Consider the following 57,671-nt stretch of genomic DNA (forward strand, 5'->3'; position numbering starts at 1 on the left):
TAAACGACTCTGTTGCCAGCTTCGCTCCAAGACTCGCTATTGGTGGCGTGGCTTCGCCTTTTCCAAGCAGGGTTTCCACCTGCTAAGTTACTCAACCTATGCTCGGTCGCTCTGATTTTTCACATTCATTCGCCGTCTCGCCCCCCTCCCAGGCGCTTTTTATGTGGTTTTTCGCATTCATTCGCCCATTCCACCCTCACACCGGCGCTTTTTATGCGGTTTTTCACATTCATTCGGCAACTTCGCCGCATTTCGGAATTTTTTATGTGGTTTTTCGCATTCATTCGGCGCCCCCGTCGAATTCGGCGAATCCGGGCTGGCAGCGAATAAACGCCCCCTGTCGGTCCCTATGCCGGTTCTATGGGCGGCGGAATAACGAGACAACGAGAGGCCGAGCGGACTTGCGTCCGTCGGCCTCTCGCGTGTTCCCGTATTCACCTTGGCAGCCGGCCGCTTGCGAAGAACCGTTACGCCGGCTGCCCGCAGCTTGGGCAGAACTTCGTGCCCGGGGCCAGCTCCTCGCCGCAGCCCGCGCAGAATACCGTTGCCGCCTCGACCGCCGGCTGCTCCTCTTCCTCCGCCGGCTCGGCGGCGTCCACGATCTCGGACTCGTCCGGGATCGAATCGACCGGCACCGCGACGGCCGCCGCGGGAGCCGGGATGTCGAACTTGTGCCCGCACTTCGGACAGAACTTCGTCTCATAGTCCACCGTGTTGCCGCACACGCATTCCTTCTCGTTGCGCAGCGCGCGGATGCGATCCTCCAGCGCTTCGATGTCCTTGCGGATGCCGCCGATCGCCTCGCATTCCGGGATGATCTGGCTCTCCGCCTGGGACAGGTCCTTGGCCAGATACGCCTGATAGACCGCCTCGCCGATGACTGCGAAGCGCTTGTCGATCTCCTTGCGCTTGCCGGAGATCTGCGTGTGCAGCTTCGTGATCTCCACGGTCTGCTGCGCCTTCTCGGTTGCCGTCGATACTCCCTTGCTGACCGTCTCGGTAAACTTTTTCAGAAAACTCATCTTATCCGCCTCCCATTCGATCCAATCCTATTATCCCATACGCAACCGGCTTCGTCACGGTTTCGCACTCCGCCTGACCGGCTCTCTCATCCCGCCGAACGAACCATATCTCAAGCTTATGATCGACAGGTATACGATAAGAATAAGCAGAGCGAACAAGATTGTAAAGACAAGACCGTGCCGATCGAGCCCCGACAGCACCCCGTCGATCAACCGGAACGGGCTGAACAGCACGTCCCAGCTATTGAGCCGGATCACCCGCCCAAGATAAACGCCGAACCCGCCGAGGAATGACACGACCAGCACGAAGAGCCATCCCGCAGCACGGCCGAGAAACCCTTCGACCAGCTTGTGGAACTGGAACATCGACAGGTAGCCGAGCATGAGGCCGCACCAGGAGAACAGGAAGTACATAATCAGATCGAACCACAGAATAAGCGAGCTGGAGTCCCAGGTCCAATAATGCTCTTGCATGACGTGGATCAGGTCGGTCACCAGATAAGGAGCATTCGGATAGAACAGCAGCCAAGCGACTCCCAGAACAATGACGGACACCTTCCTGACGCCGTCGCCGATCACCCGATTCGAGGCGATCATCGCGGCGGTCATGGAAGCGATAAGCGGTAGCCAGGCAAGGAACAGATTCCACAGGAGGAACCCGTGCCGGAACAGCTCCGTCTGATAAGCCCGGACGATGAGGAACAGAACGCACAGCGCGGACGTCCCGCATAGAACGAAGAACGCTGGCGAGAAGAGGGACGGCGCGGAATCGTCGCCGGGTCTCGGCAAGCTCATGAGCGAACCTCCTGTTGGATTTGATTTTTGTCGGGGGTTGATGCCCGATGGGTGTTTGATTTCCGTTGCGAAATGATACGATTCTCTTGTCTCTTATTAATTTCTTCGCGCGAAGGCTCTCCCCCTCCCCGCTCCGGCTGATAGAATGGAAAAATACCGCAACAACTCCCAAGGAGGTTTCCCTTCCATGTCCAGATTCAAACTATCCGTCTTCACGGTGTCTACACCCGACTTAACCCCGAGCGAGACTTGCGAAGCAGCCAAAGCCGCCGGCATCGAAGGCATCGAATGGCGCTGCAAGGACACTCCGGCAGAGGTTCTGAACGAAGCGCCGTCCTATTGGGGCCACAACCGCTCCACCTTGGCAACGGCTCCTTCGCCCGCCGAGATCGCTTCCCTGAACGACGCCGTCGCCGCCAGCGGGCGGAGCTCGATCGCCCTCGTTCCCTATCTGACCTGCGGCGATCTTGAGGGCACGGAGGCGCTGTTCCGTCTCGCGAAGACGATCGGAGCGTCCATGATCCGCGTCGGGGTGCCGGGGTATCAAGCCGAGATCGGGTACCATCCCCTGTTCGAAAAGGCAACCGCTTACTTAAACGAAGTGGAGGCGATGGCGCGAGACTACGGGGTTCAAGCCCTGATCGAGATCCACCACGGCACGATCATTCCAAGCGCGTCCGCCGCCTTCCGTCTCGCCTCCCGTTACGATCCCGAGCGCATCGGCGTGCTGCTCGATCCGGGCAACATGATCTACGAGGGCATGGAGAACTTCCGCATGGGCATGGAGATTCTCGGCCCCTACCTCGCCCACGTTCACGTGAAGAACGCGGGCTGGCAGCCGCAGCGGCTGGCGGACGGCAGCGAGCACCCCAACGCCGCCAAGGCGGCGGGCGCTCCCGGAGCGGACGCCTCCCCGCTCGACCCGATCGACTGGGCGTGCGGCTGGCGGTCGATCGCAAGCGGAGCCGTTCCGTGGAGAACCATTCTGCGCGAGCTCGACGCGGTGGGCTACCGGGGCTGGCTCGGTGTAGAGGACTTCAGCGGCTCGTACGGCACCGCCGAGATGCTCCGCACGTTCGCCACCCAGATTCGGACCTGGGAAGCCGAGCTCGGCCTCTGAGCCGCCCCAGGAGCGCACGAGCGCATCCGTTCCAACGCGACAAGAAGACCCGGCACCGCGCTCGCAGCGCGGACCGGGTCTTCTGTTGTCTCGCAACTAGTCTCGCAACTATCCGGCAACGGGTGTTACGCGAGGGCGTCGCCGAACTCCCAATCCAAGGATGTGGCGAGGGCGGCAAGCTGCTCCCGCTTGCGCGCATACTTGCACACCGTGCTGACGTACGTCGCGTGGGACCACGTGAGCGGCGCCACGGACAGCGGCGTTCCGTCGAGCGGATGCAACTGCTCCGGCAAGTTCCCGCCCTCGATCGTGCCGCGGGACACCTTCTCGAGCGTGATCCGCGGCGCCTCCAGATCCTCCAGCCGCTTCGCCGTCTCGATCTGGAAGTTCGCCACCCAGAGCGTACAGATGATCCACGGATTGCCGGGAACCCGGTCCACGTCGTCGCTCTGCTGGAAGTAGTAGTCGTCCGTGTACCGCGCGATGCCGCCGACGTCCGTCTGAATCGCGAGCCCGGTCGCGATCGCGTTCATCGTCTTCGCGACCCGTTCGTCATCGGCCGGCAGCACGCCGAACTCGAACAGGCCGAACAGGCTGCTCTCGAGCGTCATGTCCTTCACCCAGACGCCGTCGCGCTGGACGAGTCCGCGCGCGAAGCGCCCCTGCTCCTCGTCCCACAGATGGCTCAGCATCCCCATCTTCATCCGCTCCGCCACATTGCGGTAGCGGTCGCTGCGCTCGTAGTCGCCGAACAGATCCGCGAAGTAGGCGGCCGCCATCAGCCCGCCGTATACCGAAGCGGTCGTGTACGTCCAGATGCCATAGCGTTCCTCCCACAGATCGTAGCTCGGCAGCGGAAGTCCGAGCGACGGCTCGACGAAGTCGCACAGGAACGAAGCCGCCTTGCGGACAAGTGTCGGATACAGCGCCTGCGACAGCTCGATCTCGCCTTGGCGCTCGTAGTCCTTCCACAGCGCGAACAGCACAAGCGCCGTCTCGTCCTCCTGGATCGGCAGGCGCGGGCTCCCTTGAACGACATACGGATGCCAGCTCGAGCCGACCGTGCCGTCCGGGTTGTACTTGTGGTACAGATAGCCTTCCGGCGAGAGCGCGCGGTTGCAGAAGTCGAAGAACGGCGCGATCGTGCCGTGATAGCCCGCGAGGCTCATCGCGTCGGCGACGAGCGCTCCGTCGCGGGGCCACATATAGCTGTAGTGGTCGCGATTGTACTGCAGGATGTCGGTGTCGTTCGCCGCCAGAATGGCCCCTCGCTCGTCGATCTGCGTTCGCACGATCAGCAGGCTGTGCTTGAACAGGCGAACGACTGCGGGCGGCAGATCGCCGAAGTCGCTCCCGGCCTTCGCCAGCCAATTGTTCCAGTAGATGACGATGCGGCTCAGCAGCTTCTCCGGATGGCTCTCGTGCACGTATTGGTCGAGCCGCTTCACTTCCTCGAGATCGGTGCCGACGGCCATCCAGTAATAGAACGTGCTCTCGCTGCCTCCCGGCACGTCCGCGCGGAAGCTGATCGTGCTGTCGACCGAGCCCTGCGCGATCGCATTGCCCATGAGCTCGCCGTCCTCGGCGTCCCGCCACGTTCCTTCCGCCGAATGGAACCGTTTGATGCCCGTGGAGAACTGATAGATGCCGCCGCCCTGGGAGCGGCCGTTAAACATGAAGTAGGAAGAACGCTTATAGTGGAAGACGGTCCGATTGCCCGGATAATAGGCGGCCGTATCGCCCACCTCGTTGCCGTCGATCATCAGGTCATGATGGAAGAACACTCGAACTTCCTTCGCTTCCCCCGACAGGTTGCGGACGACCACCCGCTTGATGTAGATGCTGTCCCGTTGATGGATGCCGTCGTTGATGTGCAGCTCCAGGCCGAGCCCTTCGTGCCGGGCGATGACGTTGGTTACAAGCGAGTTGTCGATGTAGCCCAGCTCGATCTTCCAGCTCGGATCGTCCAGCCAGACGAACTTCCCGTTGCACCATACCCCGAACCGGCACATCTGGCCTCCGATATGATTGAGCTGCCCGACATAGGGGAAGTACAGATCCCGCATGTAACAGTTGCGGTCCAGATTGATGAGCATTTTCCCATTCCCGATAACCAGATGGCGAGCCATAGCGTAATACCCCTTCCTTAGTTGACAAGTTCGCGATAGAGCTGCATGTATTCCCGAGCGGAGGATTCCCAGCCGTAATCCTGCTTCGCCCCGTTCGCAACGATCCTCTCCCACTCCTCGGGCCGGCGGTAGAACGAGAGCGCCCGCTTCACCGTGTAGATCAAGTCATGCGCCGAAGCCGGGCCGAAGCTGAAGCCGTTGCCCGTGCCGGCGAATTCATTATATGCCTCGATCGTATCCCGAAGCCCTCCGGTCTCCCGGACAATCGGGACGGTGCGGTAACGCAGGGAGATTAATTGGCTGAGGCCGCAAGGCTCGAACCGCGAAGGCATCAGGAACATGTCCGAGCCCGCGTAGATGCGCCTTGCGAAGCCTTCGTTAAAGCCGAACCAGACGAACAGGCGGCCGGGATACCAGTCGATCGCGCGGCGGAACAGCTGCTCGAACTTCGGCTCCCCCGACCCGAGGATGACGAGCTGCAGCTCCTCCTCCATGAGGGCGGGCAGCGCCTCCGCGATCAGGTCGAAGCCCTTCTGGTCGACCATGCGGGAGACGACGCCGACGACCGGAATGCGGGCATCCTCCTTGAAGCCGATCTCCCGCTGCAGAGCCAGCTTGTTCTGCCGCTTCTTCGCGAGCGAGCTGCGGTAATGGACCTTCACGTTCGGATCGGTCATCGGGTCGTAGCTCTGCGTGTCGATGCCGTTCACGATGCCGCGCAGATCCCACGCCCGCATCCGGAGGACGCCGTCCAGCTTCTCTCCGTACTCCCACGTCTGAATCTCGCCCGCGTACGTCGGGCTGACCGTCGTCAGCTTGTCCGCGTAGCGGAGGCCCGCCTTCATGCAGTTGCCGCCGCCGTAGAACTCGATGCCGTCCTCGGTGAACAAGTCGTCCCCCGCCGACAGCACGTCCTTCAGCTTCTCGCGGGAGAAGACGCCTTGATACTGAAGATTATGGATCGTGAACACCGTGCGGATATGGCGAAGCGCCGGATAGTGGGAATAGCGGGTTCGCAGCAGCATCGGAATGAGCCCGGTCTGCCAATCGTGGCAGTGTACGATATCCGGAAGCTTGTCCCGCTCCGAGCGCGCCAGCAGCTCCAGAACGGCGAAGTTGAAGAAGGCGTAACGCTCGATCTCTTCTTCGCCGTATCCGTACAGATACCCCCGGTGATAGAAATACTCGTTGTCGATCAGAAGGAACCTCACGCCGTCCACAACAAGCTCGAACAGGCCGCAATATTGAAGCCTCCAGCCGAGCGAGACATTGAAGTGCTCCAGGAACGTCGCCTTCTCCGCAAGCTCTGCCGGAATGGCCCCGTACTTGGGCAGAAGCACGGTCACTTCCGCCCCCAGCTTGGAGAGCGCCTTCGGCAGCGCTCCGACGACGTCCGCGAGGCCTCCCGACTTCACGAGCGGCACGGCCTCGGACGCCGCGAACCAGACTTTCATGGACATCCCCCTTGTATCAGATTACGTTGCGCTTAAGCGCCATGAACGGCATCTCCGACGTCCCCCGCAGTTGCTGCTGCGGGCGAATCTCCACTTCCTTGTCGAGAATGCAATTCTCCAATCGGCCGTTCTCGCCGATGATTCCGTTCTGCATGACGATGCTGTTGCGCACGACCGCGCCCTTGCGCACCTTGACTCCGCGGAACAGAATGCTGTTCTCGACCGTCCCTTCGATCTCGCAGCCGTTCGCGACAAGCGAATGGATCGCCTGCGAGCCGGAGCGGTAACGGGTCGGCGGTTCGTCCTTCACCTTCGTGAAGATCGGACCCGGACGGAAGAACAGTTCGTTCCAGACGTCCGGATTCAGCAGCTCCATGTTGTGCCGGTAATACGACGGAATCGTATTGACGACGCCCAGATAACCGTCGTGCATGTAAGCGTCGACGTTCAGCTCGGACAGCCGCGGCACAATCGCATGGCGGACGAGATGATCCTTCCCTTGCGCAAGGGACGTCTCGACCAGATCCATGAGCAGATCCTTGCGCATGATGTACATCTCCATCGAGACGAGATCGCTCGCCAGGCGGCCGAAGTGATCCTGCATCTCCACGACGCGGCCGCCCGCATCCAGCTTGACCTTCCTCGTCAGTCCCGTTTGCGCATGGGGCCACTTCTTGCAGACGACGGTAATGTCCGAGCCCTTCTCCCGATGCTGGTCCAGAATCGCCGCGAAGTCCACGTTGCAAGCCATATGGCTGCGCGCGACGACGACGTATTCCAGCCCGCTCCGGGCGAAGTAATCGCGGTTCCGATAGAACTGGTACAGATCGCCCTTGCCGAAGTCGGTCATGTCCTCCATCGACGGCGGAAGCACGAACAGGCCGTTCTGCTTGCGATGAAGATCCCAGTTGCCGCCCGAGCCGAGGTGGTCCATCAAGGAGCGGAACTTCGTGTGCGCGAAGACGGCGACCCGCGGCACGCCGGAATTGACCATCGACGACAGGACGAAGTCGATCAGGCGGTAGCGCCCGGCGAACGGAACCGTTGCGAGGCAGCGGCTCGCGGTCAGGCTCCCCATCTCTTCGGTCTCGTGAATCAGATTGATGACGCCCATCAGCGGGAGCTTCATATCGGGTTCGCCTCCTCAAGCGGTTTCTCGAGCTTCACGACATCTCCGCTGCCGACCACGGCGATCTCCTCCGAAGCGGCGCTGCCGACCTGGCAGCCCTCGCCGACGACGGCTCCTTCGCCGACAATCGCGCGAACGACCTTCGCGCCGCGTCCGATAATCGCGCCCGGCATAATCACCGAATCCTCAATGACGCTCCCTTCGCCGACCTTGACGCCGTGGAACAGAACGGAGCGATTCACATGGCCCTCGACGACGCTTCCTTCGTTGATCATCGAGCTCAGCACGGTCGCTTCCGGGGACAGATATTGCGCCGGGCGATTCGGATTGACCGAATAGATGCGCCAATCGCGGTCGTACAGATCGAGCGACGGCTCTTCCTCGAGCAGGTCCATGTTCGCTTCCCACAGACTCTCGATCGTGCCGACGTCCTTCCAATAGCCATCGAACCGATAGGAATAGAGCCGGGATTGATCCGCGAGCAGCTTCGGAATGATGTCCTTGCCGAAGTCGTGGGAAGACGGCGAGGTCGCCTCGTCTGCGATCAGCGCTTCCTTCAGCACCCGCCAGGAGAAAATATAAACGCCCATCGAGGCGAGATTGCTCTTCGGCTGCTTCGGCTTCTCCGCGAACTCGACGACCCTGCCTTCCTCGTCGACGCTCAGGATGCCGAATCGGCTGGCGTCCGCCCACGGCACCGTAATAACGGCGATCGTCGCGTCCGCATGGTTCCTCTTATGCTGTTCGAGCATAAGGCTGTAGTCCATCTTATAGATATGGTCGCCGGAGATGATCAGAACGTACTCCGGTTCGTATCTCTCTATGAATCCGATATTTTGATAGATGGCATTCGCCGTGCCCTTATACCAGACGCCGCCCTTCTGGCGCACGTAAGGCGGCAGAACGTGCATGCCCCCTTCGCGACGGTCGAGCCCCCATGGACTTCCGATTCCGAGATATTGATTCAGGACAAGCGGTTGGTACTGCGTCAGCACCCCGACGGTCTCGATCCCCGAATTGACGCAATTGCTGAGAGTAAAGTCAATGATGCGGTACTTGCCTCCGAAATGTACGGCCGGTTTGGCCAAATCCTTCGTGAGTACGCCCAATCGACGTCCTTCTCCTCCGGCTAGAAGCATGGCAATGCATTCATTGCGGCTCATAGGCACTACTCCTCTCTGTTCGATGGCTCCTTGCCTGCTCACGGGCCGTTATTCGACCGCGATGCGATCCGGCTCTAATAATAGGAATGACAATGAAGGCAGTGGAAGCTCTATGCTGAACGGTTGCCCGTGAGAAACCTTGCGTGTCGCCTTGATTCGGCGGGGCATTCGGGTTCCCGATCCCCCGTAAGTCGCGACGTCGCTATTCATGATGATGCGATACGCGCCGCCCATCGGCACTCCGATCCGGAAGGCGGAATGGGATTGCCGCGAGAAGTTGCAGACGACGATCAGATGGCGCTTCGCGTCGCCCGCCCTGCGTATGAAGGCCAGCACGCTCTGCCCGGCGTTGTCCGCGTCGATCCATTCGAAGCCCTCGTGGCTATGGTCTCTCTCCCACAAGGCTCGCTCTCCCGAGTAGAGAGCGTTAAGATCGCGGGAATAACGCTGCATCCCGTCGTGAAGCGGGTAGCCAAGAAGCAGCCAATCGAGCCCTTCGGCATCCTTCCATTCGTCGAACTGCCCGAACTCGCCGCCCATGAACAGCAGCTTCTTGCCCGGGTGGGTCATCCAATATCCGTAGTAAAGCCTTAGGTTGGCGAATTTCTCTTCGTAGGTTCCCGGCATCTTGTTCAGCAACGAACGCTTGCCATGAACCACTTCGTCGTGCGATAGAGGAAGTACGTAATTCTCTGAGTAGGCATATAGCAATGAGAAGGTCATGAGGTGGTGCTTGGCGGGCCTGTCGTCAGGGTCGGTCTCCATATAGCGGAGGGTGTCGTTCATCCAGCCCATGTTCCATTTGTAATTAAAGCCCAGGCCGCCCAAGTAAGTCGGTTGGGTCACGCCCGGCCAAGCGGACGAGTCTTCGGCGATCATCAGCGTCTCCGGATGATAGCGGAACACCGTCTCATTCAGCTTGCGGAGAAAATCAAGGGCTTCCAGGTGCTCACCGCCCCCGTGCCGGTTCAGCGTGTGCATCTCCGGCGGTTTGTCGAAGTTGAGATCGATCATGCTCGCCACGGCGTCTACCCGAAGGCCGTCGATGTGGAAGACGTCCAGCCAGAAGATCGCGTTCGAGATCAGGAAGCTCAGCACCTCCGCCTTGGAGAAGTCGAAGGCGAGCGTTCCCCAGAGCGGCTTCTCGGCGATTCGCGAGTCGGAATGCTCATAGAGCGCTCCGCCGTCGAATTGCCTCAGCCCGTGGTCGTCCTTGCAGAAGTGCCCGGGCACCCAATCGAGAATGACCCCGATTCCCCGCTTGTGGCACCGGTCCACAAGCTCTTGGAGCCCTTCCGGCGGACCGTATCGGCTCGTCGCCGAATAATAGCCGGTCGCTTGGTAGCCCCAGGAGGCGTCGAGCGGGTGCTCGCCCAAGGGAAGCAGTTCGATATGGGTGTAACCCATCGCAACGACGTAATCGAGCAATTCATCCGCCAGTTGCCGATACGTGCGGAACACTTCGCGCTCCTCCATCTTCCATGCGCCGAGATGAACCTCGTACGTAAGGACAGGCCGCCCGTAAGGAGGATTCTTCCTCTTATGCTCCATCCAGGCCGAGTCGTTCCATTCGTGCAAGTTTAAATCCGCGACGATGGAAGCCGTGTTGGGGCGAAGCTCCGACTGGAAGGCGAACGGGTCGGATTTGAGCCGTTTGGTGCCGAAGGAATCGATGATCTCGTACTTATAAGCGGTTCCTTCGCCGATTCCGGACACGAATCCGACCCATACGCCGGTCGAACCGACAAGCTGCAGCCGATGGTCTTGCCCGTTCCAGCCGTTGAACTCCCCCGCGATGCGCACTTCCCTGGCCTTCGGCGCCCAGACGACGAAGCGGACTCCGGCCGCCCCGTCATATTCATGTTTATGTGCTCCGAAGGTTCGATAGGCGTGGAACAAGTGACCATTGTTAAACAAATACAATAATTCTGACGCGAGAAGCGGGGCACTTACAGCCATTCCAAGAGGCGCCTCCTTTGTACCGATATGTTTGGGTAGGCAAGGGAATGTCCTGACGGCGGTCGGCAAGCGGCTTGTAATTTGTCATTTTTCCTTACAAATTACACGGATATTACATTTATTATAGTGGAACAGACCCCATTTTTCATCTGAATTTTCATAAATATTTTCGAGTTTTCTCGGTTTTGACAAAAAAAGAGCTCCTTCGCGGAGCTCCTGACATGAGTAGGTACCATTCGTGTTAATTCTCGGTTAACTGATTGTGAAGCGAGGCGGACTATTATTTGAAAAACGCGATCTTCCGCAGCAATTCCTTCGATTCCGACAACAGCGCCTCCGACGAGGCGGCAATCTCCTGCATGACGGCGGTCTGTTCCTGCGTCGCGGAGTTCACCTCGAGCGCTCCGGACCGGATCGAATCGGCCACGCGGGACACTTCTCCCGCTTCCTTCAGCGTTCCTCCCGCCTGCTCCGCCTGCTCGGACATCTGCAGCGCGATGCGGTCGATCGTCTCGCTGACCAGTTGCGCATCCCTCGCGATCTGGCCGAGCGATTCGGCGGATCGCTCCCCGTTCCTTGCCTCTTCCAGAGCGACAATGTATTGCTGATTCATATGCTCGACAACTCCGGCTACCTCGGCCTGAATCTGGGAGATGAGCTTGCGGATGTCGCGCGCTGCACTTCCGCTCTGCCCCGCAAGCGTCTTCACCGCGTCCGCCACGACGCCGAAGCCCTTGCCTTCCTCGCCCGCCCTTGCCGCTTCGATCGCCGCATTCAAGGCGAGCAGATGCGTCTGGTCCGCGAAGTCGCTGACGACGGTGGAGATCGTTCCGATCTCGCCGGCGTACTCGTCCAGCCTTCTTGCGATCGCGAGCGCCTCCTGGTTCATGTCCGACAGACGCTTCATCCGGACGACCATGGACTGGAACACCGCCTCGCTGTCGTGAATCGAGCCCATCATCCGCTCCGTGCGCTCGCGGGCGCTGAGCGCCTGCTCGTCCAGTTCATGCGACGCCTGCGACAAGCTGCTGACGGAATGCATCATGCCTTCCGCCGAAGAGAACTGGCGGACGCTGCCTTCCGAGATCGTCTCGGCGCGGTGCGAGATCTGCTCGATCTGCACGGCCGCCTCGCCGATCGCCCCTTGAAGCTCCGCCACGTGAACGCCCGTCAGCTCCGAGTGCGCGCGGATGCCGCTGATAATCTCGCGAAGCCGCGTCTGCATCTCGTCGAAGGAACGGCCGAGCCGCGTCAGCTCGTCGTCCGACTTGCCGATGACGACCCGCTCCGCCAGCCTCCCCTCCGCCGCCTGCTGCGTCGCGGACGTGAGAGACAACAGCGGCCGCAGCAGCCACTTCGCGAAGAGATAAGCGAACAAGGACGTCCACAGAATGCCGAGCGCGAGCGTCATTACGACGAACCATTGCTCCTTGATCCCGTCGAAGTATTTTTCCAACACCAATAGAAAAAAAGCGCTTGTCCCATAGGTGATCATAGAGACGAATGTAATTCCGAGCACAAGCTTCTTGACGATTCCGAATCGGATAGCCATGCCGCAGCCCCCAAGCCTCGATAGTTATGATGGTATGGCGATTGTTCCTCCGTCGGGGCACCTCCCCAACTATTCCCATCATAACCTGCCTTGTCAACCCTCGGTGTGATTTATGTCACAAGTTCACTAAATCTTACGAAAGGGCGGGACCGGCGGATGGAAGCTCTCGTGCGTCAAGTCCGAGTTGACCGCGATGGCCGCCCGGCTCCCTTCCGCCGCGGCGACGATGAGTTGGGCGGGAGCAATAATCGCCGCATCCCCCGCCGCGAACACGCCCTCGACGCTTGATCTGCGCGCTGCATCCGTCTCGATCCCCCCGTCCTCCGCCAGCTTGCAGCCCAAGCCGACATGAAGGTCGGACGCCTGCTCCCATTCCGCGATCGCGATGCCTCCAAAGCGGGCCGCTTCGGTTCCGTCGGCGAAGCGAATCGTCTGCAGACGGCCGGCTTCGCTCGTCAGCGAATGAATCGCGGACTCCCGATAAGCAATGCCGTTAAGCCGCAGGAACGACTCCAGCTCGGACGGAAGCGCCCGCCCGTTCGTGCAGACGAGCAGGTCGCGGCTCCATTGCGACAGCGTCTGGGCCATATGCGCAGCCTTATGCGGATCGTCCGCGAGAATGGCAAGCGGCTTGCCCGCCATCTCGAATCCGTCGCAGTAAGGGCAACTGAACACGCTCGTTCCGTAGCAGGCGGCAAGCCCGGGGATGGCCGGCAGCGTCTCCCTCAGCCCCGTTGCGAGAATGACCTTGCTTGCGAACGCCTCTCCGCCCGATCGGAAGGAGAGGACGAAGCGCGGATGCGGAGCGTCCGGGCCGACTTGCCGCAGCGCGATCACCCTGTCCGCCCGGCATTCCACGGCCGAGTACTTCCCAAGCTCCTCGTGCGCCTTCGCCCGGAAGTCGGCCGGCGAGATGCCGTCCCGCGTCAGGAACCCGTGCGAGTGCTTCGTTACCCGATTGCGCGGCGTTCCTTCGTCGAGCAGAAGCGTCCGCCTCCTTGCCCGCCCCAGCACAAGCGCCGCACTTAAGCCGGCCGGGCCTCCGCCGACGATCGCGCACTCATACTCGTTGTGCCTGTTCATGCCGCGCCTTCCCCCTCACCAATCGAGCTCCTTATCGTTCTTCCCCAGTATGAACGGAATTCGAACCGGGCAAACGGGAGGTCAACGGAACCGATGCCGCATACAAAAACGCAAGGCCGCTCCGACGATGCGGGGCGATCCTTGCGTTTGATTGACTCGGGCTTAGCATTGACTCTGGCTTAGTAGTGGCTTGGCTTAGCGCTGGTGAGCCCAGGCGACTTGGCCGAAGCGCAACTCGCTCTTGAGCTGGCGGGTGTTCGTGTCCTTGTCGATGACGACCGCCTCGATGTTGAACAGCTCGGCGAGGTCAAGCATCTGCTCGGTCGTCACGACTTGCGAGTAGACCGTGTGGTGCGCGCCGCCGGCGAGAATCCAGGCTTCGGCTCCGACATGCAGCGACGGCTCCGGCTTCCATAGCACGCGGGCAACCGGCAGCTTCGGCATCTCCTTCTCGACCGCGACGCCTTGAACCTCGTTCACGATCAGGCGGAAGCGATTGCCGAAGTCGACGACGGAAGCGTTGATCGCAGCCCCTGCCTTCCCCTCGAAAACAATCCGAGCCGGATCGGCCTTGCCGCCAATGCCGAGCGGGTGAACCTCGATGCGAGGCTTCGTCTCCGCCAGCGTCGGGCACACCTCGAGCATGTGCGCGCCGAGAACCAGCTCGTTGCCCGGCTCGAAGTGGTACGTGTAGTCTTCCATGAAGGACGTCTGCACGCCGCCGGCAACGATCTTCAGCAGGCGGGTGAGTGCCGCCGTCTTCCAGTCGCCTTCTCCCGCGAAGCCGTAGCCTTGCTCCATCAGGCGTTGAACCGCGAGGCCCGGCAATTGCTCAAGGCCGTGCAGGTCTTCGAACGTCGTCGTGAACGCCGTGAAGCCTCCTTCGTCGAGGAAGCGCTTGATCGCAATCTCGAGACGAGCCTGATAGGCGATCGCGTCGCGGACCGGACCTGCCGTGCGCCCCGCTTCCACGATGTCATACTTCTCGGCATATTCGCCAAGAAGCTTCTCCACGTCCGCAGCGGACACGGCGTTCACATATTGAACAAGGTCGCCGACTCCGTACGTATTGACGGACCAGCCGAACTTGATCTCCGCTTCGACCTTGTCGCCCTCGGTAACGGCCACCTGCCGCATGTTGTCGCCGAAGCGGCATACCTTCAGGGTGCGGCTCTCGCTGTAAGCGACCGCAGTGCGTTCCCATTCCCCGATGCGGGCGCGAACGGCGGAATCGCTCCAATGGCCGACGACGACCTTGCGGGAGATGCCGAGGCGGGCGCCGATGAAGCCGTATTCGCGGTCGCCGTGGGCAGCTTGGTTCGTATTCATGAAGTCCATATCGATCGTATCCCACGGAATGTCGCGGTTGTACTGCGTGTGAAGGTGAAGCAGCGGCTTGCGCAGCTCGGTCAGGCCCGCGATCCACATCTTCGCCGGGGAGAACGTATGCATCCAGGTGATGACGCCGGCACAGCTCTCGTCGGCATTCGCTGCATTGAGGATGGCGCGGATCTCGGCCGGAGTCGTAACGACCGGCTTGAAGACGATCGGGAACGGAATGGCGGAATCGCCGGACAGCGCGCCTGCGATCTCGCTTGAATGCGCATTCACTTCCTCGAGAGTCTCGGGTCCGTACAGATGCTGGCTGCCGGTAATGAACCAGAATTCATATGGTTTCAGTTGAATCATCGGGATGCCTCCTGAGAATATGATAACTTGTACGTACATAATTACAATCTCAGTTTACTCTTAAAAAGGCGAATGATCAAGGTTTAGCGTGACTTTTTCGTGTAAATCCGATAGGTTCCCGACGTTCGAACTCCAACTTGTACTTACAACATTGCATCGCCATCTGACGAAGAGGCTCCAGCCATGGACCAACTCCCCCCAAATACGATTATGCCGCCTCTCCCCTTCACTCAGGCACTCACCTCAATGTCCTAGGCGCTTGAAGCTGATTCATCAGAGGATACGAGCCGGTTTGTTGGGTGGTCGAGCTGATTCGTCGGGTGATCCATGTTGTCGCGTAGAGCGAATGGTTTGTGCGGCGTTTCCCTGGAGGGAGTCGCGGGGAGAGGAGGCATAACCTCAGCGGCGGAAGTAATGGCGCAGCCATCTCCACCGCCGCGCGATTCGCCCTCTTCCGGTCCCCGATGACAGTTGCGATTTTATGTGATTTTTCACATTCGTTGGCTTGGATCGGGAGGGAATCGAGGGGTTTATGCGGTTTTTAGCATACATCCGGCAATTCGAGCTAGAATTGTCTTCATTTATGCTATTTTTCACATATAATCGCCCGAACCGCCCGTTATCGAGCTGCGCCAATGTGGTTTTTCGCATAAAAACCCGGCGGCCATCGGCATCGACGGCTTCCGTCCCGCTTCTCGCCGCTCGACTGGGGCGACGGGGACAACTGGGGCGACTGGGACAACGCGGCTCAACCCAAAATCGCCCTCGTCGCGCCGAGTCGGCGATACGAGGGCGATTCCGTTCCTGCTGCTAGAAGGTCGGCAGATTATCCAGGTTGTTCTCTTTGATGCCGTCGGCATTCGAGCGCAGATGCTCGTCGCCGTCCCGACCGCGGAAGACGTTCACGCCCGCGATCTTCCCTTGCTTCGCCATAGCCTGCGCTTCCTTGTAGCCGACAACGGTGCCGGAAGTCAGTTGCAGCTCCGTAATGTCTCCGTCGCCGTTCTTCCGAACCGCGACGACATGCTCCAGGTTCGAGTCCACCCTACCACCTCCTGACACGGTTAGGTTGCCGCGTCCGAGGAAGATTTATGCAAGGCGTTACGGAAGCAGCGGCTTCAGCGCGAACGCGAGCCCGTAGCCGCGGTCGGCCGGCAGCGTGAACTCCGCGTGCACCGGAGCTCCCCAACTGTCGTCGCCGCCGACTCCCATCTGCTTGCCGTTCACCCGAACGGCCGTATGCTCCGTCTGCGGAAGCAGATGATGGTGCGTGGCACTCTCCAGCTCGAACGGCGTGTACGGCAGCGCGTTCCATTCGAACGGCGACTCGCTCTCGAACCGGAAGCCGAGGCCCGCGGCGTTCGTCGCTTCGGCGAAGCGAACGTCGGTCTTGTTGCCGTGCTCCTGCGGCCGCAGGTACGGCACGACCTGCCCGGCCGTCGTCCCTGCGTACAGGCCGAGCTTCGCGCTCGCCTTGCGGTCCCAATAATTCTCGTGCGGACCGCGGCCGTACCAGCGCAGCCGGTCGAACGACTGCGGAAGCGCAAGCCGGACGCCGTATTCCGGAATCTCCGGCAGGCCTGCTCCCGGCTCCAGGCTCAGCTCGATCCGAACCGTTCCGTCCGCTTCGATCCGGTACGTCACCCGGCAGAACGAGGCGAACGGAGCCGTCGGAAGCTCGAACTGCGCCGTCACCATGGCGGCTCCGGCCTCCTCCTTCCAATCGAGGGAGACGAGCTTGCGGCTTAAGCTGGCATCCCGCCAGGTCGCGCACAGCTCTTGATGCTTGTAGCCCTTGTCATTATCCGTGAATGCCCGCCAGAAGTTCGGCTCGACCGGGCTCTCCAGCAGCTCCGTTCCATCGAGCTTATAGGAAGCCAGTGCTCCCGTCGCCCGGTCGAAGCCGGCGGCGAAGCGGCCGCCGCTTACGATTAACTCGCCATCCGTCGCTTCAACGGTCAGGGCCGCTTCTTGCTCGGCCTTTGTCGTTACGGAAGAGACGGGAGCTGCTCCCGCAGCGTTCCCGACCGGAAGAACGAACTGCCCGTAGGCGATCTCATGTCCGGCTTCCGCCCAGACCGTTCCTTCCTTCAATGCGGCGGACAGAGTAAGCACGTATTCGACTCCCGCTTCCGCCCCCGCCTTATAAGCCGCGCTCAGGTCGAACGCCGCCGACTCGCCCGGAGCCGCGCCGATCTCGAGCTTTCCGGAACCGACCGCAGCCCCGTTCGCCGTCAGCGTCCATGCGAAGTCATATTCGTCCAGGTTCGTGAACAGGAACTTGTTCTTCGCTTCGAACGTTCCCTTCGCCGGATCGATGGTCGAGAATTCGATATTCTGGTAGCAGGCCTTCGCTTCCAGCAGCTTCGGAGAGACGGAACGATCCGCGAAGATAAGTCCGTTCCCGCAGAAGTTGCCGTCGTGAGGCGATTCGCCGAAGTCGCCGCCGTACGCCATGTGGCTGCCGCCGTCTTCATCCTTGATGCGGATTGCCTGGTCGACCCAATCCCAGATGAAGCCGCCCTGCAGGATCGGATACTTGTCGAACAGCTCCGTATACAAGTGCAAGCCGCCGCAGGAATTGCCCATCGCATGGCTGTATTCGCATAGCAGGAACGGCTTGCCTCCTTCGCGGTCGCCCCCATACCAGGTCGGGTCGGCCGTCCCGAGCGCATAAGCCTCGATATCCGCCGGCTTCGTGTACATCTGGCTCTCGATCTCGGAAGCCGCCTCCGACTTGCGACAATGGAACACACCTTCGTAATGGATGACACGAGACGGATCGCGCCGCTTCAGGAAGTCGTGCATATGCAGGAAGTTGTCTCCGCCCCACGATTCGTTGCCGAGCGACCAGATGATGATGGCCGGATGGTTCTTGTCCCGCTCGAGCATCGAGCGGGCGCGGTCGACCACGTTGTCCCGCCATTCCGGCTTGCTGCCCGGAACCGTGTTGCCTTCCTCGTGCTGGTCCTGGCCGTACTGCCAGCTCCCGTGCGTCTCCAGGTTCGTCTCGTCGATGACGTACAGGCCGTATTCGTCGCACAGCTCGTACCACTTCGGATGGTTCGGGTAATGCGACGTGCGGACCGCGTTGATGTTGTGCTGCTTCATCAGCACGACGTCGCGCACCATGTCCTCGTAGCTGAGCGCCCGACCGGTGTCGCAGGAGAACTCGTGGCGGTTCGTCCCCTTGAACACGATGCGCTGGCCGTTGATCTTCATCAGTCCGTCTTCGATCGCGAAGCGGCGGAAGCCGACCCGGCAACTGACCCACTGCGTTATCTCGCCGCCGGACTCGCGAAGTGCGAGGACCAGCGTATACAGATTCGGATGCTCGGCGCTCCACTTCAGGGGCTCGATCACCTCTGCCGCTCCTTGCAGCTCGCAGGTCTTCTTTTCCCCCAATCGGCCTTGAAGCTCCAGCGGTTCCGCCAGCACGCCTTCTCCGTCCCGGTAGAGCTGAACGAGCACAGACACGTCCTTGCGCGATTCCGCCTCGTCCTCGATCAACGCCTCGATGCCCAGACGGCCGTTCCGAAGCTCCTCGTCCAGTTCCGGATGCGCGAAGAAGTCAACGATGCGGGTCGGCTTCGACGAATACAGGAACACCTCGCGGAAAATCCCGCTCATCCGCCAGAAGTCCTGGTCTTCCAGCCAGCTCGCGTCGCACCAGCGGTATACCTCGACGGCCAGTGTGTTCGTTCCTTCGTGCAGGTACGAAGTGAGGTCGAATTCCGCCGGGGTGAACGTATCCTCGCTGTAGCCGACGAGCTCCCCGTTCAGCCAGATGTAGAAGGCCGATTCGACGCCCTGGAAGCTGATGCGGACGGGCTGCCCCGCCCATGCCTTCGGCACCTCGAACGTGCGGACATAGGAACCGACCGGATTGTACTTCGTCGGCGCGAACGGCGGAACAAGGTCCTCCTGGTGAATCCACGGGTAGTTCACGTTCGTGTACTGCGGGTAATCGTAGCCCTGAAGCTGCCAATGCGACGGAACCGGGATGTCGTCCCAGCCGGACGTGTCGAAGCCCGTCTCGTAGAAGTTCCGAACCCGCTCCTCCGGATTGCGCGCCCACGAGAACTTCCAGGTGCCGTTCAGCGACAGATAGTAGGGAGACTTCTCCCGTTCGCCGCGAAGCGCTTCCTCCAAGGTGTCGTAGCTGATCATCGTGGCATGGGCAGGAAGACGGTTCAGTTGGAAAATCTCCGGATTGTTGTTCCATTCAGGATACCCGTTCGCAGGTGGCGTGTAGTTGAATTTGGGTCGTGTCATTGTCGTCGGTGCCTCCGCTTCTTAAAAGTGATTAGCCGTATCGGCTCTAGTCATCCATTCGTAAATCCCGTTCGCGTATCTCGTATACCGAGCCCGCTTCGGTCTGCCGGCTCCAGCGGCCGCCGCTCCCTGTACGGACCTCCAACGCTCCGCCAAGCAGCGAAAGGATACGGGCAAGCGCAAGCTTGCCGTCCGCCCACTCCAGGTCGACCTCGAAGCCGCCGCGAGCGCGCAGGCCCGAGATCGAACCGCTGCGCCAAGCGGCAGGCAGCGCGGGCAGCAGCTCGAGATAGCCAAGATGCGACTGCAGCAGCATCTCCGCAATGCCCGCCGTCGCCGCGAAGTTGCCGTCGATCTGGAACGGCGGATGCGCGTCGAACAGGTTCGGGTACACGCCGCCGCCCTCAGGCTTCTCGCTGTTCGAACGAACAAGCGTCAGCAGCTTCGAGATAAGCTGCAAGGAGCGGTCTCCTTGGCGGAACCGGGCCCAGAGGCTGATTTTCCAGCCGAGGCTCCAGCCGGTGCCGTCGTCGCCTCGCCGCTCGAGCGAGCGCCTGGCCGCCTCGAACAGCTCCGGCGTCCCTTCCGCCGTCAACTCTCTGCCGGGGTATACGCCGAACAGATGGGACACATGGCGATGGTGAACATCCTCGTCCTCGAAGTCCTGCGACCACTCCTGCAGTTGGCCGTACTTGCCGATCTGCAGCGGGAGCAGCTTCGCTTGCGCCTCCTCCAGCTCGCCGCGGAAGCTCTCGTCGATGCCGAGATCGGCGGCCGCCCGGATGCAGTTCGCGAACAGATCCCGGATCAGGCTCAGGTCCATCGTAGACGCGATGCTGAGGCTCGTTCGCGGACCTTCCGGATCGTTCGGGTTCACGAACCGATGCTCGGGTGACGTCGCCGGCGATGTGACGAGATAACCGTTCTCGTCTTCAATCAGCCAATCGAGGCAGAACAGCGCCGCTCCCTTCATGAGCGGGTAGCCCTTCTCCCGAAGCCAGATCTTATCCGGATGGAAGGCATAGTGCTCCCACGGATGCTGCGCCAGCCACGCCCCGGCCATCGGCCAGAACGCCCAGGACGGGTCCCCGTGTCCGAAGGCGCCGACCGGCTCGGATTGTGCCCAGATATCCGAATTATGATGCGCCGTCCAGCCTCTCGCGCCGTAATTGACGGCCGCCGTTCGCTCGCCGGTCTTCGCCAGATCGCCGATGAAGCCCAGCAGCGGCTCGTGGCATTCCGCCAGGTTGCACGTCTCCGCCGGCCAGTAGTTCATCTCCGCGTTAATGTTGAGCGTCCAGTTGCTGCTCCACGGCGGACGGGTCATCTCGTTCCAGATGCCCTGCAAGTTAGCAGGCCGGGTGCCAGGCCGCGAGCTGGCAATCATCAGGTAACGGCCATAGTTGAACAGCAGCTCCACGAGATGAGGGTCGCTTGCGCCGAAGCGCTCGATCCGCTCGTCGGTCGGCAGGTCGGGATCTGTCGACCGTTCGCCGCCGCCAAGGCTGAGCTTCACCCGGTCGAACAGCGCCCGGTAATCCGCGACGTGACCGGCGCGCAAGTGCTCATCCGGTGCCCCGAGCGCCTGGATCAGCGGTGCTGCCGCAAGCGCGACCTCGTCGATGCCGGTCTGTCCCGGCACGCGGTCGGCGCCGCCGAAGCTCGTCGCGGCGGTCAGAATAAGTGTCGCGGAGGATGCCTCGCTCACGTACAGCCCTCCGGCGTCGATGTCCGCCTTGGCGCGGTCTCCTTCCAGCCGAACGCCGAGCAGCGCTGCGAAGCGCATGCCTTCCTGTTCGCCTGGAGCGTCATAGACGAACGGGGCGCCGCTCGAATAGTAGTTCGGGTCCGCGTGCTTCGGCGCGACGCCGCGCAGGGCGAACGCGCAGGCATTCGCGCCCGCGGCGGAACCCTCGCCGCCCAGCTCCAGCAGCGACGTGCGCGAGCGCAGCGGGCTGCCCATCTTCGCGGCGAAGCTCAGCGCGCCCGGCTTGCTGCAGCGCAGCCGGATCACGATCGCCTGCGCCGGATGCGATGCCCAAATCTCGCGCGTATACGTCGCATCGCCGACGTCGTACTCGACCTTGACGATCGCATTGGCAAGATCAAGCTCGCGCGTATATCGGGTACGCGCGAAGTTGCCGTGCTCGAAGCCGATCGTCAAGTCCCCGAGCGGCAGGTACGACTGCACATACGGACCGAGCATCTCGCGCCGGCACAGCTCCTCCGCCTCCGCGTACTTCTCCTCGGCGAGCAGGCGGCGAACCGCCGGCAGCGCCTCCTTGGCCCGCGGGTTCGTGCCGATCTTCGGGCCGCCGGACCAGAGACTGTCTTCGTTCAGTTGCAGCCGTTCCGTCTCGATGCCTCCGAAGACCATCGCCCCCAAGCGGCCGTTGCCGACCGGCAGCGCCTCGGTCCAAACCTGTGCCGACTTGCGATAATGGAGTCTCATCGGCTTAGCGCACGGCTCCTTCTCTCTCAATAATAAGCACGCCTCTCGCCGGAACGGTGACGGAACCGGAAGCCGCCTCCCCGCTCAGCAGCTCGACACCGCCCGCGCCTTCGGCCAGTTCCACCGCGGCACCCTCGGCATTGTGGTTCAAGAGGAACAGGAACGACTTGTCTCCCTTGATCCGCTCCGCCGCCTCAACGCCGGCGGGAACGTTCGCAAGCGGCTTGATCCCCTTGCTCTCGCACAGGTTCTTCAGGAAGTGCTCCATGAAGCGCTTGTCCGGACTTGTCGCCACGTACCAAGCTTCGCCTTGGCCGAACTTGTTCACCGTCAGCGCCGGCATTCCCTTGTAGAAGTCGGAGCCGTAGGTCGCGAGCACTTCCGCGCCTTCGGAATGGATCAGGTCGCACAGCAGGCCGCACTCGTACGTGCCGCTAAGCGAGCCGCGTTCGCCGCTCATGACGACCTGGTTCGTCACGCCCGGGAACAGCGCGTCGATCTCCTCCGCCCAGATGCCGAGCACCTTGCGCAGCTCGCCCGGATAACCGCCGAGCGTCACGAGATCGTTCTCGTTCACGATGCCGCTGAAGAACGTCGTCACGAACGTGCCGCCCGCTTCGACGAACTTCTCGACCTTCTGCGCATACCCCGTCTTCACCATGTACAGAACCGGCGCAATGACGATATCGTAGCCGGAGAGATCGGTCTCGACGCCGATCATATCCGCTTGGATGCCAAGCTTGAACAGCGCGTCGTAATACTTGTGCACTTCGTCCTGATACTTGAGCGCGACCGTCGGGCCGCTCGTCAGGTCCGTCGCCCAGCGGTTCTCCCAGTCGTAGACGAGCGCGACGCGGGCATTCGGGCGGGAATCGAGCAGCCGGTCGCCGAGCTGCTGCAGCTCGCGGCCGAGCTCGGCGCTTTCGCGGAACACGCGCGTATGCTCATGCCCGACATGCTCGATGACCGCGCCGTGGTACTTCTCGCAGGCACCGACCGAGCGGCGAAGCTGGAAGAACATGACCGTATCCGCTCCGCGGGCGACGGCCTGGTAGCTCCACAGCCGCATGACGCCCGGGCGCTTCAAGGAATTGTAAGCCTGCCAGTTCTGTTGGCTCGGCGTCTGCTCCATCAGCATAAACGGTTGGCCTTGCTTCAAGCCGCGCATCAGATCGTGCGTCATCGCCGTCAGACTGATCGGCGTATCAAGCGACGGATAGTTGTCCCAAGAGACGACGTCCATATGCTTCGCCCATTCGAAGTAGTCGAGCTCCGGATAGAAGCCCATCAGATTCGTCGTGACCGGCACGTCCGGCGTATGCTTCTTGAGCGCATCGTATTCGAGACGGTAGCAGTCCAGCAGGCTCGCCGATTGGAAGCGACGGTAGTCGAGAGAGATGCCCTGGAAGTTCGTGCGGCTGCCGTCCCATTCCTCGGACAGCGCGTTCGGAGGAACGATCTCGTCCCAATCGTAGAACGTATGGCCCCAGAAGCGCGTGTTCCACGCCTTGTTCACGGCGTCGATCGAACCGTAGCGCTTCTGCAGCCAGACGCGGAACGCCTCGGCGCAGTTGTCGCAATAGCAATAGCCGCCGTATTCGTTCGAGACGTGCCAGATAAGCAACGCCGGATGATCCTTATAGCGTTCCGCCAGCTTCTCGGCGATGCGAACGGAGTACTTGCGGAACACCGGACTGTTCGGACACGAATTATGGCGACCGCCGAACTTGCGCTTGCGGCCGTTGTAATCGACGCGAGTCACTTCCGGATACTTCTTCGCCATCCAGGCCGGATGCGCGCCGGTGCTCGTCGCCAGGCAGACGCCGACGCCATTCTTATGAAGCCGCTCGATTGTCTCGTCGAGCCATTCGAAGTTGTACTCGTCCTCGCTCGGCTGGCTCAGCGCCCAAGAGAACACATTGATCGTCGCGACATCGATGCCCGCGAGCTTGAACAGACGGTCGTCCTCCGCCCATGTATCCGCTTCCCATTGCTCCGGATTGTAGTCCCCGCCGTACCAGATTTTCGGCAACTTCTCATTTATCATATGGCAAGCTCCTTCGCTGGATTAAAGTTTAATATAAGGATATCCCTATATTAATCCAAGTAGGAGTACGGTAAAATATAAACATCTAGCAAGCGTATATAAGAATATGACAGAGGAGTCTGAGGCAAAATGAGGAGATTCGTGCTGACGAACGGCCAGGAGCATGCGCTTCCCCTGTTCGTCGAGACGGTCGGGGCAGCGAAGGAAGCGGACAAAATGGTGCGAAGCGAAGGCTACCCTTATTATCATTGGCTGCAGACGATCCGTGGGGAAGGCGTCTTCCGCATCGGCGATCGCGCCTACGCCCTTCCCGCCAACAGCGGCATCCTTGTGCAGCCCGGCGTGCCGCATACCTACGAGACTCGCGGCGACCATTGGGACACCGCTTATCTGACGTTCGGCGGGCCGAACGCTCCGGAACTGCTGCAATCGCTGAATCTGCTCGAGCCCGTGCCGATGCACTGGGAGAACGACTCGCCGATGAGCCACCTGCTTGAAGGGATGCTCGACCGGCTGGAGGAGGACGCCGACCTGTTCGGCCTCACCGCCTCGGCGGAAGCTTATCGCTTCCTTATTACGCTTCGCCACTACGGCTCGCCGGACAGCCCCTCCGCAAGAGTTCGCAGCTCGGAGAAGCTGCGCCCCCTGCTGGAGTGGATGGAGCGCAGCTATGCGAACGCCGACGTCGGTCTCGCCGAGATGTCGGACGTGCTGAACATGCCCGTCAGCTCGCTGAACGTACTTTTCCGCGGCACATTCGGCGTCTCGCCTTACGTCTACCTCATCCAGCTCCGCCTGCGCAAGGCGAAGGAACTGCTCATCAACCAGCCCGCCACCCCGGTCAAGCAGATCGCCGAATACGTCGGCTTCCGCGATGCCAGCCACTTCGTGGCCACCTTCCGACGCAAGACGGGCATCCCTCCGGAGCAATTCCGGCGCTTGTATGGATGAGGGTGAGGCGAGATCATGCGGCCCTTCTCGCCCAACAATCGGACAGCTTGTATTCCCCCGCCACCGACCGCCCATTCCGCCCCAATTCCCCCGTTTCAGCCAATTTATCCGGTTCGCCCAATTCGTTCAATTCGTTTTCGTCCAATTCGTCCAATCCACCTAATTCGCCCCATTCGACAAATTACCCAATTTCTCCCAAAACCACTCCGCCGCACCCCCTAATTTTCAATTAGCACGCCTCTCCCTTTCGTTCAGTACGCGTCGGTCGAATCCTTTTTTTCCTCGCTCAGCCTTGCATTTTCCCATAAAAATGTTATTATAAAAGAGAACAAACGTTCTCTTTTCGAGGAGGAATGGAAATGGTTGAGTCGTATGAATCGTTCTTGCTGGCTCAAGGCGGAGAAGAGGCTTGCCTGGACTTTTTCCTGCGCTGCAGATGGCCCGACGGGTTCCGATGCCCGGATTGCGGTTGCCGCGAGGCATACACCATCTCAACCCGTCGCCTGCCTCTCTTCGAGTGTGCCCGTTGCCACCTTCAGACTTCCGTCACCTCCGGCACCGTTCTCGAAGGAACGCGCACCCTTCTTTCCAAGTGGCTCTATGCCATGAGGAGGGTAGGCGATCCTTCGGTCGGCATCAACGCCGTCCAATTGTCCAAGCTCGTCCGCGTCACCTACAAGACGGCGTATGCCATGTTGAACAAGATTCGTCAATGTTTAAGCGCTTGGCAGACGGATAAGCTCGCCGGACGCATCGAAGCCGGGTTGGCCTTATGGGGCCGGGAACTATGCGGTTCATTCGATTTAGCCCCGACCCAACAGCCTTTGGCAGTCGGGCTTGCTTGCGATGACTCCGACCACTCTGAGAAGCTTGTCATCATGGAAATTCCCCGGGAACGAATGAATGAACGTTGGATGGACCCCCTAGACGTCGATCTATTTAAGGAGCTTCACTTCGCCTCCGACCCGATCAGTCAAGGGAATCCCGTTCATTGTTCCCGCTTTTTAACCAAGCGCAAGTGCCCGACTCTGGCCTCCGTGATCAAGGCGGGCTTTAAGCGAATAAATGATTCCTATCATGGCGTGCATCCACGGCACCTGTTCAAATATTTAGCCGAATTCACCTTTCGCTACAACTCGACTCGAGACGGCTGCAACGCCCTTCTGCATATAGTTCACGCTTGCTCCTCCCGGTCTGCAGCATAACAAATGCGGCTCGTGGTCTATTCGTATTCCGAATAATTCCGCAATTCGAATACTGGGTCAGCTCGGAGGCTGAGTTAATTCGAATACTGAGCGAATGGGAGAAGAGGCATAATCGATTCGAACGGGTAATCCCACTTGGGAGCCGCCATGCAAAAGAAAGAGCGCGAGGTTCTCCCTCGCGCCCAGCTTCTTCATGGCCCAACTTCTTCCGTGATGAATTTATCTTGTTGTCTCCTTGCCGCCGGACAGGAGCCGATCGACTTCGGCCAGCTTCGGCAGCCCTTCCCAGTCGCCCTTGTATTGGGTCGCGAGCGCCCCCATCAGGTTCGCACGGCCAAGGGCGTGCTGGAGCCGCTCGCCGTCTTCGCCCTTCGGGTCGTGCTTCAGCCAGGAGGACAGGAAGCCGGCGGCGAACGCATCGCCCGCGCCTACCGTGTCCACCACGTGCTTGACCGGGTTCGGCTTGGCCCGATAAGCAGCACGCGGCGTGAAGCCGATCGAGCCGGCTTCGCCGAGCTTCAACACGACGGCCTTCGCGCCGAGCGACAGGAAGTGGGCGCCGTAGCCTTCTTCCGTCATCTCGCCGACGAGGAATTCCGCTTCCTCCAGCCCCGGCATGAAGATGTCGCACAGCGGGATGAGAGAGAGCAGCGTCTCGCGCGCCTTCTCTTCGCTCCACAGCTTGCGGCGCAGGTTCGGGTCGAACGAGACGGTCAGGCCCTGCCTGCGGGCTTCGGTCATCGCGGCCCTCACCGCATCTGCCGTGCCTTCGCCGAGCGCGGGGGTAATGCCGGTTACGTGCAGGTGACCGGCGCCTTCGAACCAATCGCTCTTCACGTGGGACGCCGAGAGTGTGCTGGCCGCCGAGCCCTTGCGATAATAATAGACGTTCGGATCGCCGTAGCCTTTGAATTCCTTGAAGTAAACCGCAGTCGGATAAGCGGCGTCCCTCTCGGCCTGGCCGATGTCCACGCCTTCGCCCGCCAGCGTCGACAGAATAAGATCGCCGAACGGGTCATTGCCGACCCGGCTGATCCAGCGCACCTTCAGGCCGAGCCGCGAGAGGCCGATCGCCACGTTGGACTCCGCGCCCGCAATCGATCGCGTGAAGAGCGGGGCGTAAGCGAGCGGGCCTTCGCTCATCGGCTGCAGCAGGATCATGCTCTCCCCGATCGTCACGACATCGATGCGCGCTCCGTTGGAGGTCGTCATTTGGCTCCCTTAACCTCCGCCACGAACGCTTGGGCAAGCTTGGTCAACTCGTCGAACTTGCCGTCCTTCACGAGTTGCTTGTCCACCAGGTTGCCGCCGAGGCCGACCGCGATTGCGCCCGCGTCGAGCACATTGTTGATGTTGGACAGGTTGACTCCGCCCGTCGCCACCATCGGGATATGGTTCAGAGGACCGCGAACTTCCTTCAGGTAGTTGACGCCGAGTGCGCCCATTGGGAACACCTTGACCGCCGAAGCGCCCGCCTTGTACGCACGAACGATCTCGCTCGGCGTCATCGTGCCCGGCCATACTTCGATGCCTTGCTCGACGCCGTAGTAGATAACTTCTTCGTCCAGGTTAGGAGAGATGATATATTCCGCTCCCGCAGCAACCGCTTCCTTGGCTTGACCGATATCAAGCACGGTTCCGGCGCCGATTCTCATGCGCCCTTCGTACTTCTCCTTGAAGCGGGAGATCATGCCGAGCGCGCCGTCCGTGTTCAGAGTAACTTCAAGGAACACGATGCCGCCTTCGTACAGCGCTTCCGCCGTCGCATCGCCGGATTCGGCGGAGATGCCGCGAATGATCGCGACGATCTTCTCATCGGATAGAGCTTGCAATAAATCGTTGGACATGAATTCCCGCTACCCCTTTCGACCAAGCCTCTGAAGCTTGACCCTCTGTTTGTCGCCTATGATCGCCTTATCGAGCCTTCGTTCACCAGTTTACCACTCTCATTGTATTCCGTAAATCCGACAGAATAAATAGCTCCGTTTGACGCAACAGTACACCGAACGAAAACCCCGCTCCTCGGTCAGAGGAGGGGGCTCGCTTAAGCTTATGATTGGGTCGACTGGGCGCTGGCCGCCGGAGCCTGGCCATCCGTTTGGCCTTGGGTGCCTTGGCCGCCGCCTTGACCTCTCATACCGCCGCCCATGCCGCCCATGCCGCCGAGCGTGATCTTCGTCGCTTCCTGCGTGCCATCGGTCAGCCAGATCGTCAACACGTCGTCCGCCTTGAGGTCAGAGAGGGCGACGTCGGTCGACGTCATCTCGTTGTTCTCGAACGATGTCTTCTGAACGACGGTTGCGTCGGTGACGGTAATATCGACCGTCTCCTCCGTGAACATGTTCTCCATCCCGCCGCCTTGCGGGCGGCCTTCGCCATTGCCGTCGCCGGACGGCGCTCCGCTGGGCGGCTGCTGCCCGTCTGCGGGGGCTTGTCCATCCGCCGGAGCTTGTCCGTCTGCCGGAGCTTGCCCGCCGTTGCCTCCGTTGGCATCCTGGCCGCCGTTGCCGCCTTGGCCGCGACCGCCGCCGCCTTGACCGCCGTTGCCCTGGCCTCTCATGCCGCCGCCCATCTGACTCGGGTCGATGCTTGACTTATAAACCGTAATCGTGTTGCCGTTCACGCTCTTGATCTTGCCGATCAGGCTGGCGGCATTGCCGTTCTCGTCCACCATGCCGCCCCCGAAGCCGCCGCCCGCACCGCCTTGGCCTTGCTCGCCCTGTGCGGCACCGCCGCTGGCTTCCGTCTGCGCTCCCGAAGCCGCCTGCGTACCGGAATTGTTCGAGCCGCAGCCGGAGAGCAGGGCGATTGCAAGTGCTCCGCTGAGGGCTAGGTTCCATTTTCTGATCGTCATAGGTTAATCTTCCTCCCATAGTTCCAACTATAAGGGAAGGTACCACGAGAATATGAACGGACGATGAATAATGGCTTAGCCCCAGCTAAAAAACGGGCGGTCAGCGCTCCTAAGAAGTCGCGCTCACGGCAGCGCCGCTGGAGAATTGGCTGTTGTACAGCTCCGCGTAGAACCCGCCTTGCGCCAGCAGTTCCTCGTGGGTGCCTTGCTCGATGACGGTCCCCTTGTTCATGACGAGAATCCGGTCGGCGTCGCGAATCGTCGAGAGGCGGTGGGCGATGACGAAGCTCGTTCGTCCTTCCATCAGCCGATTCATCGCCTGCTGGATGTGGATCTCGGTTCGCGTATCGACGCTGCTCGTCGCTTCGTCGAGAATCAAGATCGCCGGATCGGCGAGAATCGCACGAGCGATTGTGAGCAACTGCTTCTGGCCCTGCGAGAGGTTGGACGCCTCCTCGTTCAGCACCGTGTCGTAACCGTCCGGCAGCGTCCGAATGAAGTGATCGGCATACGCCGCCCGAGCCGCTTGCACGACCTCCTCTTCCGTCGCCCCTTCCCGTCCGTAAGCGATATTGTCCCGGATCGTTCCGTTGAACAGCCATGTGTCCTGCAGCACCATGCCGAACAGGCTGCGCAGGTCGCCCCTCTTCAGCTTCGAGATATCGTTCCCGTCGATCGCAATCGAGCCGTCCGATACTTCGTAGAATCGCATCAGAAGGTTGACGAGCGTCGTCTTGCCCGCTCCCGTCGGCCCGACGATCGCAACCGTCTGCCCGCTCCGCACGTCGATGCTCAGGTTGTCGATCAGCGGCTCCTCGGCCTTATAGCTGAACCGCACCCGATCGAAGCGAACGTCGCCGTGAACGTCGGACGACTTCAAGCGGCCTTGCTCCTCGGGGCGTTCTTCTTCTTCGTCGAGCAGTTCAAACACCCGCTCCGCCGACGCGATCGTCGATTGGATGATGTTCGCGATGTTCGCGGTTTGGGTGATCGGCATTGTGAATTGCCGAGCGTATTGGATAAACGCCTGGATGTCGCCCACCGTAATCGAGCGTTTCGTTACGAGAATGCCGCCTACGACGCTGATCGCGACATAGCCGATATTGCCGATGAAGCTCATCAGCGGCATGATGACGCCCGAGACGAATTGCGCCCGCCAGCCGGCATGATACAGCCGTTCGTTGATCTCTCCGAACGCCGCCTTCGACTTCTCTTCACGGCCGAACGCCTTGACGATCGAGTGGCCGGTGTACATCTCCTCGACGTGCCCGTTCAATCGGCCGAGCTCTTCCTGCTGCTTCTTGAAGTACACTTGCGATCTCCCCGCGACCGCCTTGATCACGAGGAAGCTGAGCGGCAGCGTCAGGACAAGAATGATCGTCAGGACAGGGCTGATCGTGAGCATCATGACGATAATTCCGATCAGGGTGACGAGCGACGTGATCATCTGGGTCAAGCTCTGCTGCAGCGTGTTCGCAATGTTATCGACGTCGTTCACGACACGGCTCAGAATCTCTCCGTGCGTCTTCGTGTCGAAGTACTTGAGCGGCAGCCGGTTCAGCTTCGCGCTCACCTCGTTGCGAAGGCTGTACACGGTCCGCTGCGCGACGCCGGCCATCAGGAACTGCTGCACGTAGCTGAACAGCGAACTGACGACGTACAATCCCGCCAGCAGCACGACGATCTGCCAGATGCCCGCGAAGTCGATGCTCGCTCCGGCCTCGCCGTTCAGCTTGGCCATGATTCCATTGAACAGCTTATCGGTAGCGTGACCGAGAATCTTCGGGCTCAAGATGGAGAAGACGGTGCTGAGAATTGCCGTCAGGAGGACGGCAAGCAGCTTGAAGCGATAAGGACGCAAATAGCCGAGAAGGCGGCGGAACGAACCCTTGAAGTTCTTCGCCTTCTGAGCCGGCATCATCATTCCCGGCGGGCCGAAGCCCGGACCGCCTGGGCCGCCCGGGCCTCTGCCTGGGCCGCCTCCGGGAGGACGTTTGTCTTGGGCGCTCATGCGATCTCCTCCTCCGTCAGTTGCGAAGCGACGATCTCCCGATAGACCTCGCTGCTCTGCATCAATTCCTTATGCGTGCCGTTCCCGACGATGCGTCCCTCTTCGAGCACAAGAATTCGGTCCGCATCCATAATCGTGCTGACCCGCTGGGCGACGATCAGCACCGCGGCGTTCGTCGTCTCGGAACGGAGCGCCGCCCGCAGCTTGGCGTCCGTCTTGTAGTCGAGCGCCGAGAAGCTGTCGTCGAACAGGTAGATGTCCGGCTTGCGGACAAGCGCCCGGGCGATCGAGAGCCGCTGCTTCTGGCCGCCGGAGACGTTAAGCCCTCCTTGGGCGATGCGCGAGTCGAACCCCTCCTGCATCTCGCCGATGAAGTCGGCCGCCTGCGCAATCTCCGCCGCGCGCCGGATCTCCTCGTCCGTCGCGTCGTCCTTGCCGAAGCGAATGTTCTCCGTGATCGTTCCCGAGAAGAGCACCGCCTTCTGCGGAACGAGGCCGATCTTGGCGCGAAGCTGCTCCTGCGTATACTCGCGCACGTCGCGGCCGTCGATCCGAATGCTGCCGGAGTCCACGTCGTAGAAGCGCGGAATCAGGTTGACGATGGACGACTTCCCCGATCCCGTGCCGCCGATGATCGCCGTCACTTCGCCGGGGAGCGCCCGGAACGTAATTCCGCTGACCGCCGGCTGCTCGGCTCCGGGGTAGCTGAACGTCACGTTGTCGAATTCGACGCCGCCGAAGCCGCTCCGGCCGCCGTTCTTGGCAGCCCCGGTCCGCGAAGCAGCCGTATCGCGGATGACCGCCTCCTGCGACATAACCTCGTTGATGCGCACGGCGGAAGCCGATGCGCGCGGCACCATGACGAACATCATCGACAGCATCAGCAGCGAGAACATGATCTGCATGGCGTATTGAAGGAACGCCATCAGGTCCCCGATCTGCATGTGACCGTGGCTGATCCGAATGCCGCCGAACCAGATGATCGCCAGCGACGCGAAGTTCATGATCAGCATCATCAGCGGCATCAAGAACGCCATGATCTGGTTGACCTTGATCGAAGTCGCGGTCAGGTCCTCGTTCGCGGCGACAAACCGGTTCTGCTCATGCTCCAGCCGATTAAACGAACGAATGACGCGAATGCCGGTCAAGCCTTCGCGGAGCACAAGGTTCAGCTTGTCGAGCCGCTTCTGGATAACGCGGAACAGAGGCAGCCCCTTGCGCGAGATAAGCAGAATCGTAACCGCAAGAATCGGAATGGCGACCGCCAGCACAAGCGTCAGCTTGGCATCCTTGGACAGCGCCATGATCAATCCGCCGATACACATCATCGGCGCCATGATCATCAACCGCATCATCATGATAAGCACTTGCTGCACCTGGTTGATGTCGTTGGTCGTGCGGGTGATGAGCGATGCGGTGCCGAGCTTGTCGAATTCCTGCAACGAGAAATTCGTCGTGTGTTCGAACACCTTCCCGCGCACGATCCGGCCGAAGCCCGCCGAGATGCGGGACGAATAATAACTCGCCAGAACCGAGAACGCCGTTCCTCCGAGCGTGACGAGCAGCATGTATCCGCCCATTCGCCAGATATAGGCTTGATCCTCTCCGATGACGCCCTTGTTGACGATGTCGGCCATCAAGGTCGGCAGATACAGCTCCGACAACGACTGGAGGAGCACAAGCGCCATCACAAGCGCCACGCCCCAGCGATAAGGCTTCAAGAACTTGAATAACTTAACCATCCGTTCACGCTCTCCTTTTGTATGTATATAGAGCCCTAGTCAACTAGGATAAGCCGCAATTATGAACTCAATATGAACGGATTCCTCCTTCATCATGCGGACGATCGAGGCAAACGTCAAAAAAACAGGGCCAAGCTCGTTGCCAAGCCGGGCCCCTCCTTCGAATCTACTCCAGAATCTTGTCGATGATCCCGTACGCCAGCGCTTCTTCCGCCGTCATGAAGTTGTCCCGGTCGGAATCCTTCTCGATCTTCTCGATCGGCTGTCCCGTCCGCTCCGACATGATCCGATTCAGCCGATCGCGCGTCTTCAGGATGTGGCGGGCGCGAATCTCGATATCGCTCGCCTGCCCCTGGGCCCCGCCGAGCGGCTGGTGGATCATTACCTCGCTGTTCGGCAGCGCGAACCGCTTGCCCTTCGCACCCGACAGCAGCAGGAAGGATGCCGCCGAAGCCGCGATGCCGACGCAGATCGTCGAGACGTCGGGCTTGATGAAGTGCATCGTGTCGTAGATGGCGAAGGCGGCCGACACCGAACCTCCCGGCGATTGGATATACAGGCTGATGTCCTTCTCCGGATCGTCCGCGGCCAGGAAGAGCAGTTGCGCAATGATCGCATTCGCGACGTTATCGTCGATCGGCGATCCGAGAATGATAATTCGATCCTTCAGCAAGCGCGAGTAAATGTCGTACGACCGCTCTCCGCGATTCGATTGTTCGACGACGTAGGGCACGAAGCTCATTTTCCAACCCCTCCTTGTATGCTTAGTAGTTACGCGGCGCAGCGCGCGCTTGCGCTCGGTCCGCTGCCCGGCTTGCTTCTCCATGCGGCAGACTGCCCGAACCCGGAGGTGAACACGCGCAGCTTCGGCGCCTCAAGCTGCCCCCGCTCCCCAAGCGGAATAACGGAGAACGTCGCTTCCGAATCCCAGATCAGGATCGGACGAACGTCCGCTTGCACCGTCTCGACTTCCCGCTCGCCAGCCTCTTGCTTCTCCGGCTTCTTCTCCCGTTCAACCGCATTCTCGCTCATGGCTTGCTTCCTCCTTGGTCCAATTGGGGGTAGACGGCCAGAATAGCCTTGAAGCCGCCCTCCGCTCCGTCCTTCGCTTCATACTTCTTCACCACGGCGCGCACCGCAGCCGCGTAATCGGCAAGGAACCGCTCGCGCGTCAACGCGTCCGGAAGGCTCAGGTGCGCCTCTAGCACGGCGCTCGGCACCTCGGCGTTGTCGTCGGAAGCCTCCATCAGCCTCAGCGCGTCGATGCGAATCTGCTCGGCCGCGTTCACCAACTGCCGCAGCGTCCCTTGATCCTTCATTCGCTTCGTCAAGTCCTCGGACCATCCGAACGAATCCGGAATGACATAGGACCTCGCGATCGCCTGATAGAGCACCTCGATCAGATTCTTCACCTGGCGGGTGCCGCTCCGCCGAATAAGAGCGACCTTCTCGAGAATCTTCAGGTGGTAATTCAGCTTCTGCGGCGCCTCGCCCATCTGCCTGCCGAGCTCCGAGGCGGACGACGGTTCCGCGAGCAGTTGCAGCATCAACGCCCGCATCGGATTCAGCAGCGCCAGCGCCTGCTCCGGGGTCTCCAGCCGGTACACGTCCACGATAGGTTCCGGGCCATTCTTCATCATGCCAACCATCACCATAAAAATTATTTTTTACGTAAATTCATTCTATTGCGATCTTAAACGAAAGTCAAGAGGTGTGGAGGAAGTGTGCCAAGTGAAACAGCGGAGAGAAGCGACGGAATTTGTTCTCCCCGCCGACCTGAAGTAAAATAAACCTGAAGTGAATAAAAGGAGGAAGCTGCGCGGTGTTATTCGTCGATAACGGCAATGGGCACGACCCCTCTCTTAATCTGGCGCTGGAAGAATATATTTTGCGGAAGCTGCCTGCGGAGAATGATTACCTTCTGTTCTACATTAACGAACCGTCCATCATTATCGGCAAAAACCAGAATACGGCGGAGGAGGTCAACTCCGAGTATCTGCGGGAGCATGGCATTCATGTCGTCCGAAGGCTGAGCGGCGGCGGCGCCGTCTACCACGACCTGGGCAACCTGAACTTCAGCTTCATTACCCGGGATGACGGCGAGTCGTTCCATAACTTTATGAAGTTCACCCAGCCGGTTGTCGGCGCGCTGCGCAAGCTGGGGGTCGACGCCGAGCTGAGCGGGCGCAACGACCTGCAGGTCGGAGAGCGCAAGATCTCCGGCAACGCCCAATTCTCCACCCGCGGCCGCATGTTCAGTCACGGCACTCTGCTGTTCGATTCCCGCATGGAGAATGTCGCCGCGGCGCTTAAGGTCAACCCGCTCAAGTTCGAATCGAAGGCGACGAAGTCGGTGCGCAGCCGGGTCGCCAACATCGCGGAGTTCCTGAAGGAGCCGATGACGATCGAGCAGTTTAAGCAATTCGTGCTCGAATCGATCTTCGAGGGCAAGCCGATCGAGCGGTACGAGCTGACGGAAGCGGACTGGGACGGGGTGCGCAAGCTCGCCGACGAGCGGTACCGCAACTGGGACTGGAACTATGGAGAGTCCCCGGCCTTCAACGTGCAGAATGTGAGCAAACTCGCGGCGGGACTGTTCGACGTGAGGCTTGATGTGGCCAAAGGGGAGATTCGCGGCGCTTCCATCTATGGCGACTTCTTCGGCCGCGGCGAAGTGACGGACGTGACGGACAAGCTGGTCGGCGTCCGGTATGATCGCGAGGCGATCGAGCAAGCGATCTCCGGCATCGATCTGACGTTCTACTTCGGCCCCGTCGACCGGGAGGAATGGCTCTCGTTGCTGCTGTAGTACCGGAGGTTGTGCGGGCCTGCATACATCTACCAAGGAGGAGATACGAATGAGCTTGACGATTGGAAGCACGACAACGCTGAATAACGGAGTTCACATGCCTTGGCTGGGTCTCGGCGTATGGAAGGTAACGGCGGAGGGCGACGCGCAGCGCGCCATCCATGCGGCTCTCGAAGCCGGCTACCGGAGCATCGACACGGCGAGGATCTACAATAATGAAGCGCAGGTCGGCGAAGCGATTCGCAGCTCCGGCGTCTCGCGCGACGAGATCTTCGTCACGACGAAGATCTGGAACGAGGACCAAGGCTACGAGCGCGCCCTGGCCGCCTTCGAGGAGAGCCGCAAACGCCTGAACGTCGGCGTCATCGACCTGCTGCTTATCCATTGGCCGGGCACCGACAAGTTCCAGGAGACGTGGAGGGCGTTCGAGAAGCTGTACAAGGAAGGCTATGTCCGCGCAATCGGCGTCAGCAACTTCAAGGTTCATCACCTGAAGAAGCTGGCCGAAGGCAGCGACATCGTCCCCGCCGTCAACCAGGTGGAATGCCATCCGCTGCTGACGCAGAAGGAGCTGCTCGCGTACGCGAAGGAGCACGGCATCCAGCTCGAAGCATGGAGCCCGCTTATGCAAGGCCATCTCGACCAGCCCGTCCTGCAGGAGCTTGCGGCCAAGTACGGCAAGTCCGCCGCGCAGATCGTTCTGCGCTGGGACGTTCAGAGCGGCATCGTGACGATTCCGAAGTCGATCACGCCGTCCCGCATCGCCGAGAACGGCGCCATCTTCGACTTCTCGCTGTCGGACGAAGACATGGCGAAGATCGACGGCTTGAACCGGGATCACCGCTTCGGCTCCGACCCGGACAAATTCCTGTTCTGACGCTTGGAGCGAATTACCCCCTCGGCCGCTGCCGAGGGGGTAATTGCGGTTGTTGGTTGGTGGCCTCCTCCGCTCCGGTCAGCCCTGCGCCGACTTCATAAAGCCGCGGAACCGAAGCAGCGCGACCAGCACCCCGGCGAGCGCGAATGCCGCCAGCACCGCCAGCGAAGGCAGGATGCCGGAGAGGTGGTCTCCTCTCGTCATGATGTCCTGGAATGCAAGCTGCCCCCAATATTGCGGAAGAAAATGACTGATCGTCTGCATCGACTTCGGCATGTACTCGAGCGGGAACCACAGCCCGCCAAGCGCCGCTCCGCCCATCGTGATCAGTTGCACGAACGCCATTCCCTGGTTCTCGCTGCGAACGACCATCGACAGCGCCAGCCCGAGTCCCGTTCCGCACAGCGCCAGCATGAGGACGAGAACCGCGATCGCAGCCAAGTCGCCGAGCGCCACGTCATAGGCGAAGTGGCCGAAGCCAAGCAGCACCGCGCATTGCACGAGCGCAACGCCAAGGTAGGCGAGCCACATGCCGAGCAGATAGTGCAGCGGCTTCATCCGGGTCGTCCGGAGCCGCGCCGTCATGCCGTTCGTCTTGTCGCCGATGAAGCGGCGAATCATCGAGATCATGACGAAGAAGACGAACATGACCGTGTAGCCGGGCACAACCTGTGTCACCGCATTGCCTTCCGTCGCATTCTGAGGCTTCTCCTCGATCTGAAGCGGCGATTGCAGCGCCTGCTCCCTGGCCTCGTCACCGACGCCGGCCTGCTTCAGAGCGGCATCCAGCCGCTGCTCGCGATAGTCGGTCGCAACGTTCTGCAGTGCGGAGCGGATTCCCGCCGCCGAATCCGAAGCCCCGTCGCTGTACAGCTCCACCGCCGCGAGACTGTCCCCTCCCGCCGTCATTTTCTCCGCGAACCCTTGAGGAACGACGAGCAGGAAGCCGAGCTTGCCTTCGCGAATCCGATCCACCTGATCGTCCAGCTCCCCGGCTTGCTTCGCTTCAAGCTTGAAGCCGCCTTGCTCCCCGAGGGCGGTCATTAGCGATTCCGAAGCGGCCGTCCGATCGTTGTCGATATACGTCAGCGTCTGCGTCCCGCCTCCCAGATTGCCGAGCACGGTTCCGAACAGGACGATAAACAAGGCGGGCATCACCAGCAGCCAGATGAACACGCCCTTCTCCTTGATCAGCAGCTTCCATTCCTTAAGCGCAATACTTAGAATCATGTCGATCTCCCCTCCCCATCCTTCTAGCCTTCCGTCCTTCTAGCCATCGTCCCGCAGCGTCGTGCCGGTCAGCTTGAGGAAGACGTCCTCCAGCGACGGACGAACGATCTCGAGCCGCTTCGCCTCAAGCCGGCTTCGCTTGCACGCTTCCGCCCAGGCCGCCAGCGATTCGAGCGGAGTGTCGGTCCTCAGCAGCCAGCCGCGCTCCTTCGGCTCGACTTCGCCGTACCCGGGCAGCTTAGGAGCCTCTCGGCCTCCCTCAAGCTCAAGGTATACCGCCTTCGTCCCGAAGCGATCCAGCACCTCGCCGAGCGAGCCGTCCGCGATCACTTCTCCGCGATCGACGATCGCCAGCCGGTCGCACAGGTTCTCGACTTCCTCCATGTAGTGCGTGCTGTACAGCACGGTCACGCCTTCCTGGCGCAAGGAGCGAATCATCTCGAAGATATGATTGCGGGATTGCGGGTCGATGCCGACCGTCGGTTCGTCCATAATGAGCAGCTTCGGCCGATGCAGCAGCGCCGCCGCAATATTGATCCGCCGCTTCATCCCTCCCGAGAAGCGGTCCACCGCTTCCTTGGCCCGATCGGCAAGACCGACTCTCTCCAGCACATCGGCGATTCTGCGCTTCAGCTCGGCGCCGCTCACCCCGTACATCTCTCCGAAAAAAACAAGGTTGTCGTATGCGCTCAGCTTCTCGTACAGCGTGATGGACTGCGGCACGTACCCGACAATCCGCTTGATGTCGTCCGCCGCCGTCCGCTGCTCCTTGCCGAAGAGGCGCACGGTCCCCCGATCGGACTCGAGCAGACCGGACAGAATCTTCATCGTCGTCGACTTGCCCGCGCCGTTCGGGCCGAGCAGACCGAAGCAGCTCCCCGCTCCCACTTCGAACCCGATGCCGGACAGTGCCGTCTTGTTGCCGTAACTCTTGGCCAATCCCTTCACTTCGATCGCAAGACTCATTCGAGTGCTCCCTTCCGTTCCTGCAGAACCGTATATTTTTACAGAATCAAATGTTTCTTGCAGATGTTCACAGCTCCCGAGAACAGCGCCGCCCCAACCAGCCAGAAGGCCGGAATCGCCAGCCACGCCCATGCGGGCGCGGTGCCGTCGAAGAGCCCCCATGATCGCCCCTCCGCAATCTCCGCTGACGCCCCCAAGAAATTGAAGACGTTGCCGGACAGCCCGAACAGAATCCAGAACAGCGGCATAAGCGGCTTCAGGCTCGACTTGTGAAGCAGGCCAAGAAGCAGTCCCAATGCGAGCAGCATCGGCGAATAAACGATCAGAAGCAGCAGGTATTCTCCTTCTTGCTCGAGCAGCCGCCCGAATGCCGCGAAGCCGACTCCGTTGACCGCCGCATAATAAAGCTCCAGGACCGCTACCGCGGCGAAGAACAGCACGGAGATCGCCATCGACTGCGCGAACGAAGCGACCAGCTTCGCGGACAGCAGCCGCAGTCGCGAGTACGGCAGCGACAGCCACCAGCCGACGGTTCCGTCTGACCATTCCCGCTTGATCATCCGGTAGGCGAGCATGCAGAAGAAGTAGGGGAATGCGAAGCAAGCGAACAGCAAGTAGTCCGGCTTGAGGGCGTCTTCCCCGCCCCATATGGCAAGAGCGGCAAGGATGACGACCGCAATCACGGCCGCATAGATCCAGAACCAGCCCCCGCGCGCCAACCGCCGAGTCTCGAGCTTAAGCTCATGGCGCACCAGATAAGCGAATTGATCTCTCTCCATCATTCAAGCTCCCCCTTAACCGTACAAGCTGCGGTAGATGTCCTGCATCGACCCGCTGCGCGAGCGCAGCTCCTCGACGCCGCCGCTCAGCGCCGCTCTGCCGTCCTTGACGAACACCGCATGATCGAACAGGCTCTCCGTCTCCGCGATCTCATGCGTGCAGATCAGAACCGTCTGCCTTCTCGTCGCGAACGCATCGATCAGCGCCAGCACAATCTTCTCCCGCGAGATCATGTCGATGCCGGAGAACGGTTCGTCCAGCACGAGCAGCGGCACCTCGCGAGCGAGACAGAGCGTCAGCATCAGCCTCGCCTCCTGCCCCTTGGACATCCCTTCCGTCTCCAGATCCGCCTCCAGCCCGAGCGAACCGGCCAGCTCCCATGCCGTATCTCGCCGGAACTCAGGGAGCAGCTTCGTCCCCCACTCGATCGCGGACTCCACCGTCTGGCCCTGATACCACCTCGCCCGGTCGGGCAAGTAGGAGACGAGCCGATTCTGCCGCCAGGACGGCCGCTCTCCGAGCACCGTCAGGCTGCCGGAATCCGGAGCGACCAGACCCGTCAGCATTCGCATGAACGTCGACTTCCCGGCGCCGTTCGGGCCGAGAATCGCCGTGATCGCGTACTCCGGCACTTCGATGTCGAAGTTGTCCAGCGCCTTCCGCTTGCCGTAGCGCTTCGTCAAGCCTTCTCCCTTGATCGCCGCCTTCACTTAGCCCCATCTCCCTTCGCCTTCAGGATGCTCGCGATGTCCGCAGCCGTGAAGCCAAGGCTGTTCATCCGCCCGAGGAATTCAGTGACCGCCTCCTCCGCCAGCCGATGCCGAATATGGCTTACCTTCCCGGCGTCGGTCGTAATGAAGGTACCTTGTCCTCTTCTCGTCTCGGTCAACTGGTCTCGCTCCAATTCCTGATACGCCCTCATCACCGTATTCGGATTGATCTTCAGCGCTTGCGCCATCTCCCGTACGGACGGTATCTTCTCACCCAAGGCAATCTCACCCTTCGCAATGGAACTTCTCACTTGCTCCAGAACTTGCTCGTACAGCGGCTGGCTCAGATCGAGAGCGAACCGCATCCCGCCGACTCGTATCTCATTCAAGCGGGCACCTCCTCCGCGCTCGTATATCGCTTGACTTAAGTGTATTATATCACTTAATACACTTAGTGCAATAGGCAATTTAGTGCAGCGGACAAAAGCCACAAAAACAAAAAAACGTTCGTTCGGCTGCCGCACCGCCGTTGTTCGCCCCTTGCTCACATTCATTTTTCCGCAGCTATTGTTTGGAGTCCTCGCTCGCACCCCATTGGATAACCTTCGTTCGCAACCATTACGCCTCTTCTCCCGCTCGCTCAGGGCTCGCCTTATCGGGTGTTGGAGTCCGCCTTCCCTCCAGTGTGCCGCTCTCTGTTCCAAATTCGGGGGAAGCGCAGCGATTTGCCCGGTCATCCTGAGCGAGCGGGAGAAGCGTGCTAATCGATAATCAGGAGGTGCGGCACATAAGGAGAACCCATGCAGGAAGCTCGCCCTGACGGAATGCGGTGGCGAACATTCGGAATCCGGTCGTCCAACCTCCCCCCGTCTGCAACCTCCTCCTCCTTCCCCTCCTCCTTCTCCACCACCACCGCTCCACCACCACCACCGCCGCTCCACCACCGCCGCCCCCACCACCACCACCACCACCACCACCACCGCCGCCCCCTGTCTGCCATTCGCCCCCCCTGCTCCGATGACTTTTGCGATTTTATGTGAATTTTCACATTCGTCGGCTTGAATTGGAGTAAATCGAGGCGTTTTATGTGATTTTTCGCATGCATACAGCAACTTGAGCCGGAAATGTCTCCATGTATGCTATTTTTCACATATAATCGCTCAACCCACCCGTTATCGTGGTTCGCGAATGTGATTTTTCACATAGATTCCGGGCATCCCGCGCAGCAGCGATCGCCAGTAGCTGCAGATGGCCATGATGATTATGGCGGCTAAGAGTAATGGAGGCGATGGGGATGCAGGAGTTGATGGGGTTGATGGTGCTGATGGGGTTGATGGGGTTGTTGAGGGTTGTTGAGGGTTGTTGAGGGTTGTTGAGGGTTCCTAGGGTTGTTGAGGTTGCTGCGGTTTACTGGCGGCTTCGGTCCAACCGAGACGACAAAAAAAACCAGCCGGCAATCCGTCTCGGCTGGTCTCCCACGTTGTCTTGCCTATTCGCTGCGATTCCGCTGCCGCCTTACTCCTGCCCGAGCTGCTGCACCGACAGCCCCGCCCGCTCCATCGTCTTGCGCATGAGCTCCGGCACCGGCGCGCGGAATTCGCGGCCGTCCGGCAGCTTCACCCTCCACGCGTGGAGCAGTTGGTGGTTCACTCCCGCGAACGGCTTGCCGCCGTACTTCACGTCGCCGAGCAGCGAATGGCCGATGCTCTGCAGATGGGTGCGGATCTGGTGCGTGCGCCCGCTCACAAGCTCAATCTCAAGCAGCGTGAAGCCCTTGCCGTGCTGCAGCGCGCGGTAATGGGTCGTTGCCGACTTCTCCTTCTCCGGGTTGACCCCGAGCGCCCGGCCGTGCTTCGAGCCCGCAACGACCGTCCGGTTGCTCTTCTCGTCGCGAACAAGGCTGCCGGTCAGCGTTCCGTCTCCCTCCAACTTGCCCTCGGCGATGGTGATGTAATACTTCTCCAGCTCGTGCTTCTGAATCCACTGGTTCAATTGGTGAAGCATGCCCGCCGTCTTGCCGACCAGCACGAGGCCGCTCGTGTTGCGGTCGAGCCGGTTCGCCGTCGCCGGCATGAACAAGGCGCTGTCCAGCTCGCCCTTGCGGTAGAGATACGCGTGAACGCGATTGATGAGCGTATCCTTCTGATCCGAGCTGTCCGGATGCGTAAGCATCCCGGCCGGCTTCAACACGACAAGAAGCTGCTCATCCTCATGAATCACGTCGATGTTCGCGTTCACTCCGATGTACTTTGTTTTTTTCTGCCCCTTGGACGCCTCTTCGAACTGCGATTCCTCCACATATAAGACCAGCTCGTCCCCGGCGGCGAGCTCGTAATTCTGGTTCTTGCGCTTGCCGTTCACCTTGATCTTGCCTTGGTCGATCATCTTGTAAATCTGGCCCAGAGGAATGTTCGGCATCAAGCTGCGCATATAACGATGCAGACGCTTGCCGCTCTCCGAAGCGGTGATTTTGCGGGTAATCATGACTGCAGCCACTCTCCATCCTATCGCTGACACTGTCATCAGATTATCAACAACGGCGGGAATGTTCAAGTTATTGTCCATTTGCTGTCGATAATTTACTTGCTATAGCAATATTGACGAGAACATTTATCTCCCGTATAATTTAGTTGCTATAACAACTACTTTTCGCGCAGCCCGTTTTCATTCCTCGCAGACCATTTTCCCACAAAGGAGGTTCGCCATATGCTGCTCGACGATTCCATCGGCTTCCTCATCAATCGCACCGGCCGCCGGGTGTCGCAATTGTTCGCGCTGCGCCTATCCCCCACCGGCGTCACGACCGAACAGTGGTCGGTTCTGGCCAGACTGTGCGAGGAGGACGGAATCAGCCAGAAGGATCTCGCCCATCGCGTCGGCAAGGACCAGACGAACGTCACCCGCATCCTCGACCAACTCGAGCGCAAGGAGCTGATCGTAAGGCGCGTGAATCCCGAAGACCGGCGCTCGTACCTGCCCTCGGTCACGGACAGCGGCCGCCGAGCTTACGAAGAGATTGCCCCCATCGAAGAGAACGTCATCCGCCTCATCTCCGAAGGGATTCCCCCGGAACAGCTTGCCGCTCTCAAGGAGCTGCTCAGCCGTATTGCCGACAACGCCAGCAGCCATCTTAACGATGACAGACCCGAATAACATCCGATTTGACTAACATCCGATCTAACTAACACCAAAGAAGGCGAATCCTCTTGGACAATCGACAAAGCTTGTGGACACGCGATTTCTTCAGCATCTGCTTCAGCAGCTTCTTTATCTTCATTACGTTCTATTCCTTGACGGCGACGCTCCCGACCTTCGTCACGGATGAGCTCGGCGGCAGCCAGCAGCAGGCGGGATGGGTGCTGACGGCGTTCGTCATCGCCGCGGTCATCATGCGGCCGTTCGCCGGCAAGTGGATGGACGGACCGTACCGCTACCTTCTGGTGCTCGTTGCGACGGCCGTCTTTATGGTGTGCGGATTTATTTACCCGATGATCTCCGTATTCGGCATCCTGCTTGTCCTTCGCTTCGTTCAAGGCGCAAGCTTCGGCGCCGCCACGACGGCGAACGGGACGATCGTGACCGAGCTTATTCCCGACAACCGCAAGGGCGAAGGCATGGGCTACTTCACCTTGGCGATGAACCTTGCGATGGTGCTCGGCCCGTTCCTCGGGCTGACGATCATTCAGAACGCCGGGTTCCGGACGTTATTTATCGTATTTATGGCGTTCGGCGTGCTCGGCATGCTGCTCTCTATCGTAGTTGTCCGCGGCCGCAAGAGCTCGGCGAAGACGATGACGGCAGCCAAGGCCGCGCCCCGGGCAACCGCCCCCTCCCCCGCTCCCAAGCGGCGCCTCGACTGGAGGAACTATATCGAACCGAAGGCCGTTCCGGTCTCGCTGGTCTCCATGTTCCTCGCGGTCGCTTACGCCGGCATCTTGAGCTTCGTCCCAAGCTATGCGAAGGAGATCGGGCTGGAATCCATCTCGAGCTATTACTTTATCGTGTATGCGGCGATGATTGTGCTGGCAAGACCCTTCACTGGGAAAATGTTCGACCGGCTGCATCGAAACTATCTTGTCTATCCGACTCTGCTGCTGTATGCGGTTGGGTTGTTCGTTCTGGCGATGGCCGACTCCGCATTCCTGTTCCTCCTGTCGGGAGCGATCATCGGTCTCGGCTTCGGCAGCCTGTTCCCTTGCCTGCAGACGATCGCCATCCAGTCGGTGCCGAAGGAGAAGGTCGGCCTCGCAACGGGGACGCTGTTCATCTTCTTCGACGGCGGCATCGGCATCGGCTCCGCGCTGCTCGGAAGCGTCGCATCGGCGGCGAACAATCGGACGATGTATCTCGTTGGCCTCGCCTCCGTGCTTATCGGCGCACTCCTCTACTTCCTTCTGATGCACCGAGACCGCAAGCCTTCGCGGCAAGCTCAGCCGGTCGAGAGCGCGTGATCGCCCGTGTCCCCGCAGCGCTATCGCTTCGACGGATCGTAGGCTTCGCCTGCGGCGGCCGGCCCCTTCACGCCTCTGCCCGCCGCCCCCGCAAGCACAAGCAGCGTCAACAGGTACGGCAGCATATAGAGGAATTCCATCGGAATATCCTTCGACCAGTCGTACAGCTTGACGAAGTTCCGCAGCGCCTGCGCCATGCCGAAGAAGAACGTGGCGCCCAGAACTCCCCACGGATTCCAGCGGCCGAAGATCATCGCGGCGAGCGCGATGAAGCCTTGACCGGAGACGGTCGTATGCGAGAAGTTGCTTGTCGTCGTCAAGGTGATCGCCGCTCCCCCGATGCCGGCAAGCACGCCGCTGAGGAGAACGCCGATGTAGCGATACTTGACGACGTCGATGCCGACCGTATCCGCCGCCCCCGGATGCTCGCCGACCGCACGAAGACGAAGGCCGAACGGCGTCTTGAACAGCACATAGGCGCTGAGCGGAATGAGCAGGTATGCGATGTAGGTTGTCGGATACGTATTGAACAACGCCTGGCCCAGGAACGGAATGTCCGCGAGAAGCGGCACCGGCCATTTGCCCAACACTTCGTTTAACGTCTCCGTGTCGCCCGCACCGTTGAAAATAATTTTAACCAAATATAAGGTGATCGCCACCGCCAGAATGTTGATGACGACGCCGACGATCGCTTGATTCGCCTTCAAGGTGACGGTCGTATACGCCAGCAGCAGGGAGAACAGCATTCCGCAGCCGATGCCGGCCAGCAATCCGATCCACGGCGAAGCCGCCCCCAAGCCCGCTTCTTGCGCGTAATAAGTCGCAATGGCCGCTCCGAACGCGCCGCCCGTCATCATTCCTTCAAGACCGATGTTGAACACGCCGGACCGTTCGCTGAACAAGCCGCCCATCGCGCCGAAGATCAGCGCCGTTGTGAAGACGAACGTCGAATTGGTCAGGTTCGCGATATCGTTAAGCCAATCCATGCTACGCCGCCTCCTTCCGCTTCGCTTCGCGCCTCGCCATGAATGGCTTGTACAGCATCTGAATCAGCCCTTGGGACGCGACGAAGAAGATGATGCAGCCGATGACGATGCGCACGATCTCCGTCGGCACGCTTGCCGAGAAGTTCATTCCCGCCGAGCCGTAGGTAAGCACTCCGAACAGAATGGAGCTGAGCAGAATGCCGACCGGGTGATTCCCTCCTAGCAGCGCGACGGCTATGCCGTCGAAGCCGTAGCCGGCGGAAGCCGCGCTGATCACCTGGTAGTGGAATACGCCGAGAACCTCGAATACGCCCCCGATTCCCGCGAACATCCCGGCGATCATCATCGACTTGAGCATATTCTTGGGAACGTTGATGCCGGAGAATCGGGCCGCTTCCGGATTGAAGCCGACCGCGCGCAGCTCGTAGCCTTGCTTCGTTCTCCACAGCACAATGTAGAACAGGCTCGTGCAGATCAGGCCGACGACGATTCCCCAGTCCATGCGCGCATTCTCCATAAACGAGGACAGCCAGCGAATGGACATCGACGCAGAATCCCGAATCAGCTCGGACCGCTGCGTCCCCGGCTTCAGAACCAACGTGCGAATCAGATAGTTGGATAGATAAAGGGCGATCCAGTTCAACATAATGCAGGAGATGACCTCATTCACCCCGCGGCTCGACTTCAGATAGCCGGCCAGCGCTCCCCAGAGGCCGCCGATGAGCATCCCGCCGACAAGCGTAAGCGGAGCGTGAACGATCCACGGCAAGAAGTCGATCTTGATTCCGATTAGCGTCGCGCCCGTCATCCCCATAATGAATTGGCCGTCGGCCCCGATATTGAACAACCCCGCGCGGAAGGCAAAGCCGACCGACAGCCCGGTGAAGAGCAGCGGCGTTATCGTGCGGACCGTCTCGCCGATATCGTATTTGGAGCCGAACACTTTATCGAACAAGGCCCCATAAGCTTCAAACGCGTTATAGCCCCCGATCCACATGACAAGAGCTCCGCACACGAGCCCCAGAACGATTGCGATAATCGGCACCCACAAGCTGGAGGCGACGAAGATTCGGCTCCATTCCCTAAAACTCCGGTTGTCGCTCATGCCGCACCTCCGCCTTGTTCGTCCCGTTTATTCGGTGGCCGGCCATCATGAGGCCGAGCTTCTCGTCGCTCACGTCCTCCCGCTCCAGTTCGCCCATAATCCGGCCTTCGTTGATAACCGCGATGCGGTCCGACAGCTTGTACAGCTCGTCCAGCTCATAGGAGACGAGCAGAATCGCCTTGCCTTCGTTCTTCGCCTGCATGAGGCGTTCGTGAACGAATTCGATGGCTCCGATGTCGAGTCCGCGCGTCGGCTGGACGGCAATGAGCAGCCTCGGCTCTCTTGTCAGCTCTCTGGCGATAATCGCCTTCTGCTGGTTGCCTCCCGACAAGGAGCGCATCGGCACTTGAATCCCGGCGCTTCTGACGTCGAACTCATGCGCCAGCCTGACCGCGTGCCGCCGAATCTCCTTGTCGTTCAGGAAGCCGCGCTTCCCGAACCGGTCGTCCGCGTAAGCGGTCAACACCATGTTCTCGCTTACCGCGAAGTCGAGCACAAGCCCGTGCTTCTGACGATCCTCGGGAATCTGCGCCATGCCCGCGGCCATCCGTTCGCGAACGCCGGCCTGCGTCAGATCGGAATCGCCAAGTCTGACGCTGCCCGAATGAATCGGCCGCAGCCCGGCTATCGCTTCGACAAGCTCCTTCTGCCCGTTCCCGTCGACCCCGGCCAGGCCGTATATCTCTCCCGCGCGTATATGCATCGAGATCTCCTCAAGGATGTTCTTGCCCTTGCCGGCCCCTTGGCACGTCAGCTTGTCGATTCTGACGAGGACGCCGCCGGGTTCGCACCGCTGCGTCTCCATCTCGAACGATACGCGGCGCCCGACCATCTTCTCGGCAAGCTCGCTCTCGTTCGTCTCGGCCGTCGCGAGGGTGTCGACAACTTTGCCGCGGCGGATAACCGTCACCCGGTCGGACACCTCCATGATCTCCTTCAGCTTGTGGGTGATCAGAATGATGGACTTGCCCTCGGCGGCGAGGCTGCGAAGAATCCGGATCAGCTCTTGAATCTCCTGTACGGTCAGAACGGCGGTCGGCTCGTCGAAGATCAGAATCTCCGCTCCGCGGTACAGCGTCTTCAGAATCTCGACCCGCTGCTGCATGCCGACCGTAATCTCCTCGATCTTCACCTCGGGATCGACCTTCAAGCCGTATTGCTCCGACAGTTGCCGAACGCGGTCGTTCGCCCGGCGATAGTCGATCGCCATTCCCCGGCGCGGCTCGATGCCCAGCACGATGTTCTCCGCAACCGTGAAGTTCTGAACAAGCTTGAAGTGTTGATGGACCATTCCGATGCCGAGCTTGATCGCCTTGCCCGGCCCGTCGATCGTCTCCTTGTTCCCGTTGATCCGGATCTCGCCCTCATCCGGCTGATAGAGGCCGAACAGAATGCTCATGAGCGTGGACTTGCCCGCTCCGTTCTCCCCGAGCAGGGCATGAATCTCCCCTTGACGCAGATCAAGGCTGATGCTGTCATTGGCGACGATGCCCGGGAAGCGCTTCGTGATCCCCTTCAGCTCGACAACCGGTACCGCTTGACCCATGGCTTGTCAACTCCTCTCGACTTAAAGGCGAATCGCCCGCAAACGGAACAAGGACAAGGCGAAGTGCTGCCTTGTCCTTGCGGCTTGGCCGGCTGCGATTATTCCGTCGGTACGGCGATCTCGCCGCTGATGATCTTCTGCTTGTACTCTTCGACCTTGTCCAGCACTTCTTGAGGGACGTTCGGATTGTCAGCCGGCAGGCCGACGCCGCCTTCCGCCAGGCCAAGCACCGTTGTCGTGCCGCCCTGGAAGTTGCCGGACAGCGCTTCGGACGTTACCTTGTACACCGCTTCGTCAACCTTCTTCATCATGGAGGTCAGAGTGACTTCGCTGCCGAATTCAAGCGACTGATCCTTGTCGACGCCGATAACCCATACCTTCTTGCCGGCGCTCAGGCGGTCCTTCGCTTCGGTGAATACGCCGTTGCCGCTGCCGCCCGCAGCATGGAAAACAATGTCGGCCCCGCCGTCATACAGAGTCGCCGCAGCCAGCTTGCCCAGGTCGGGCTTGCTGAAGTCGCCGACGTAGTTGGTGTTCACGACCGCATCCGGGTTAACCGCCGCGACGCCCGCCTTGAAGCCGGCCTCGAACTTCTTGATGACCGGCAGCTCCATGCCGCCGACGAAGCCGATATTGTTCGTCTCCGTCATCATGCCGGCAACGACGCCGACCAGGAAGGAGCCTTCATTCTCCTTGAACAGAACGGATTGCACGTTCGGCATGTCTACCGTGGAGTCGATCAGCGCGAGCTGCGCATCCGGATTCTGCTCCGCGACGGTCTTCATGGCGTCGTCGAACAGGAAGCCGATGCCCCAGGTAAGCGCGTAGCCGTCCTTGACGAATTGGTTCAGGTTCGGCTGGTAGTCGGCATCCTTCTTGGATTCCAGATACTTCGCTTCCGCTCCGGTATCCTTGGCTACCTTCTCGAGCGCTTCCCAGGCTTGCTGGTTGAAGGACTTGTCGTTGACGCCGCCCGTGTCGGTCGCCATGCCGATCTTCTTGCCCGCTCCGATTGATTCCGCGCTTGCGCTTGGGCTGGCCGATTCGCTCGGGCTTGCCGATTCGCTCGCGGGAGCGCTTGCCGACGGGCTGGCCGCCCCATTGTTGCCCGCATTGTTGCTGCCGCAGCCGGACAGCACCAAGCCAAGCGACGTTGCGGTTGCAAGCAGCAGACTGGCGGACTTCATCGCGTTCTTTTTCATTTTGTACAATCCTCTCCCCACATTGTATCTAGTCTTGTATTGGATGCGCCGCGCGCCGAAGCCCGAAGCCCCGAGGGAACGGCTCGGCGCCGCGCAGAATACCCGGATGGATCAGGCCTGCTTCATCAGCTCCGTTATATAATGGAAGAACGCGTCGCGGTCGACGTCGTAGACGAGCCGGACCGGCCTTCCGTCCTCAGACTGCTGTGTGCGGCCTTGACGGACGCCGTCGGTGCAGACCACGCTGTTCACCGTCTTCACCTTGACGAGATCCGGCTTGCCGATATACGCGGCGGTCAGCACATCCCATAAATAATAGGTCGAATTCGTCTCGAAGAAGATGAGCGGCGGAACCAAGGCGTAGCATTGACCCACGAAGTCGATGGCTTCGTACCTCCTCAGCTTCGCCCAGGCGCTGCGCACCTCGAGAGTCAACGGCACCCGGTTGGTGCTCTCCAGAGCGACCATATCGATCCGCAGCGAGCTCATCCATACCCGAGCCGCCGCCTCCGGGTCCCAGAAGGCGTTCCATTCCGCGGTTCCGTCGTGTTCCGGCTCCATGACATTGCCCTTCGGAAGGAACGTTCCGCCCATCCACACAAGCCGATCGATTCGCTCTTCGATGTCCGGAGCCTCGTCCAAGGCGCGGGCCAGATCCGTCAGCGGTCCCGTCAAGATCAGCGTTGTGTTCCCTTCCGCGCCGCGCACCTTCTCGATCAGGTGGCGATGCGCCGGCAGCTCCGATACCGGGGCTTCCATCACGCCCGACTCGTTCAGAATCGGGAAGGCGTCCACATAGAAGCTGTGAAGCCTCCATTCCTTCGGGAACGGGTTCTTGCCTCGCGAATTGGACTTGGCGACCTCGACCGGCGCCTTGCCGAAGCGATCGATAATTTTCCGGCTGGCATCGAAGGATGGCTCGATGTAGCCATCGGCGCCGATCACGGATACGCCCGTCAGCTTAACGTCTTGCATCTGAAGCAGGAGCAGCAGAGCGATAAAATCATCGCCGCCGCCATCGTGGTTGAAGTAAACGTTCACGCCGACCCTCCATTGCAATCGTGGATTGTGAATTTTCTCTCTCAAAATGTAACTTTATATAACCTAATCAGTTAACATTATGATATATTTACATATTTCCAATGTAAATGTCACATATGTTAACTCATTTTTGTCTATTATCCAGTCTGAAGAACAAAAAAGCAATTATTATTTTGAATTTAGAGTCATATTTTATTACATAACCATAACTTCGAAGTTCCTTCCGCTTTATTCCGATTCGCACACATGCTACAATCCTAGAAAAGAACAACAAAAGAGGAGGATGGCGAGATGGAGTGGAGCGCATCGATCGCGGAGCAGCGCATTCGCGAAGCCGCCCGAAGCGGGAGCTTCGACGATCTGCCGGGCAAGGGCAAGCCGCTGCCCAGAGATGATCTCGAAGGCGTTCCCGACGAGCTAAGAATCGGCTATCGCATCCTGAAGAACGCCGGCGCCCTCCCGCCCGAGCTTGAGCTGCGCAAGGAGATGGTATCTCTCGAGCAGCTTATCCTCGCCTGCGACGACGAAGCCGGGAAGCGGACGTACCGCGAACGCCTCGCCCCGATCAAGCTGAAGTACCAGAGCCTCATGAAGATCAGGGGATGGTCGGGCGCGGAAGCGTTCGAGAGCTATCGGGAACAATTGGAGAATAAGCTGACGAAGTAAGCGCCGCTGCGGAGATCGGGCGGACACACGGAACGAAGGAGGACGGCCGAATGAGTCTGCTGAAGCAATTGCCCAAGGTGGACCTGCATCTCCATCTGGACGGAAGTATTCGGCCCGGCACGATTCTGGAGCTGGCAGCGGAGGCGGGAACGGCGCTGCCGGCAACCGATGCAACGGGGCTTCTCCCGCACATGCAGGCGGATGACGAATGCGCCAGCCTGGTCGAATATCTGGAGAAGTTCAACTTCGTGCTGCCTTATCTGCAGAGCCGGGCATCGCTGCGCAGGGCTGCATATGAGATTGTGGAAAATGCTGCGGAAGACGGCTGCCTCTATATCGAGGTTCGCTTCGCACCGATGCTTCACGTTCATCGGGGCCTATCGGCGGCAGATGCGATCGAAGGGGTAATCGAGGGGCTGAGGGAAGGCGAGGCGCGACATGGCATCAAGGCGCGAGCGATTGCCATCTGCATGAGGCATCAATCCGCCGCCGACAACCTGGAAGTTGTCCGAACGGCCGCATCATACTTGGGCCAAGGGCTCGTGGCCGTCGACCTTGCGGGAGACGAAGCGAATCATCCGCCCGCCCGCTTCCGCGAGGTGTTCGCGCTGGCGCGGCAGCTTGGAATCCCATTCACCATTCATGCGGGAGAAGCTGCCGGGGCGGAGAGCATCGCAGAAGCGATCGAAGGCCTCGGCGCGATCCGAATCGGCCACGGCGTCCGGCTGCGCGAGAATCCGGCTCTGCTCGAGCTTGTGCGAGCCCGCGGCATTCCTCTGGAGCTGTGCCCCACCAGCAATCTTCAGACCAAAGCGGTCGCGGGCTGGGACGATTATCCGATCCGCGATTACTTCGACCGCGGCCTGAGGCTTACGATCAACACCGACAATCCGACGGTGTCCGGCACGTCGATGACCCGGGAGTGCGAAGCTCTCGCGCAGCGGTTCCGCTTCACGCCGGGCGAGCTCGCCTCGCTTATGCGCAACGGCATCGAGGTCGCCTTCCTGCCCGAAGGCGAGAAGGCGGAACTGCGGGCGGAGTTCGACCGCAGGCTGGCGGCTCTCGGGATCGGCGTGTAGCGGTATGCGGCACGGCGGATGAATCGAGGCGTTTTATGCGGTTTTTCGCATTCCGCATAGAGGCGGCAATCGGACCACTCGACCTCTCAACCGCTAGGAAGCTTCGTCGGGAGGCGTCAAGACGATTCTCCCGTCTTCGAGCTCCACCTTGACTTTGTTGCTGTTCTTGATGCCGATCGATTCGAGATATCCCGACGGAACCTGGAGCCTTCCGGCCTTGTCGAGGATGGCGTACTCGACGTGCGAATCTTCCTCCGGCTGCGCCCCTTCCTCCAGCTCCGCCAATTCTTCCGCATACGACTTGCGACGCAGCATCTCGGACGAGATTTTGCCGTCGCGGATTGCGACAACGCGGTCCACCTTCTTCGCGAGCAGCGGATCGTGCGTGACGATGACGATCGTGATGCCGAACGTTCGGTTCAGCTCGCGGAACAGATCGAGAATCTGGTCCGCCATCTTCGAGTCGACGGAGCCCGTCGGCTCGTCGGCGAGCAGCAGCTTCGGCTGGTTCGCCAGCGCGATCGCAATCGCGACCCGCTGCTGCTCGCCGCCGGACAACTGATGCAGCTTGTTGCTTGCCCGGTGCAGCAGGCCGACCGCCTCCAGCAGTTCGAGCGCCCGCATCCGCTTGCGGCGGCCGGACAGCAGAATCGGCAGCTCGACGTTCTCGAGCGCCGTCAAGTACGGGATCAGATTGCGCGCATTGTTCTGCCAGACGAAGCCGACACTGCGTCGCTTGTAGCGGACGAGCTCCTTCTCCGACAGCTTCAGCATATCCTTGCCGTCCACGCTCAGCACGCCTGCGGTCGGGCGGTCGAGGCCGCCCAGCATGTTCAAGAGCGTCGACTTGCCGCTGCCGCTGTTGCCGATGATCGCCATCAGCTCGCCGCTCTCCACATGAAGATCCAGGCCTTGCAGCGCGAACACCTCGAGATCGTTTGCTTTGTATATTTTCACCAGGCCGTCGCAATGAATCATAAGGTCAATCCTCCCCCAGCTTAAGCGCTTGATGGATGCGCGTGCGCGACACCATCGCTCCGAGAATGACGAGACCGACCAGCAGCATGACCGCCACAACCGAATACAGCCGCGCGAAGTCCAGCGCCTCGAAGATGACCTCGAACGGAGGCACCATCGTGCTCGGGTTGAAGGCGATCTGGAAGTTCGGCACGTACAGCAGGCTGGACAGATTGCCGACGAGCACGCCGATCGCGACCGCGATGCCCGAGGTCAGAAGCTGCTCGACGATCAGCATGCCGACCATCTGCCGGACGGACAGGCCGATCGCCCGCATGATCCCGTTCTGCAGCGTCCGCCCCCGCAGCGACAGCACCCAATACAGCAGGAACCCCGAGAAGCTGACGACAATCGCGATCAGGAACCCGAGCGTCAGAATGCCGTTGATCGCCATCAGGAACGGATCGTTCTTCGCCTTGTTCCAATCGAGCGTCGTGTTCACGACCTTCGTGATCGGCAGCTTGCGCTCTTCGATCGCCGCATAGAGCTCCTCCACCCCATAGCCGGGCTCCATCTTCAGCCAGACGTCATAAGGCTCGAGCGACAGTTGGAACTGAATGCGCGGAAGCTGCCCGACGATGAGCATCGGCGCATTCGCCTTGGCCTTCGCGTCGCCGACGTCCACGGAGCCGACCGGCGGCAGCGGATTGAACGTCGGGAAGTAATCGAGGATGCCGTAGACGATGAAGGAAGCCGAGCCGACGTCCGACCATCCGACCCAGATCGTGTCGCCGACCTTGACGCCCTTCTGCTCCGCCAGCGTGCGGGAGATGAGCACCGCCTTCGAGTCTGTGGCGATCAGATTCAAGTAGTCGTTCAGCGGATAACCGAGCAGGCTGCTCCGGAACCATGTCGTCATGCCGAAGTCGTCGGTGTCGATTCCGATCAGCGTTACGCTGGCCGACTGGTCCCCCATCGAGAAGAATGCGTCCTTCTTCTTGAATACCTTGGCCGCATGCTCCACCCCCGGCAGCGTCGAATAAGGCTCGAATGCGGGTTCCAGGTAGTTGATCTTCCGCGATCCTCCGAGAGAGGAGGTCGTCGTATCCCCGGAAGACGGTCCGGACATCGATGTGGCCGGCGGCGGAGCGTCGTTCGGCCAGCTCGAGCTGAGCACGATATCGGCTCCGTTGCCGTAACGAATCCGATCTTCGGTGTTGCCGTCGATCGTCCGCGCCGCGCTTGCGCTGAAGATGCCCGTCGCAATCGTCAGAATCAGGAACACCATCAGGAATTGATATTGGCTGCTCGACCGGCTCACCTGGATAAGCGTTGCGTACATCGACGGCCTCCACCAGCGGCGGCCCAGCCAGTAGATCAGGCTCAGCAGATAAGGGTACAGCCGAAGCAGCAGCAGGCCGGAGCCGACGATGAACAGCGCCGGCACGACGAATTGGAGCGGATCGAGATTCAGGTCCGTCGAATTGAGGCCCAGGCTCTGCAGATTGTCCAGCCTCTCACGGAAGTTGAACAGGCCGTAGATCGCGACCGCGACGAAGATGACGTCGAGGAACAGCTTATGCCAGAGCGGCGTCTTCGTCTGGCGGGCCAACTGCTGCTTGTGGCCGACAATGCTGACGCGGGTGGCGAGCAGCACCGGGATAAGCAGCAGGATGAAGGCCGCCGCCGCCGCGATCGCTCCGTAGACGTATGCTTCGCGGGTCAGCTTGGCCGGCAGCGCGGCGCGGGACACGAACGAGAGGAAGCCGTTCGAGGCGCCGAGCAGCTTCGTGAAGAACAAGCCGATCGCAGGCCCTGCCGCGAGCGCGGCCGCGCTGAGGAGAATTCCCTCGATCGCGAAGGAGGCGACGATCTGCCAGCGGGCGGCGCCCCGGCTTCGCAGCACCGCGATCTCGTTCTTCTGCCGGCTGGCGATCAGGTTCGCGACCATAAACATGTAGAAGCCGAGCATGATAAGAACCGGAATGTACAGCGACCACATCAGCGTCCGGAGCTTCGCGGCCCGCTCCTCGTAGCTGGCGATCGTCGCAAGCGCGGGCGCCTTGAACTCGGTCTGGAACGCCCCGACGCGTTGCTTGACCTGGTTCTCCATGTTCTTGCTGGCCGCAACGAAGCGATCGACCTGGCTCAGCTCCATCTTCGAGTAATCGAGAACCGTGTACCAGACGCTGTTCGTCACCAGCACCTTGGCACCCTGGACGAAGTCCCGCTCGAACAGTTCCTCGTCGATCAGCAGCGTATTGCCGAGGCCGGTCAGCGACGGGTCGTAGAAGTACGGATCGTCGTCGCGAAGCTTCTCGAACACGCCGACCGGCTTGAAGCGAAGCTCGCCCGACACCTTGTCCCCTTCGCTGTAGAAGACGGAATCCAGAACCGCCCTCAGGTTGTTCAGGCCCGCTTCGGTGACGAGCACCTCGTACACGCCGTCCACCGGCTCCGCCGCAGGCATTCTTCCGTCCGTCAGCTTGATGTGATCCTCCAGATCGGACATCGAGGAGATGCGGAACGAGCGCGTCTTCTTCTTGTCGGATTCGGTCCCGGCCTCCGGCACCGAATCGAACGAGCGCGTGTTCCGGTGCACGACCGACTCGACCACCGGCAGCGTGGACGACTGCGCCCCTTCTCCGAGCATGTACGCGTCAAGGCTCTCGACGATCTGACGGCGCTTCTCCGGCGCTTCGTTGGAGAACGTAGCCTTGGCATATAGCGTTGCCGGGTAGACATTCTTCTCCTTCTGCATCGTCTCGAGGTCCTTGACCAGCATGCGCGAGAGGATCGCTTCGGAGTAGATCGGCATCGTGCTGACGAGAGCCACGCTGATGACCATTCCCAGGAACAGGCTGAATACAAGCCACTTGTTTTGAATCATTTTCCGAACGATCATGACGAACAAGGCCACAAGCTTAGCCTCCTGTATGTAGGATGAAGGCCTTCCGAATGAAGCGCGTTATCGTTCGCGATGGCGCGCCGTCCTTCGCACTATCCTCCTTCGCACTGTTCTTTATTGAAGCACGACGACGTCGCCTTCCTTCAAGCCGTTGACGATCTCGATCTCGGTCGCGGAAGACAAGCCGGCTTCGACGTCCACCTCGCGCAGCTTCGTTCCTTCGACGAGAGTTCGCACGAACGTCCGCCCGAGCGAATTGCGCAGGCCGCTTCGCGGAATCTTAACGACATCTTGCTTCTCCTTCGTCGTGATGGTCACATCCGCCATCGTTCCGATCTCGATGCCTTCCGGAAGCGCGTCGGGATCGATGTAGAGCGTTCTCGCGTACTTCTCGGCAAGCGTCTTGTTGAGCGTCTGCGGAGCGGAGGAAGGCGTCTGAACGACCTTGCCGCCGAGCTCCTTCGTCTCCCCGTCCCGTCTCACCTTGATCTGCACGGGAAAACCGACGTTCACGTCCGAGATGTTATCGGAGCTGTCCACGCCGAGCGTCAGCCGCAACTGCGTCGGGTCCGCAACGATCACAAGCGTCTGGTACGTGTCGACATAGTCGCCCGGCTCGAGATCCTCGACGAACGTCACGACGCCGTCGATCGGAGAGACGAGCTGCTTGCTGTCGTATTGCGACTCGAGCCGATCGTACTTGAGCTGCTCGATCTGCACCTGCAGCGCGGCCATCCGAATAACCTCCTCTTCGCTGGAGGAATCGGTGCGAACCTGCTTCAGGCTGATCTTCGCGCGCTCGAGCGCAAGCTCCTGTTCCTTCAATTTAAGGTCCAGGTCCTCCATCACGAGCTGAACGAGCACATCCCCTTGCTTCACCTCTTGCCCGGAATTGACGAGCATCTCCTGGACGCGGCCTCCCGTCCCGGTGAATTGCGCGACTTCCGTGTGAACCGATTCGAAGTAAGCCGTCCCGTTGATCGCGACGACGATGTCCCCCTTCTCGGCGTTCACCGTCTGGTAGTTCTCCTTCGCGGGCTTGATCAAGGGCGGTGCAAGCGCTTCCTCTTCTTGCGGAAGCAGGGAGCAGCCGGACAGCGAGAGGGCAAGCGAGAGGGCAAGCGCGAGCGCGGGGAAGCCGAGTTTCCTACCTTGCAGCGACAATTAGACCATCCTCCAATTCGTAAACTTGATCGACGATCTCCATGATCGCAGGATCGTGCGTCGTCAGCACGACCGAGATGCCGTGCGTCGTGACGAGATCCCGGAACAGCTTGATGATGTGCAGACCGGTCTTGCTGTCGAGCTCCGCCGTCGGCTCGTCCGCCAGCAGCAGCTTGGGTCTGTGCGCGATGGCGCGGGCGATCGCCGTCCGCTGCTGCTCCCCCCCGGAGAGCTCGAACGGCCGGTGGTGCATCCGGGCCTTGAGTCCGACCTGATCGAGCGCGTCGATCGCCGCCTGCTTCCGCTCCTTCGCCGGATAATCGCTGATTCTCAGGACGAACTCGACGTTCTCGTAAGCCGACATTAAGGGAAACAAGGCGAACGATTGGAAAATCAGGCCCATCTTCGAACGCCGAACCCGGTCGCGCTCGCGATCCGTCATTCCGGTCAGATCGGCTCCGTCGAATTCCAGCTTCCCTTCCGTCGGACGGTCGAGCGCTCCGAGCAGGTTGATCAGCGTTGTCTTGCCCGAGCCGGAGCGTCCCTTGAGGGCGATCAAGCG

Annotated in this window: 46 protein-coding genes (1 of these 46 running past the window's edge); 9 read left to right on the forward strand and 37 right to left on the reverse strand. The window is 60.5% G+C overall.

From position 1 onward, the window contains the following. Nucleotides 1-467: 467 nt before the first annotated feature. Together E6C55_RS22685 and E6C55_RS22690 are read right to left on the reverse strand one after the other, a co-directional pair. A complete protein-coding gene (locus tag E6C55_RS22685) occupies nt 468-1,022 on the reverse strand; it encodes a zinc ribbon domain-containing protein (RefSeq protein ID WP_136372106.1) in 555 nt (184 codons plus the stop codon). Nucleotides 1,023-1,076: 54 nt separating this feature from the next. Beyond that, the gene (locus tag E6C55_RS22690; protein WP_136372107.1) at nt 1,077-1,817 is read right to left on the reverse strand and encodes a DUF1361 domain-containing protein; all 741 of its coding nucleotides are present in this window, start codon (nt 1,815-1,817) and stop codon (nt 1,077-1,079) included. Nucleotides 1,818-2,004: 187 nt separating this feature from the next. Here E6C55_RS22690 and E6C55_RS22695 point away from each other — a divergent pair, with 187 nt between their 5' ends. Further along, a complete protein-coding gene (locus E6C55_RS22695) occupies nt 2,005-2,937 on the forward strand; it encodes a sugar phosphate isomerase/epimerase family protein (protein ID WP_136372108.1) in 933 nt (310 codons plus the stop codon). A gap of 125 nt (nt 2,938-3,062) precedes the next feature. Here E6C55_RS22695 and E6C55_RS22700 read toward each other — a convergent pair whose 3' ends face one another. The 12 genes from E6C55_RS22700 to E6C55_RS22755 all read right to left on the reverse strand — a co-directional run bounded on the left by E6C55_RS22700 (nt 3,063) and on the right by E6C55_RS22755 (nt 23,869). Then, the gene (locus E6C55_RS22700) at nt 3,063-5,066 is read right to left on the reverse strand and encodes a glycoside hydrolase family 15 protein (RefSeq protein WP_136372109.1); all 2,004 of its coding nucleotides are present in this window, start codon (nt 5,064-5,066) and stop codon (nt 3,063-3,065) included. 17 nt (nt 5,067-5,083) lie between these two features. Further along, nucleotides 5,084-6,520 (reverse strand): glycogen synthase GlgA, encoded by a 1,437-nt coding sequence (gene glgA, locus E6C55_RS22705; RefSeq protein ID WP_136372110.1) that lies wholly within the window; start codon nt 6,518-6,520, stop codon nt 5,084-5,086. A gap of 16 nt (nt 6,521-6,536) precedes the next feature. Beyond that, the gene (gene glgD / locus E6C55_RS22710) at nt 6,537-7,649 is read right to left on the reverse strand and encodes a glucose-1-phosphate adenylyltransferase subunit GlgD (RefSeq protein ID WP_211093633.1); all 1,113 of its coding nucleotides are present in this window, start codon (nt 7,647-7,649) and stop codon (nt 6,537-6,539) included. Further along, nucleotides 7,646-8,812: a glucose-1-phosphate adenylyltransferase gene (locus tag E6C55_RS22715; RefSeq protein WP_136372111.1), complete on the reverse strand. Its 1,167-nt coding sequence runs from the start codon at nt 8,810-8,812 to the stop codon at nt 7,646-7,648. The genes glgD and E6C55_RS22715 overlap by 4 nt, the downstream gene beginning before the upstream one ends. Nucleotides 8,813-8,860: 48 nt before the next feature. Next, nucleotides 8,861-10,771 (reverse strand): 1,4-alpha-glucan branching protein GlgB, encoded by a 1,911-nt coding sequence (gene glgB, locus E6C55_RS22720; RefSeq protein ID WP_136372112.1) that lies wholly within the window; start codon nt 10,769-10,771, stop codon nt 8,861-8,863. Nucleotides 10,772-11,051: 280 nt separating this feature from the next. Further along, nucleotides 11,052-12,323, reverse strand: coding sequence for a methyl-accepting chemotaxis protein (locus E6C55_RS22725; RefSeq protein WP_136372113.1), 1,272 nt, complete (start codon nt 12,321-12,323; stop codon nt 11,052-11,054). A 126-nt stretch (nt 12,324-12,449) separates the two neighbouring features. Further along, a complete protein-coding gene (locus E6C55_RS22730; RefSeq protein WP_136372114.1) occupies nt 12,450-13,406 on the reverse strand; it encodes an NAD(P)/FAD-dependent oxidoreductase in 957 nt (318 codons plus the stop codon). Nucleotides 13,407-13,601: 195 nt separating this feature from the next. Beyond that, nucleotides 13,602-15,095, reverse strand: a complete 1,494-nt coding sequence (gene araA, locus E6C55_RS22735) for an L-arabinose isomerase (protein WP_136372115.1) — start codon at nt 15,093-15,095, stop codon at nt 13,602-13,604. An 810-nt stretch (nt 15,096-15,905) separates the two neighbouring features. Beyond that, nucleotides 15,906-16,139 carry a DUF3892 domain-containing protein gene (locus E6C55_RS22740; protein WP_136372116.1) on the reverse strand — a complete coding sequence of 78 codons (234 nt, stop codon included), beginning with the start codon at nt 16,137-16,139 and terminating at the stop codon, nt 15,906-15,908. Nucleotides 16,140-16,196: 57 nt separating this feature from the next. After that, on the reverse strand, nt 16,197-19,370 hold the full coding sequence (locus E6C55_RS22745; RefSeq protein ID WP_136372117.1) for a glycoside hydrolase family 2 TIM barrel-domain containing protein: 3,174 nt from the start codon (nt 19,368-19,370) through the stop codon (nt 16,197-16,199). 46 nt (nt 19,371-19,416) lie between these two features. Beyond that, a complete protein-coding gene (locus E6C55_RS22750; RefSeq protein WP_136372118.1) occupies nt 19,417-21,822 on the reverse strand; it encodes a glycoside hydrolase family 95 protein in 2,406 nt (801 codons plus the stop codon). A gap of 4 nt (nt 21,823-21,826) precedes the next feature. Then, nucleotides 21,827-23,869, reverse strand: a complete 2,043-nt coding sequence (locus E6C55_RS22755) for a beta-galactosidase (protein ID WP_136372119.1) — start codon at nt 23,867-23,869, stop codon at nt 21,827-21,829. Nucleotides 23,870-23,998: 129 nt separating this feature from the next. Between E6C55_RS22755 and E6C55_RS22760 the strand changes: the two genes are divergently transcribed. Together E6C55_RS22760 and E6C55_RS22765 are read left to right on the forward strand one after the other, a co-directional pair. Next, nucleotides 23,999-24,820: an AraC family transcriptional regulator gene (locus E6C55_RS22760; RefSeq protein WP_136372120.1), complete on the forward strand. Its 822-nt coding sequence runs from the start codon at nt 23,999-24,001 to the stop codon at nt 24,818-24,820. A gap of 359 nt (nt 24,821-25,179) precedes the next feature. Further along, complete coding sequence (locus tag E6C55_RS22765) at nt 25,180-26,025, forward strand: transposase (protein ID WP_168735821.1); 846 nt, start codon at nt 25,180-25,182, stop codon at nt 26,023-26,025. A gap of 219 nt (nt 26,026-26,244) precedes the next feature. Here the strand turns inward: E6C55_RS22765 and E6C55_RS22770 are convergent, their stop codons facing one another. From E6C55_RS22770 to E6C55_RS22805, 8 genes are all read right to left on the reverse strand, one after another. Beyond that, nucleotides 26,245-27,237, reverse strand: a complete 993-nt coding sequence (locus E6C55_RS22770) for a sugar kinase (RefSeq protein WP_136372122.1) — start codon at nt 27,235-27,237, stop codon at nt 26,245-26,247. Beyond that, nucleotides 27,234-27,872: a bifunctional 4-hydroxy-2-oxoglutarate aldolase/2-dehydro-3-deoxy-phosphogluconate aldolase gene (locus E6C55_RS22775; protein WP_136372123.1), complete on the reverse strand. Its 639-nt coding sequence runs from the start codon at nt 27,870-27,872 to the stop codon at nt 27,234-27,236. The genes E6C55_RS22770 and E6C55_RS22775 overlap by 4 nt, the downstream gene beginning before the upstream one ends. 203 nt (nt 27,873-28,075) lie before the next feature. Further along, nucleotides 28,076-28,879, reverse strand: a complete 804-nt coding sequence (locus E6C55_RS22780; protein ID WP_136372124.1) for a hypothetical protein — start codon at nt 28,877-28,879, stop codon at nt 28,076-28,078. A gap of 109 nt (nt 28,880-28,988) precedes the next feature. Then, nucleotides 28,989-30,890, reverse strand: a complete 1,902-nt coding sequence (locus E6C55_RS22785; RefSeq protein ID WP_136372125.1) for an ABC transporter ATP-binding protein — start codon at nt 30,888-30,890, stop codon at nt 28,989-28,991. Continuing rightward, entirely contained in the window at nt 30,887-32,632 is a 1,746-nt protein-coding gene (locus E6C55_RS22790) for an ABC transporter ATP-binding protein (RefSeq protein ID WP_136372126.1), read from the reverse strand. The genes E6C55_RS22785 and E6C55_RS22790 overlap by 4 nt, the downstream gene beginning before the upstream one ends. A 166-nt stretch (nt 32,633-32,798) precedes the next feature. Then, nucleotides 32,799-33,374, reverse strand: a complete 576-nt coding sequence (gene clpP, locus E6C55_RS22795; RefSeq protein ID WP_136372127.1) for an ATP-dependent Clp endopeptidase proteolytic subunit ClpP — start codon at nt 33,372-33,374, stop codon at nt 32,799-32,801. 29 nt (nt 33,375-33,403) lie between these two features. After that, nucleotides 33,404-33,664 carry a hypothetical protein gene (locus E6C55_RS22800; protein WP_136372128.1) on the reverse strand — a complete coding sequence of 87 codons (261 nt, stop codon included), beginning with the start codon at nt 33,662-33,664 and terminating at the stop codon, nt 33,404-33,406. After that, a complete protein-coding gene (locus tag E6C55_RS22805) occupies nt 33,661-34,272 on the reverse strand; it encodes an ArsR/SmtB family transcription factor (RefSeq protein WP_230986818.1) in 612 nt (203 codons plus the stop codon). Before E6C55_RS22805 ends, E6C55_RS22800 begins: the two co-directional genes overlap by 4 nt. A 182-nt stretch (nt 34,273-34,454) precedes the next feature. Between E6C55_RS22805 and E6C55_RS22810 the strand changes: the two genes are divergently transcribed. Both E6C55_RS22810 and E6C55_RS22815 read left to right on the forward strand, forming a co-directional pair. Further along, complete coding sequence (locus tag E6C55_RS22810; RefSeq protein WP_136372129.1) at nt 34,455-35,441, forward strand: lipoate--protein ligase; 987 nt, start codon at nt 34,455-34,457, stop codon at nt 35,439-35,441. A gap of 49 nt (nt 35,442-35,490) precedes the next feature. Further along, complete coding sequence (locus E6C55_RS22815) at nt 35,491-36,318, forward strand: aldo/keto reductase (RefSeq protein WP_136372130.1); 828 nt, start codon at nt 35,491-35,493, stop codon at nt 36,316-36,318. Between the two features lie 78 nt (nt 36,319-36,396). Here the strand turns inward: E6C55_RS22815 and E6C55_RS22820 are convergent, their stop codons facing one another. From E6C55_RS22820 to E6C55_RS22845, 6 genes are all read right to left on the reverse strand, one after another. Continuing rightward, complete coding sequence (locus E6C55_RS22820; protein ID WP_136372131.1) at nt 36,397-37,548, reverse strand: ABC transporter permease; 1,152 nt, start codon at nt 37,546-37,548, stop codon at nt 36,397-36,399. A gap of 39 nt (nt 37,549-37,587) precedes the next feature. After that, nucleotides 37,588-38,514, reverse strand: coding sequence for an ABC transporter ATP-binding protein (locus E6C55_RS22825; protein ID WP_136372132.1), 927 nt, complete (start codon nt 38,512-38,514; stop codon nt 37,588-37,590). Between the two features lie 38 nt (nt 38,515-38,552). Continuing rightward, entirely contained in the window at nt 38,553-39,296 is a 744-nt protein-coding gene (locus E6C55_RS22830; RefSeq protein WP_136372133.1) for an ABC transporter permease, read from the reverse strand. A 12-nt stretch (nt 39,297-39,308) separates the two neighbouring features. Next, the gene (locus tag E6C55_RS22835; protein WP_136372134.1) at nt 39,309-40,004 is read right to left on the reverse strand and encodes an ABC transporter ATP-binding protein; all 696 of its coding nucleotides are present in this window, start codon (nt 40,002-40,004) and stop codon (nt 39,309-39,311) included. Then, nucleotides 40,001-40,393, reverse strand: a complete 393-nt coding sequence (locus E6C55_RS22840; RefSeq protein ID WP_136372135.1) for a GntR family transcriptional regulator — start codon at nt 40,391-40,393, stop codon at nt 40,001-40,003. Before E6C55_RS22840 ends, E6C55_RS22835 begins: the two co-directional genes overlap by 4 nt. A gap of 1,126 nt (nt 40,394-41,519) precedes the next feature. Then, entirely contained in the window at nt 41,520-42,488 is a 969-nt protein-coding gene (locus E6C55_RS22845; protein WP_168735822.1) for an RluA family pseudouridine synthase, read from the reverse strand. Nucleotides 42,489-42,710: 222 nt separating this feature from the next. On the opposite strand from E6C55_RS22845, the gene E6C55_RS22850 reads away from it, so the two are divergent. Further along, nucleotides 42,711-43,157 (forward strand): MarR family winged helix-turn-helix transcriptional regulator, encoded by a 447-nt coding sequence (locus tag E6C55_RS22850; RefSeq protein ID WP_136372137.1) that lies wholly within the window; start codon nt 42,711-42,713, stop codon nt 43,155-43,157. A gap of 53 nt (nt 43,158-43,210) precedes the next feature. Then, on the forward strand, nt 43,211-44,455 hold the full coding sequence (locus E6C55_RS22855) for an MFS transporter (RefSeq protein ID WP_136372138.1): 1,245 nt from the start codon (nt 43,211-43,213) through the stop codon (nt 44,453-44,455). A gap of 20 nt (nt 44,456-44,475) precedes the next feature. On the opposite strand, the gene E6C55_RS22860 is transcribed toward E6C55_RS22855, so the two are convergent. From E6C55_RS22860 to E6C55_RS22880, 5 genes are all read right to left on the reverse strand, one after another. After that, a complete protein-coding gene (locus E6C55_RS22860) occupies nt 44,476-45,441 on the reverse strand; it encodes an ABC transporter permease (protein WP_136372139.1) in 966 nt (321 codons plus the stop codon). A 1-nt stretch (nt 45,442) separates the two neighbouring features. Next, nucleotides 45,443-46,546: an ABC transporter permease gene (locus tag E6C55_RS22865; RefSeq protein ID WP_136372140.1), complete on the reverse strand. Its 1,104-nt coding sequence runs from the start codon at nt 46,544-46,546 to the stop codon at nt 45,443-45,445. Continuing rightward, nucleotides 46,524-48,092 carry an ABC transporter ATP-binding protein gene (locus tag E6C55_RS22870; RefSeq protein ID WP_136372141.1) on the reverse strand — a complete coding sequence of 523 codons (1,569 nt, stop codon included), beginning with the start codon at nt 48,090-48,092 and terminating at the stop codon, nt 46,524-46,526. Before E6C55_RS22870 ends, E6C55_RS22865 begins: the two co-directional genes overlap by 23 nt. A 98-nt stretch (nt 48,093-48,190) precedes the next feature. After that, a complete protein-coding gene (locus tag E6C55_RS22875; RefSeq protein WP_230986819.1) occupies nt 48,191-49,294 on the reverse strand; it encodes a BMP family lipoprotein in 1,104 nt (367 codons plus the stop codon). Between the two features lie 111 nt (nt 49,295-49,405). Continuing rightward, nucleotides 49,406-50,335 carry a nucleoside hydrolase gene (locus E6C55_RS22880; protein WP_136372142.1) on the reverse strand — a complete coding sequence of 310 codons (930 nt, stop codon included), beginning with the start codon at nt 50,333-50,335 and terminating at the stop codon, nt 49,406-49,408. A 291-nt stretch (nt 50,336-50,626) separates the two neighbouring features. Between E6C55_RS22880 and E6C55_RS22885 the strand changes: the two genes are divergently transcribed. Both E6C55_RS22885 and add read left to right on the forward strand, forming a co-directional pair. After that, complete coding sequence (locus E6C55_RS22885) at nt 50,627-51,001, forward strand: DnaJ family domain-containing protein (protein ID WP_136372143.1); 375 nt, start codon at nt 50,627-50,629, stop codon at nt 50,999-51,001. Between the two features lie 50 nt (nt 51,002-51,051). After that, nucleotides 51,052-52,080 (forward strand): adenosine deaminase, encoded by a 1,029-nt coding sequence (gene add, locus E6C55_RS22890; protein ID WP_136372144.1) that lies wholly within the window; start codon nt 51,052-51,054, stop codon nt 52,078-52,080. 93 nt (nt 52,081-52,173) lie between these two features. Here add and E6C55_RS22895 read toward each other — a convergent pair whose 3' ends face one another. From E6C55_RS22895 to E6C55_RS22910, 4 genes are all read right to left on the reverse strand, one after another. Then, complete coding sequence (locus E6C55_RS22895) at nt 52,174-53,058, reverse strand: ABC transporter ATP-binding protein (protein ID WP_136372145.1); 885 nt, start codon at nt 53,056-53,058, stop codon at nt 52,174-52,176. Nucleotides 53,059-53,062: 4 nt separating this feature from the next. Next, nucleotides 53,063-55,957: an ABC transporter permease gene (locus E6C55_RS22900; RefSeq protein ID WP_136372146.1), complete on the reverse strand. Its 2,895-nt coding sequence runs from the start codon at nt 55,955-55,957 to the stop codon at nt 53,063-53,065. Between the two features lie 102 nt (nt 55,958-56,059). Beyond that, nucleotides 56,060-57,109 carry an efflux RND transporter periplasmic adaptor subunit gene (locus tag E6C55_RS22905; protein WP_136372147.1) on the reverse strand — a complete coding sequence of 350 codons (1,050 nt, stop codon included), beginning with the start codon at nt 57,107-57,109 and terminating at the stop codon, nt 56,060-56,062. After that, a protein-coding gene (locus tag E6C55_RS22910) for an ABC transporter ATP-binding protein (RefSeq protein WP_136372180.1) crosses the window boundary here: on the reverse strand, nt 57,093-57,671 show its 3' portion. The gene runs 120 nt beyond the window's last position; 579 of the gene's 699 nt are visible here — the last part of the coding sequence; its start codon lies beyond the right edge, outside the window; the stop codon is at nt 57,093-57,095. The genes E6C55_RS22905 and E6C55_RS22910 overlap by 17 nt, the downstream gene beginning before the upstream one ends.

Source organism: Cohnella fermenti (genome assembly GCF_004801405.1).
GTDB classification, from domain to species: domain Bacteria; phylum Bacillota; class Bacilli; order Paenibacillales; family Paenibacillaceae; genus Cohnella; species Cohnella fermenti.

What these genes read in the sequence shown, in the direction of transcription:
- E6C55_RS22830 (WP_136372133.1), bottom strand. Translation starts at nt 39,296, where the DNA reads ATGATGGAGAGAGATCAATTCGCTTATCTGGTGCGCCATGAGCTTAAG.
- E6C55_RS22765 (WP_168735821.1), top strand. Translation starts at nt 25,180, where the DNA reads ATGGTTGAGTCGTATGAATCGTTCTTGCTGGCTCAAGGCGGAGAAGAG.
- E6C55_RS22800 (WP_136372128.1), bottom strand. Translation starts at nt 33,664, where the DNA reads ATGAGCGAGAATGCGGTTGAACGGGAGAAGAAGCCGGAGAAGCAAGAG.
- E6C55_RS22820 (WP_136372131.1), bottom strand. Translation starts at nt 37,548, where the DNA reads ATGATTCTAAGTATTGCGCTTAAGGAATGGAAGCTGCTGATCAAGGAG.
- E6C55_RS22785 (WP_136372125.1), bottom strand. Translation starts at nt 30,890, where the DNA reads ATGAGCGCCCAAGACAAACGTCCTCCCGGAGGCGGCCCAGGCAGAGGC.
- E6C55_RS22690 (WP_136372107.1), bottom strand. Translation starts at nt 1,817, where the DNA reads ATGAGCTTGCCGAGACCCGGCGACGATTCCGCGCCGTCCCTCTTCTCG.
- E6C55_RS22770 (WP_136372122.1), bottom strand. Translation starts at nt 27,237, where the DNA reads ATGACGACCTCCAACGGAGCGCGCATCGATGTCGTGACGATCGGGGAG.
- E6C55_RS22685 (WP_136372106.1), bottom strand. Translation starts at nt 1,022, where the DNA reads ATGAGTTTTCTGAAAAAGTTTACCGAGACGGTCAGCAAGGGAGTATCG.
- glgD (WP_211093633.1), bottom strand. Translation starts at nt 7,649, where the DNA reads ATGAAGCTCCCGCTGATGGGCGTCATCAATCTGATTCACGAGACCGAA.
- E6C55_RS22760 (WP_136372120.1), top strand. Translation starts at nt 23,999, where the DNA reads ATGAGGAGATTCGTGCTGACGAACGGCCAGGAGCATGCGCTTCCCCTG.
- E6C55_RS22870 (WP_136372141.1), bottom strand. Translation starts at nt 48,092, where the DNA reads ATGGGTCAAGCGGTACCGGTTGTCGAGCTGAAGGGGATCACGAAGCGC.
- E6C55_RS22885 (WP_136372143.1), top strand. Translation starts at nt 50,627, where the DNA reads ATGGAGTGGAGCGCATCGATCGCGGAGCAGCGCATTCGCGAAGCCGCC.
- E6C55_RS22715 (WP_136372111.1), bottom strand. Translation starts at nt 8,812, where the DNA reads ATGAGCCGCAATGAATGCATTGCCATGCTTCTAGCCGGAGGAGAAGGA.
- E6C55_RS22865 (WP_136372140.1), bottom strand. Translation starts at nt 46,546, where the DNA reads ATGAGCGACAACCGGAGTTTTAGGGAATGGAGCCGAATCTTCGTCGCC.
- clpP (WP_136372127.1), bottom strand. Translation starts at nt 33,374, where the DNA reads ATGAGCTTCGTGCCCTACGTCGTCGAACAATCGAATCGCGGAGAGCGG.
- E6C55_RS22850 (WP_136372137.1), top strand. Translation starts at nt 42,711, where the DNA reads ATGCTGCTCGACGATTCCATCGGCTTCCTCATCAATCGCACCGGCCGC.
- E6C55_RS22695 (WP_136372108.1), top strand. Translation starts at nt 2,005, where the DNA reads ATGTCCAGATTCAAACTATCCGTCTTCACGGTGTCTACACCCGACTTA.
- E6C55_RS22780 (WP_136372124.1), bottom strand. Translation starts at nt 28,879, where the DNA reads ATGACGATCAGAAAATGGAACCTAGCCCTCAGCGGAGCACTTGCAATC.
- E6C55_RS22745 (WP_136372117.1), bottom strand. Translation starts at nt 19,370, where the DNA reads ATGACACGACCCAAATTCAACTACACGCCACCTGCGAACGGGTATCCT.
- E6C55_RS22750 (WP_136372118.1), bottom strand. Translation starts at nt 21,822, where the DNA reads ATGAGACTCCATTATCGCAAGTCGGCACAGGTTTGGACCGAGGCGCTG.
- E6C55_RS22700 (WP_136372109.1), bottom strand. Translation starts at nt 5,066, where the DNA reads ATGGCTCGCCATCTGGTTATCGGGAATGGGAAAATGCTCATCAATCTG.
- E6C55_RS22730 (WP_136372114.1), bottom strand. Translation starts at nt 13,406, where the DNA reads ATGAACAGGCACAACGAGTATGAGTGCGCGATCGTCGGCGGAGGCCCG.
- E6C55_RS22815 (WP_136372130.1), top strand. Translation starts at nt 35,491, where the DNA reads ATGAGCTTGACGATTGGAAGCACGACAACGCTGAATAACGGAGTTCAC.
- E6C55_RS22805 (WP_230986818.1), bottom strand. Translation starts at nt 34,272, where the DNA reads ATGATGAAGAATGGCCCGGAACCTATCGTGGACGTGTACCGGCTGGAG.
- glgA (WP_136372110.1), bottom strand. Translation starts at nt 6,520, where the DNA reads ATGAAAGTCTGGTTCGCGGCGTCCGAGGCCGTGCCGCTCGTGAAGTCG.
- E6C55_RS22860 (WP_136372139.1), bottom strand. Translation starts at nt 45,441, where the DNA reads ATGGATTGGCTTAACGATATCGCGAACCTGACCAATTCGACGTTCGTC.
- E6C55_RS22775 (WP_136372123.1), bottom strand. Translation starts at nt 27,872, where the DNA reads ATGTCCAACGATTTATTGCAAGCTCTATCCGATGAGAAGATCGTCGCG.
- E6C55_RS22875 (WP_230986819.1), bottom strand. Translation starts at nt 49,294, where the DNA reads ATGAAAAAGAACGCGATGAAGTCCGCCAGTCTGCTGCTTGCAACCGCA.
- E6C55_RS22895 (WP_136372145.1), bottom strand. Translation starts at nt 53,058, where the DNA reads ATGATTCATTGCGACGGCCTGGTGAAAATATACAAAGCAAACGATCTC.
- glgB (WP_136372112.1), bottom strand. Translation starts at nt 10,771, where the DNA reads ATGGCTGTAAGTGCCCCGCTTCTCGCGTCAGAATTATTGTATTTGTTT.
- E6C55_RS22825 (WP_136372132.1), bottom strand. Translation starts at nt 38,514, where the DNA reads ATGAGTCTTGCGATCGAAGTGAAGGGATTGGCCAAGAGTTACGGCAAC.
- E6C55_RS22755 (WP_136372119.1), bottom strand. Translation starts at nt 23,869, where the DNA reads ATGATAAATGAGAAGTTGCCGAAAATCTGGTACGGCGGGGACTACAAT.
- add (WP_136372144.1), top strand. Translation starts at nt 51,052, where the DNA reads ATGAGTCTGCTGAAGCAATTGCCCAAGGTGGACCTGCATCTCCATCTG.
- E6C55_RS22790 (WP_136372126.1), bottom strand. Translation starts at nt 32,632, where the DNA reads ATGGTTAAGTTATTCAAGTTCTTGAAGCCTTATCGCTGGGGCGTGGCG.
- E6C55_RS22845 (WP_168735822.1), bottom strand. Translation starts at nt 42,488, where the DNA reads ATGATTACCCGCAAAATCACCGCTTCGGAGAGCGGCAAGCGTCTGCAT.
- araA (WP_136372115.1), bottom strand. Translation starts at nt 15,095, where the DNA reads ATGATTCAACTGAAACCATATGAATTCTGGTTCATTACCGGCAGCCAG.
- E6C55_RS22725 (WP_136372113.1), bottom strand. Translation starts at nt 12,323, where the DNA reads ATGGCTATCCGATTCGGAATCGTCAAGAAGCTTGTGCTCGGAATTACA.